Origin of the sequence: Mitsuaria sp. WAJ17 (genome assembly GCF_014174515.1) — a bacterium.
Classification (GTDB): Bacteria; Pseudomonadota; Gammaproteobacteria; order Burkholderiales; family Burkholderiaceae_C; genus Roseateles_B.
In genome coordinates this window covers 1-55,795 of the sequence record NZ_JACJUG010000025.1, presented here as the reverse complement: position 1 = coordinate 55,795, position 55,795 = coordinate 1, and the positions used below count along the sequence as shown (strand labels likewise).

The following is a 55,795-nucleotide window of genomic DNA, read 5'->3' as shown; positions in this document are numbered from 1 at the left end:
GCAAGAAAATAGGATGGAGCAATAATGTATTGGCTGCTCTCAAGAGGTGATATTTGTCTTTGTGCTGCTCAGAGGATGGTTGAGGTTTTAGAAGGGCTTCATTCAAGGCCAGCCGCAGTGACCGTATGTGGGGAATTGGTCTGAGGTGTTGCGTCGTTTAACGCTAGCGTGCCTGATGTTGCCGACGGGCCTGCCGGCTGTTGGACATGTGAATGTCCATGCCATCAGGCAGCCGGGCACCGTTCGTGCAGAGGCCATCCTTGTGTACGACCTCCCAGGCGATGAGTGGATGCGGACGTCATCGCTGGAGGACCCTGGGATCTAAGGCTCAGTCCGGGACTCGCTTCTGTCCAACGGGCTTGCCATTGTGTCTGCACGGCCCTTGGGTGTTCGATGTGATAGACATTCCGCTGCTGCGCAGGAAGGCAACTGCTTTGACGCCGATGTGACCCACCGCCTTCGTCTGGCGGACTAGCTGTCCCTGCTGCAAGAACAAGTTCAAACGGCGCAAACTCTGGCGCCGAACGCTCCGCTGGTCTTTGTGACGTTTTCAGGGGCGACGCTCCCCTTGTCCCGCTGGCCGGAGACGCAGTCGGCCGATCAATTGGGCAAGGTGTCATGGATAGGGTTGCCCCCTGCTGACATCGCCTCGCGAGGTCTGGCGCTGGCAGAAGCAGGGTGCCTTGCTTGAGGAGGCTCGCGCCATCCCCGGGGCGGGATCCGGGGTGCATTGCTCGTCAGACGCTGCCGTCGGATTCAAGGACCGCCTGCGGTGATTCGTTCCGGATGACGCGGCCGGCTGGACGACATCACTATGCCAAGGTGGCGGATTGCAGGCGCTGGAGAGCGTGCTGAGTCAGCGTTTTGAACGTGAGCTTGCCCAGACGCTGGCTGCCTCCGGTCCCATCAGGGTCCAGGCCCCGGAGGGCGCGCTGATGCTGGACGCACGGTACTTAGCTGATGTGTTCGCCGGGACGGATTCGCCAGTTCGACAACGTCGTCGTCTGAAGGAGCGGGCCGCACTTGTTTATGGCGAGCGCGATATTGCATTGAGTCCGCGCCATCAGCTCGGCACTTGGGTGGATTCGAAGGACGATTCAATCGTAGTGCTGAAGGATGTCGGACATGGCTTCGGCGCAGATGGCGTTGCCTCCCGGCCGGGAGGAGCTTTTCTTTCCGCGCAGGAGTTGGCGCTAGGTGTGCTGGGAGTAAGCTACCCGGCCGAGCGCTGAATCTGCCGTGCTCGCTGCGCCTGCACCCTCATGTCGATCTCAGCCTGCCGTCGGTCCGTGGCGTTGCACACAATGGATAAATTCGGTCGCATTCCAGTGCCGACATCGTAGAAAAGTAGCGTGAGTCAGATGAGGGAAACCCTGTTCAGAACCGAGGTGATGCAAGCCCAGTCCACCCAATGGCTGGGCACCATCCGCATCGGCCGTCCGCCCAGCTTTGCCTGGTTGACGGGCCTCGCCTTGCTGTTGCTGGCCGGCTTGCTGGCCTTTGCCCTGCTGGGCGAGATCAGCCGCAAGGCACGGGTTTCGGGCGTGCTGCTGCCCACCGGCGGGCTGATCGGCATCACCGCGCCGCAGTCCGGCACCGTGGCCGAGTTGCTGGTGAAGGAGGGCGAGGAGGTCCAGGCCGGCCAGCCCCTGCTGAAGATCCGCACCGAGCGCCGCCTGGCCCAGGGCGACGTGGCCCTGCTCAACGCCCAGGCCCTGGCCCAGCGCCGCCAAAGCCTGGACACCGAACGCCTCCTGCAGCAGCAGCAGGCCCGCCAGCGTGCCGATGCCCTGAATGACCGCCTGCGCAGCCTGCAGTCCGAGGAGCGCCAGGCTCAGGGCGAGCTGGACTCCAGCCATCAGCGCGCCCAGCTGGCGCAGAAGAGCCTGGACCGCTTCAACGAGCTGGCGCGCAGCGGCTATGTCTCGGCCGCCCAAGTCCAGCAGAAGCAGGAAGAGCTGCTGGATCTGCAGATGCGCGAGCGCAGCGCCGAGCGCAATCTGCAGGCCTTGCAGCGCGACACCCAGGGCGTGCGCGCCGAGCTGGCCGCCAACGAGACCAATCTGCGATCCGCCCTGGCCCTGGTGGACCGCAATCTGGCCAGCCTGGCGCAGGAGTCCAACGAGAACGAAGCCCGCGGCGCCGTGCTGGTGCAGGCACCCCAGGCGGGGCGGGTGGCCACGCTGTCCCTGCATGCGGGACAGTCGATCCAGGAAGGTCAGACCTTGCTGAGCCTGGTGCCCCAATCGCCAGCGGGCAAGGCGGACCAGGCCCTGGAAGCCCAGCTCTTCGCGCCCAGCCGCACCAGCGGCTTCGTGCAGCCAGGCCAGCAGGTCTGGCTGCGCTATGCCGCCTATCCGTACCAGAAGTTCGGCATGGCCCGTGGCCGCGTGGTGGCGGTGAGCCAGGCCCCCATGTCGATACAGGAACTGCCCAGCGGGCAGAGCCAGTCCCTGCAGGCCGCGGCCCAGGCGAACGAGCCCCTGTACCGCATCCGCGTGGCCCTGGAACGCCAGGATGTGCAGGCCTACGGCGCCAGCCTGCCGCTCAAGCCCGGCATGAGCCTGGATGCCGACGTGCTGCAGCAGCGCCAGAAGGTCTGGGAGTGGGTGCTGGAGCCCATCCTGGCTGTCTCCGGCCTCGCACCTTTCGTGAACACGCCTGAGGACGGCAGCTCTGCGCCGCAGAAAGCCGGGGCCCCGTGATGAAGCTCTTCCTGCAATCCGAAGCCGCCGAATGCGGCCTGGCCAGCCTGGCGATGGTCGCCAGCCACCATGGCCTGGGCCAGGACCTGGGCGATCTGCGTCGCCGCTTCCCCATCTCGCTCAAGGGCGCCAAGCTGTCCAGCCTCATCAGCCATGCCGGGGCGATGGGCTTCTCGGCGCGGCCGCTCAAGCTGGAGTTGGAGCACCTGGGCCAGCTGAGCCTGCCCTGCATCCTGCATTGGGATCTCAACCATTTTGTGGTGCTCAAGAAGGTCGGTGCCAGGTCTTGCGTGGTGCTGGACCCCGCCATCGGCGAGCGCCGGCTGAGCCTGGCGGAGATGTCCAGCCACTTCACCGGCGTCGCCCTGGAGCTGACCCCCAACGCCGACTTCAAGCCACAGAAGCAGGCGCCCCGCCTGTCGCTGGGATCGCTGACGGGCAAGGTCAGCGGCCTCAAGCGCTCGCTGCTGCAGATCCTGGCGGTGGCCGTGGTGTTGGAGGCCTTCGCCGTCGTCGCGCCGTTGTTCAACCAGCTGGTGGTCGATGAGGTCCTCAGCAGCGGGGACTTTGAGCTGCTGGGGGTGCTGATCCTGGGCTTCGGCCTGCTGCTGTTGATCCAGACGGCGCTGTTCCTGGGGCGCTCCTGGATGGTGGTGCTGCTGAGCCAGACCCTGTCGCTGCAGTGGCAGTCCAATGTTTTTGCCCACCTGATCCGCCTGCCCACGAGCTTCTTCGAGAAGCGCCACCTGGGCGACATCACCTCGCGCTTCGGCGCTGTCAACGCCATCCAGCGCAGCCTCACCACTGCGGCGATCGAAGCGGTGCTGGACGGGCTGATGGCCCTGATCGCGCTGGCAATGATGCTGCTCTACTCCGTGCCGCTGACGGCCATCGTGCTGGGCGCCGTGGCGGCCTACGGGGCGCTGCGCTGGGCGGCCTACCGTCCCTTCCGCGATGCCTCGGCCGAGCGACTGGTGATCGCGGCCAAGGAGAACACGCATTTCCTGGAGACCCTGCGCGCCATCACGCCCCTGAAGCTCTACGGCCGCGAGGACGAGCGCCGCGCGCGCTGGCAGAACCTCATCGTCGATGTACAGAACCGCGACGTGCGCACGGCCAAGATGAGCATGGCCTTCCAGACGGCCAACACGCTCATCTTCGGCCTTGAGAACCTGGCCGTGCTGTGGCTGGGCGCGCGCACCATCCTGCAGGGCCAGCAGAGTCACGCTGTCTCGCTGACGGTGGGCATGCTCTTCGCCTTCGTCAGCTACAAGTCGCAGTTCACCAGCCGCGTGGGCAAGCTGATCGACTACGGGGTGGAGCTCAAGATGCTCTCGCTGCACGGCGAGCGCCTGGCGGACATCGTGCTGGAGGCGCCCGAGCAGGACGAAGTGCCGCACAGCGAGCTGGACCACCTGGCGCCCTCGCTGGAGCTGAGGAACGTCTCCTTCCGCTATGCCGAGGGCGAGCCCTGGATCCTCAAGCACGCCAGCTTTAAAGTCGAGGCCGGCGAGAACGTGGCCGTTACCGGCCCCAGCGGCGCAGGCAAGACGACGCTGCTGAAGATCCTGCTGGGCCTGCTGCCGCCTACCGAAGGCGAGGTGCTTTACGGCGGCGTGCCGGTGCGGCACCTGGGCGTGCGCAACTTCCGCCGCCAGATCGGCACAGTGATGCAGGAGGACGCCCTGCTGACCGGCAGCCTGGCCGACAACATCAGCTTCTTCGACACCCATCCCGACATGGACCGCGTCGAGCAGTGCGCCGCCCAGGCCCAGCTGCACGAAGACATCCGCCGCATGCCCATGGGTTACCAGACCCTGGTGGGCGACCTGGGCTCGGGCCTGTCCGGCGGCCAGAAGCAGCGCCTGCTGCTGGCGCGCGCGCTCTACAAGAAGCCCCGCGTGCTGGCCCTGGACGAGGCGACCAGCCACCTGGACATCGCCAACGAGCGGGCCGTCACCGCCGCGCTGGCGCAGATGAAGCTGACGCGCCTGGTCATCGCCCACCGGCCGGAGACCATCGCCGGCGCCCAGCGCGTGGTGCAGGTGCGCGACGGGCAGGTGCTGGAGCTGGCGCGCCAGGTGAGCAACGGGCCGGCGGACAGCACGGCGGCACCCTGAGGCGCCGCCCTCCAGTAGGATGGGCCACCTCCAGCCTGTCCGCCGCGCCATGACCAAGACCAATGCCTCACTCGCCACCCGGGGACGCCTGCCTGCGCAGGAGTCCGAGGACCCGCAAGGCGAGCGCCTGGACCGCTGGCATGTGGCCATCCTGGCCGAGCTGCAGCGCGACGCCCGCCTCTCCAATGCGGAGCTGGCCAGCCGCATCGGCCTGTCCACCGCGCCCACCTGGCGCCGGGTCAAGTGGCTGGAGGAGCAGGGCTACATCACCGGCTACCGCGCCGAGCTGGACCGCCGCCGCCTGGGCCTGGGCGTGCTGGCCTTTGTGCGCCTGGACGCCGACCGCAACAATGCCTCGGCGACCAAGGTGCTGGAGGAGGCCATCCGCCAGCTGCCCGAGGTGATCTCCTGCCACTACATCTCCGGCGCCGGCACTTTCGAGCTGCAGGTGCTGGCCACCGATCTCGACGCCTTCAGCCGCTTCACCATCGACACCCTGCTCAACCTGCCCAACGTCAAGGACGTGCACACCAGCTTTTCGCTCGGCGAGGTGAAGGCCGGCGGGGGCGTGCCGCTGGGGCACCTGAAGCCCTGAGCCCCGGTGTGCCGGGGCTGTCATCAGGCTGTGAGCTGCGGCAACAGATGCTGCACGCCCGGCGGCGTGAGCTCCACCGCCCGGCCTTCGCCCCGGCGCAGCCAGCCTCGGTCCAGGCAGTGCTGCAGGATGGATTCGGCCAGCAGGCCGGCGAGGTGGTCGCGCCGCTCGGACCAGTCCAGGCAGGCATAGGCATAGCGCCGGCGGGTGGGAGCCGGCGCGCACAGGCCCAGCCCCTGCAGCCAGGCATGCCCGGTTTCCGTCAGCTGGAAGCCTTCGGTGGAGGGCCGCAGGCCCTGCACCGCGTGCAGCCGCTCGTACAACTGCACGCCCAGCTGACCGGCCAGGTGACCGTAGCAGCAGCGGCCCGCGCGCAGGCGCTGGCGGGCGGGCGCGGCCCACTGCCGGTCATGGCTGTCCCGCTCGGCGACCAGGGCCAAGGCCTCCAGCGCATGTGCGACCTCAGGGCCCGCCAACTGGTAGTAGCGATGGCGTCCGCGCGATTCGCAGCGCAGCAGGCCCGCCTCCGCCAGCCGGGCCAGATGGCCGCTGGCGGTGGCTGGGCTGACGGAGCCCGCGCGAGCCAGCTCACCGGCGCTGGCATAGGCGCCGGACATCAGGTAGGCGAGCATGCGCGAGCGCGCGGGATCGCCCATGGCGGCGGCCACGCGGGCGATGCGGGGCTCGTGGGGGCTGGCGAGATCTGCGGCAGGCATGGCCTCAGCCTAACGCATGGCGGGAGTCCTGCGGAGCTTGCGCACGCTCGCGCAGGCTGTAGTCGCGCAGCACCTGGGCCACGCGCAGGCGGTAGTCGGCGAAGAGCTGCTCACGGCCCAGGCGCTGGGAGGCCCGGTGCGCCATCTGCTGGCGCCACTGCGCCACGGCCGCTTCGTCACGCCAGAGGCTCAGCGAGAGATAGCGGCCCGGCCGGCTGAGGCTCTCGAAGCGCTCCACCGAGATCAGCCCGTCCTGGCCGGCCAGCACCTCCTGCAGGGCCGCCGCCTGCGCGAAGTAGCGCTCGCCCTGGCCGGGCAGGGGTTCCAGCTCGAAGAGCACAGCAATCATGGCCGGCACTCCGCGGCGCGGCCGCGGGTGGCGGCCACGTCTTCCAGCCAGCTGCGTTCCTCGCGCAGGATGAAGCGCTGCTGCCGCGCCCGGTCAAAATTGGCGCGGCCTTCGGGGTCGCGGCGCAGCGCCGCCCGGTAGCGCTCGTAGGCGGCCAGGTCCTCGAAGCCGATGAGGCCCCAGGCGATGTCGTTGCTGCCCTCGTGGGGCAGGAAGTAGCCGATCAGCTCGCCGCCGCAGCGGGGGATGATGAGGCCCCAGGCCTCGGCGTAGGCCTGGAAGGCTTCGCGCTGGAAGGGGTCGATCTGGTAGCGGATGAAACAGGTGAGGGCCATGGCAGCTCCGGGTTGGTGCGATGCAGCCGCCAGCATGAGGCGCTTGCAGCCCCTGACGTTTCGTCAGGGACCGAAGCTTGCAGGCCCGCGCGGCGGGGGCGTCGGTCCGGGTGCTGCCGATGCGACGGCTCAGGGGCGCTCGGCAGCGTCCGCCGTCTGCGGCGTGCGCAGGAAGGCGCTGCGGTCGAAGCCCAACGCGGCGGCCCGCGCCAGCAAGGCGTCGATGCGCGCCTCGGGCAGCCTCGGCTCCCGGGCGAGGATCCAGGCGTAGCGGCGGTTCGGCGCACCCACGAGCACCTCCGTGTAGCCCTCGTCCAGCGCGAGGATCCAGTAGTCCCCGTAGAAGGGCCAGAAGAAGGTGACGCGCAGCCTGGCGTTGCTGGAGTCCGGCACCACCTTGGCATGGCCGCGGATGTCGTCGATGCGGCCGTCGGCCATGCGGCAGCGGTTGATCACCTCGATGCGATCGCCGTCCTGCCGGTAGCTGGCCTGTGTGTCCGACACGCACTGGCGCTGGAAGCGGTTGGGCAGCAGCGCGATCTCGTACCAGCGGCCGGCGTAGCGCGCCAGGTCCACCTGCGCCACGGTGGGCAGCGGGGCCTCGACCGCCACGGCCAGGCCAGCGAGGCACAGGGCGGGCAGGATCAGCAGGGCTCGGACCAGCGAACGCATGAGGACCTCCTTCAAACACTGGCGCGCATGCTAGACGCCGCGCCTTGCCCCTGCAGGGGCTCGGGCATTGCCCCGGCCGCACGGCCTCAGGAGTGAACCTCCCAGCGGCCCGCCAGCCCCTGCAGATGCTGCAGGAAGGCCTGCGCCAGCGGACTCAGGCGCTGCCCTGGCAGCCACATCACCGACCAGGCCGAGCGCACCGGAAAGTGGTCCACGCGCAGCACGGCCAGGCCCTCGCTGGCCGGATCGGCCGCCAGTGCATGGCGCGATACCAGCCCCAGTCCCATGCCGGCCGCCACCGACTGCTTGACGGCCTCGTTGCTGCCCAGCTCCAGCCGCACGCGCGGGCTCAGGCCCAGCTTCTCGAAATGGGCATCCCCGGCAAGTCGCGTGCCGGAGCCGGCCTCCCGCAGGATGAAGGGCTCACTCTGCAGACGCTGGGGCCGCATGCGTGCACGGCCGGCCAAGGGGTGCGCCAGCGGGGCGATGGGCACCAGCGGGTTGTCCAGCAGATGAGACCGCTCGTGGGGCAGGCCGCGGGGCGGGACGGAGAGGATGTAGAGGTCGTCCTGATGTGCCCGCATGCGCTGCAGTACGCCGTCGCGGTTGAGCACCTGCAGGGCGATGTCCACCTGCGGGTGCTGCGCGCAGAAGGTGCCCAGCATGCGGGGAACGAAGTACTTGGCCGTGCTGGCCAGGGCGATGCGCAGGCGCCCGTGCTGCAGGCCGCGCAGGCCGGCCAGGCGCTGCTCCAGGGACTCCCACTCCGCCTGCAGGGCGCGGGCGGTCGCCAGGACCGCTTCGCCGGCCTCGGTGAGCTGCAGGCGCTTGCCGAACTGCTCGTAGAGCGGCAGGCCGGCTGCCTCGGACAACTCCTTGAGCTGCATGGAGACGGTGGGCTGCGTGACATGGCAGGCCCGTGCGGCCCCGGTGATGGAACCGGTCTCGGCCAGGGCCAGCAGCAGTCTCAGTTGGCGGAACGTGGCGTGCATCGATATTTCTCGATTGAAAGCATCAGAATAATTGATTTTCCATGATCGTGCGGGATCCTTAGCATGCCGGTCTCATGAATGCCCTGCTCGATCCTGCCCTGCTGTTCTTCGTCCTCGGCCTGCTGGCCGGGGTGTTGCGCTCCAACCTGGAGGTCCCTGCGCAGCTGTCGCGCTTTCTGTCGCTTTACCTGCTGATGGCCCTGGGGCTCAAGGGCGGCTTTGCCCTGCACCAGACGGGCTTGAATACCGTCGTCGTCGCAGGCCTCGGCTGCGCGATGCTGCTCGCCGTGCTCGTGCCGCTGCTGGACCTGCCATTGCTGCGCCGCTGGCTGCCGCCGTTCGACGCCCTGGCCGTGGCGGCCACCTACGGCAGCGTCAGCGCCGTCACCTTCGTCACCGCCAACCACCTGCTCGAGGTGCAGGGGGCTCCTGCGGGAGGCCACATGGCTGCCGCCATGGCGCTGATGGAGTCTCCGGCAATCATCCTGGCGCTGATGCTCAGCCAGCGGGCTCGTGCGGCGGCGGTCGCCGGCGCGGCCGTGCCTGCCGGCGGCGGCACGCTGGCCCTGGGCGGCCGTGCCCCTGCGGCCGGCGCAGGAGCAGGCCACTGGCGCGAGGCGTTGACGGAAGGCGGCACGCTGCTGCTGCTCGGTGCCCTGGCCATCGGCTGGATCACTGGTCCCGACGGCGCAGCGGCCATGAAGCCCTTCACCGGCGAGATCTTCAAGGGTCTGCTGGCCTTCTTCCTGCTCGACATGGGCCTGCTCACCGCCCGGCAGCTGCCCGGACTGCGAGCGCTGCCGGTGTCGCTGTTCGCCTTTGCCCTCGGGGCCCCGCTGCTGCATGCGGCCCTCGCGCTGATGCTGGCCCGCCTGGTGGACCTGCCCATTCCCGATGCGACCCTGCTCGCGGTGCTGGCCGCCAGTGCCTCCTACCTCGCCGTGCCCGCGGTCCTGCGCCAAGCCGTGCCGGAGGCTCGTCCGGCGGTCTACATCGGGCTGTCCCTGGGTGTGACCTTTCCCTTCAACCTGCTACTGGGCATTCCGCTGTACCGATGGGCGGCGCAAGTCTGGCTGGGGTGAGGGCTGTCATTGCCCGGACATGACACGGGCCTAGGCTGGCCGGCCCCGCCGAATGCCGACCATGCCCAACGAGACCCCGCCGCCTGCCCCTGCCGGCCCCGCGCTGCCCGCCTACGGGGCCAGCGAGCAGGGCCTGATCTGCGCCTACCGCTTCGACGCGCAGGGCCAGGCCAGCCCGCTGGAGCGGGTGCCCTCGCCGCAGGCGCTGGCCGAGGCCGCACCCGGCTTTGTCTGGCTGCATGTGAATCTGAGCCATGCAGGCGCTCTGGACACTCTGCGCCGCGCCGGTGTGCTGGATGAGGACCTGCTGGCCGCCATGCAGCAGGGCTCGCGGGCCACCCGCATCGAGCGCCAGGGCGAGACCCTGTTCGCCGTGGTCAACGATGTCACCTTCGACTTCAGCTTCGACCCGGACGACATCGCCACGCTGTGGGTCCATGTGCGGCCGGGCTGCGTGCTGAGTGCCCGCCGCCAGCCCCTGCGCTCAGTGGACCGGCTGCGCATGGCCGTCAAGCGGGGGGAGGGCTTGCGCTCACCCATCGCCTTGCTGGACCACTTGCTGCAGGACCAGGCCGACGAGCTGCAGGCGATCGTGCGCCGCACGGCCGACCGCATCGACGACATCGAGGACGAGCTGCTCAGGGGGCGCCATGCGCGCCACGCCGTCGAGGCCGCCCACCTGCGCCGCGTGCTGGTCCGGCTGCAGCGCCTGCTGGCGCCGGAGCCCAGCGCCCTGGCGCGCACCCTCGCCCACCCGCCTGCCTGGGCGACGGCCGAGGACCGTTCCCAGCTACAGCGCGCCAGCGAGGAGTTCGCCCTCGTGCTGCGCGACGCGGCCGCGCTGCAGGAGCGCATCAAGCTGATGCAGGACGAGACCGCTGCCCGCCAGGCCGAGGAGAACAACCGCAGCCTGTTCACGCTGACCGTGGTCACGGTGCTGGCCTTGCCCATCAACCTGGTGTCCGGCCTGCTGGGCATGAATGTGGGCGGCATTCCACTGGCGGACCACGGCCACGGCTTCTGGATCATGCTGGCGTTCATTGCAGCACTGACGGGGGTGGCAACGTTGCTGGTGCGGCGCCAGGTGCGCGGGTCGAGGGACGGCGGCTGAACCTTCGGCGCAGCACGGGCCCGCGCCCGCGCGGCTGGGGTGACGCGCAGGCACGACAGATGACCCTGCCATCCCTGGCAGGTTCGGGCACCAGAGCGCTGGAAGTTCAAGCATCCGTCACCAGGATGGGTGAGCATCCGCCCATTCCCTCGCCGAGCGCTTCCATGCTGCCGATCGCCGCCCACTGCCACCACCCCGGCCTTGCACCCGGGCGCCCCTCGACCGGGCGCACGGGAACCACGGGCGGGGAGGCCGGCCATGCTCCACAGGCCGCAGGATGGCCACCAGCCCAGCATCGCAAGCCTGAGGGATGCAGCCGGGAGTGCGGCTTGCCATGCTCGGCCTTCCCGAGTCTGGAGTCTCATCATGATTGATCCGCAATCGTCCGGCCGCCGCTGGGGGTGGCCCGTGTTGGCCCTGCTGTCGCTGGCGGCTCTGATGGCAGGCGCCTGGTGGCTGGCCAGTGCCCGCCCGGATACCACGACCGGCTTCCTCCAGCCGGGGGCAAGCCCGCCGCCCCCTCTCATCCGCCATCCGACCCGCCCGCCTCCTCACCCGGCGGCCCAGGACGCCAAGGAGGCGTCACAACGTCGGCCGCTCCAGGCCACCGTGGGCGCTGCTCGACCTGTCTTGTCAGCGGGGCTCGCCATGCCAGCCTTGCGCAAGGCCTCGGCGCCGGAAGGCGGGCCGGAGATCGGTGCGGCACGCACGCTGGCCCCGTCGGACGGGCGATACCCTCTGCCACTCAGGGCCTGGCTCCCGTTGTGAGTGCGCGGCACGCAACGCGGCCCGGCGTCCTTCAGGCCCCAGGCCGGTGCGGGGTTGCCGTCACGGAGGGGCGCCACAGAAGCCTCGCGAATCGGGGGGCGGGGAGGAGACCCCGCCGTGGCGTCCAGAACAAACGGCCGACGGGAAGCGGGCCGTGATCGGGGCCGAGCAGGACCAGACCAGGCTGGCCCAGGCCGGCATGGGTGCGGACAGGGCCCGCGCCTGACCGCGCTGCGTGACCCGCGCCTGACCGCGCTGCGTGACCCGCGCCTGACCGCGCTGCGTGACCCGCGCCTGACCGCGCTGCGTGACCCGCGCCTGACCGCGCTCAGCGACTGGCCAGCACCTGGGGGCAGGCCGCGGGCTTGCTGCCGGGCGGCACCACCGTGAAGGGCATGCCTTCCCAGGGCGAGCCCTTGCCGCATTCGGGGCCTGCCTTGCATTCGCAGCTCTTGGCCTTGACCAACTGGTCCATGGCCTGGGCGTCGCGGCTGCCGGCCTTGACTGTGCGGCTGGCGAAGCTCAACTGCAGGGCGTCCTCGGGAACGATGCCGTCCCGGGCCAGCGCCTGCCCCAGCACAGTGCGCTGGCTGAGGGCCTCGCTGGCCGCGGCGCCGCGCGAGGCATTGCGCTGGCGCTTGAGGTAGGCCAGGGCCACCTCCATGGCGGCGTGGCCGCGGGCCGCAGACACGCTGAAGGGCTTGCGGAAGGCCGCTTCATAGGCCGCGGCCACCTCGCTCCAGCGGCCCTTGTCCACGCTGAGTGCGGGGCAGAGGCCGGCGTCGTACTTCTCGGAGACCGGCGTCTCGAAATCGATCCAGCAGGTGCTGGAGGCGGTGACGCGAAGCCCCGTCTGCGAACGCAGTTTGGCCGCGATCTCCTCGGCAACACCCGCTCCCACGCGGCCCAGCTGCAGCAGCCCGTCGTGGCTCTTCAGCCGTTCGGCATTGGCAGACACCATGGGCACGTTGGCCGACTTGAGCATGGACGGCACCTCGCCCAGCACGCAGAAGCCGCCGATGACCATGTCCACCTTGGCGGTCAGGAAGGACTGCGTCGCTGCCTGCGCCTTCTTGGCGTCGCAGCCGCTGTCCTTGATGACCAGCTTGGGGGCCGGCTGCAGGGAGGTGGTCTTGAGGGCCAGGGTCATCCCGTTGCGCATGTCCTCGGCTTGGGCTGCACTGGGCCAGGACTCCGGCAGGATCGCACCGATGCTGAGACTCTGGGCCTGGAGCAGCCCGGGGGCTGCCAGTGCCAGACCCAACAGGGCGGCCAAGAGTGAGCGGGCCGGGCGGGCAGGCTTGGTGTTCGACATGGGATCCCTTCGACGTTCTATGAATCGCTTTGCATCGCCGTTCCCCATGGGTGGGAACGACACTCCCGTCAGCGCATTCGCATGCTATGCAAGCCGGCCGCAGGTTGTCTGAGGGAAAGCGCGCAGAAGGGATGGGCCGATCTGCCTAATTCGATGCAAAGAGGCGTATTGCACAGGAAAGCCCCGTGCCCGACCCGGCCCGGACCCTGCCGCAACGCGGAGCGGGGTCGCGGCTCCGAGGGTTACCACCAGGGTGTGCTCAGCGCAGGTGCCGGGACAGCTCGGCCTGCGCCCGGGTGTGCGCGAACTCATGGGCGGGGGCCGCCTGGCCGGAGACCCAGCCCTGGGCCTTGGCGCCCCCAGGGCCTCGATGGTGCTGGCAATGGCGTAGCTGTGGTGCAGACGCGGTGCTGCGCGGTCCGGGGCCCGACCGCTCAGGCCGGGCGCTGGAACATCAGCCGCTCTGCCAGCTCCCGCTGCTGCACGGGCAGGCGCCCCAGCTGGTCCAGGATCTGAAGCACCTGTTCGCAGCGCGGCGCTGCCGGCACGCCCGGCTGGGCGCCCCACCAATGGGCCAGCATGCCTGGGGCCAGGGGGCCCAGCCGGCGGCGCACGACCTCCAGCTCGACGGGCGTCGGCACATTGGAGCTCCGGCGGACCCGCGGGGAATTGGCGGCCTCTTGCACCCAGTGGCTGTCGCTGACATGCAGCTCCAGCGGCAGCAGTCGGCGCAAGATGAGCTGGCCGCCCAACAGCCCCTGGCAGGCCTCGAGGCTCTGCGCCTTGGCCGCGCGCAGCTGCGCCTCGACCTGGCGGACCAGCTGATGGCGCAGCACCGGCTGCAACTCATGGACCAAGGTGCCCATCTGCTCGGCGGCCACCATGAAGCCGGCGGCCTGCACGGCTTCGTCGGGCAGTTGGGCCTGGCGGGCGGCCAGCATGCGCTGCGCAGCCTGGTCGATGCTGCCGGTGAAGCGCCCCTCCAGCGCATACCAGGCCGGGTTGGCGCGCAGCGCCTCCACATAAGACTTGAGCGGACTGTTCGCGCCCGGGGGCAGGAAGATGTCCAGGGTCTTGGGCGGCTCGGGGATCAGCGCGTGGCTGATCAGCTCGTCCATGCTGGGGTACCACATGCTGCGAGAGGGCGTCTTCAGCGTGCGGGTGATGAAGTAGTCCGGCAGGTTGAGCTTGCGGTAGGTCTTTTCCAGCTCCTTGTTGGCCAACTCGTCGAAGACCGGGTTGTAGGTGCCGGAGGAAGCGCGGTGGAAGCCCAGGCGAGCCTCGGGCATCAGTTGGCGCGAGGGGGCGGCCAGGAAGAGGATGGTGCAGGCGCTCTCGCAGTGCTCGACCACCCAGGCGCTGGCGCCGGAGCGGCCCGAGATCATCTCGGCCATGCGCTCGGCCTCGTGCAGGCGGCCGCCGGGCGACTGCAGCTCAAAGCGCTGCAGCTGGGGCTGGGCCTTCATCAGCGTGTCCAGGCGCGTGGCATCGCCCATGCCGATGGGGCCTTCCATGCGCACGCTGGTGCCGTCCTCGGCCAAGTGGAACTCGGTGCGGCCGATGGGGTCGATGCCCCGCGCCATCTGCCAGTACTCGCCCAACTGGGGAAGAAAGCCCACCAGCAGCGAGGCCGCGATCTGCAGCATGCCCAGGCCCATCAGCAGGCGCGCGCCATAGCCCCACACGGCGGCGCCGTCGTGACGCAGGTAGTTGCCTGCGGAACGCCAGGCGCCCACCACACACCAGGTGTTCAGGGTCAGCATCAGGGGCCACCCCACCATCACGGCGATGGCGCTGGCCTGCAGATACTCGCCCTTGGCGCCGATCCAGCTCATCAGCCCGGTGACCAGCATGGCCAAGGGCGTGGCGAGCAGCAGGTTGTTGATCCAGAAACTCTGGGCCAGGCCCTGCTCGCCGCGCCAGTGGCGCAGCAGATAGCCCAGTTCCTCGGGCTCGCCTTCAGCGCGCGCGCGCCGCCAGACCACCTGAGTGCCCGCCAGGCGGTCATGCCAGCTCTGGCCCCGCGCATCCACGGTGGACCACCACAGGCCCAGGCCCAGCGGCAGCAGGGAGACGAGGGCACCGACCCAGCGCAGCAGGGTCTGCTTCAGTGTGGGCTTCTCGCCCGAATAGAAATCGACCACCCGGATGCCGCTGAACAGCATGCCGAAGCTGGCACCTTGCCAGGCCCAGAAGCCGACGAAGTAAAGCGCCGGCAGCAGCCAGTTGACGAAGAGGCTGCTGGGGCTGAAGTCATCCAGCCGACTGACCAGGCGGTGCTGGCTCACCCACAGAATGGGCGCGCCCAGCAGCACCAGCAGCAGGGCGTCGATGCAGAAGGCCTGTACCCGGACCAGCAGGCCGGCGGGCCACAGCTTGGGTCTGGGCTTGAAGATTGGATCCATGTCACTCCCTCGGAGCCGAGGCTCCTGGGCCCGGCAGTTCAGCCCCGGGAGTGTACGCAGGCGCCAGGGCGTTCAGGCCGGACTATCAACTGGACCCTCGACGCGCATGGAGTAGTCCACGGCCTTGACGTCCTTGGTCAGCCGGCCGATGGAGATGCGGTCCACGCCCGTGGCCGCAATCCAGCGCAGTTGGTCCAGGGCCACGCCGCCGGAGACCTCCAGCAGCGCACGCCCGCCGTTCAGCGCCACGGCCTCGCGCATCATGGCCTCGCTGAAGTTGTCCAGCAGCACGCTGGTGGCGCCAGCGTCCAGGGCCTCGCGCAGCTCGGCGATGGATTCGACCTCGATCTGGATGTCCACGCCCGCCTGCAGCGCCTGGGCGGCCCGCAGCGCGGCGCCCACGCCGCCCGCGGCAGCGATGTGGTTCTCCTTGATCAGGATGCCATGGTAGAGGGCCAGGCGCTGGTTGGCGCCACCGCCCACGCGCACGGCGTACTTCTGGGCCAGACGCAGGCCCGGCAGGGTCTTGCGGGTGTCCAGCACGGCGCAGCCGCGCGCACTGGGGCTGGCGCCCGCGATGGCGTCCACGTGCTGGCGGGTCAGCGTGGCCGTGGCCGAGAGCAGCTGGAGGAAGTTCAGCGCGGGCCGCTCGGCGCTGAGCAGGGCTCGGCCGTCGGCCACGATGTGGCAGACCAGGGAGTCGGCCTGCATGCTGGCGCCTTCCTCGTAGCACCAGTCGATGCGGCTGGCGGGGTCCAGGGCCCTGAACACGCCCTCGAACCAGTCGCGGCCGCACAGCACGGCGCCTTCTCGGACCCGCACATGGGCCTTGACCTGCCGCCCGGCCGGCACCAGGCGGGCTGTCCAGTCGCAGCGGCCGATGTCCTCGAACAGGGCATCGTGGATATTGCGCTCGCGCGCTTCTTGCAGGGTTTCGTCGTGGTCGAACATGGCAGGGGGCAGGGAAGGCGGGGAGAACGCGCCAGCGTCCATCGTCATTCGGCAGGGCCGATTGTCAGGGTGAGGGCGCCCAGGCCGGCGATCTCGCCCTCCAGGCGGTCGCCCGGGCCCACGGGACCCACACCGTCCGGGGTGCCGGTGTAGATGAGGTCACCGGGCTTCAGGTGGTAGAACTGCGACAGATTGGCCACGATCTCGGCGACGTTCCAGATCATGTCGGCCAGGTCGCCGCGCTGCTTCTGCACGCCATTGACGGACAGCGTGATGGCGCCGGCGTCCATGGGACCGCATTCGGCCGCGCGCACCAGCTCGCCCAGCACGGCGGACTGCTCGAAGCCCTTGGCAACGTCCCAGGGCCGGCCGGCCTTCTTGGCCTCGGCCTGCAGGTCGCGGCGGGTCATGTCCAGGCCCGGTGCAAAACCCCAGATGGCGGCGCGCGCCACCTCGGGGCTCACCCGGAACACCGGCGCGCCCATTGCGATCGCCAACTCCATCTCGTAGTGGTAGTCCCGGGTGCCGGGTGGGTAGGGCACCGTGGCGCCGCTGGCCACCAGGGCCGAGGCCGGCTTGGTGAAGTAGAAGGGCGGCTCGCGGCTCGGGTCACCGCCCATCTCGCGGGCATGGGCCGCGTAGTTGCGACCCACGCAGAAGATGCGCGAGACGGCATAGCGCCGGTCAGTGCCGCGCACCGCGGCGCTGGGCTGCTCGGGAGGAGTGAAGATGTAGGCGCTGTTCATGGAGCATGGCCTCTGCGATGAAGCCCGCAGCATACAAGGAGGGCGCAGCAGGGCAGAGGCCCCGCCGGTGAAATCCCCGGGGATTCTTGGCGATGCCCGCGCCATGGTTTAGGGTTGCGCCATGTCAAGAATGCTCCCTGCACTCCCCGCCGCCTGGCGGCGTGCCAGCCCCGTGTGGCTGGCCGCCCTGGCCATCCTGGGCGGTTGCGCCAGCCGCGCGCCCCTGCCCTCGCCCGGCAGCCCGCCCTCGCGGGCGCCCGCTTCCGACCGCGACGGTCCCGAGGCCCAGGTGCCACCCAACCTGATGCAGGTGCCCGACGCCGAGCCGCGCCTGGAGCCCATCCGCAAGGGGGGGCCCAACAAGCCTTACGAGGCTCTGGGCCAGCGCTACGAGCCCATGACCCAGGATGCACCACTCGCCGAGCGTGGCCTGGCCTCCTGGTACGGGCGCAAGTTCCACGGGCGCCCGACCTCCAGCGGCGAGCTCTACAACATGTACGCGATGACGGCGGCGCATGCCACCATGCCCATCCCCAGCTACGCGCGGGTGCGCAATCCGGCCAACGGCCGCGAGGTCATCGTTCGCATCAACGACCGCGGCCCCTTCCACCCGGGGCGCATCGTGGACCTCAGCTACACGGCCGCGCTGAAGCTGGACATCCTGCGCGGCGTGACGCCAGTGGAGGTGGAGCGGATCACCTACGAGGACATCCGCACAGGCGCCTGGCAGCGTCGCGACGAAGGCTTGCGCCTGGCTCAGGCGCGGGACGGGCGTTCCGGGGCAACACCTGCCCCCGTCGCCCCGCCCTTCGGGGCAACAACTGCTGCGGTGCCACCCTCTGCAACGTCCGCAACCACGACCGCAACCACGACCGCACCGCTCCTGCCGCAAGACCTGACCCCGACGCCGGCCGCCGAGGCCCAGACCCCGCCCATTGCCGAGGGCGGCGCAGCGCCCAGGGCCGCGAGCAGGGGCTTCTGGGTCCAGCTCGGGGCCTTCAGCCGAATGGACGGTGCCGAGGCCTTCCGGCAGCGGCTCAGCCAGGAACTGGACTGGCTGTCGCCCCTGCTGGCCATCTTCAAGGAGGCGCAGACCCACCGCCTCCAGGCCGGACCCTATGCCAGCCGTGAGGACGCACGCTCGGCCGCCGAGCGCATGCGGCAGGCCCTGGCGCTGACGCCCATGATCGTGGAGAGGCGCTGACACCACGCCTCCTGCTCAGAACCCTGGCCCTGCCGGGGACGCGGCGCTACAGTCGGCAGCACTGGTCCACCGAATCCGGAGCGTTGCCATGCAGTTCAGCAGCATCAAGAGTCGATTGATTCTGTTCTCAGCTCTGCTGATCGTCCTCCTGGGCATCAGTGGCTCCTGGAGCCTCTACGCACTGGGGCGCGTCAACGATGCCATGCAGACCGTCTACGAGGACCGTGTGGTGCCGCTCAAGCAGCTCAAGGTCGTCTCGGACGCCTACGCGGTCAACATCGTGGACACCACACACAAGGTCCGCGCCGGCACCGTCGAAATGGGCGCCGCCTTGCGCCTGTTGGATGACGCCGAGCGCGACATCGCCAAGTACTGGGGCGAGTACATCGCCACGAAGATCGAAGGCAATGAAGCCGTGCTGCTGGCCAAGGCCAGGCCGCTGAAGGGCGCCGCCGAGGCCGCGGCAGCGAAGTTGCGCATCATCCTGGGCAAGCAGGACCGCGAGGCGCTGGAGATCTTCGCCACCAAGGAGATGTACCCGGCCATCGACCCCTTCACCGGTGCGGTGTCCGAGCTGGTGGACGAGCAGCTCAAGGTGGCCGAGCAGGAGTACCAGCAGAGCCAGGCGACCTACCGCCACTCCGTGATGATCGTGCTGCTGATCTTCGCCGTGGCCCTGGGCGCCGCGCTGGTGCTGGCCTGGCGCACCGTGGCCGCCATCATGCGGCCCCTGGGCGAGGCCCTGCGCCTGGCCGGTGCCATTCGCGAGCGCGACCTCAGCCAGCGCTCCGACCTGCAGGAGCGCAACGAGATTGGCCAGCTGCTGCAGGCCATGCGCGAGATGCAGCTGGGCCTGGTCGAGACCGTCCAGCAGATTCACCACAGCGCCGGGACGGTCTCCGGCGCCTCCAGCGAGATCTCGCAGGCCAGCCATGACCTCAGCACGCGCACCGAGGTGCAGGCCTCGGCTTTGCAGCAGACCGCCGCCTCCATGGACGAAATGGCGGCCGCGGTGAAGAACAACGCGGCCTCCGCCGAGCAGGCGAATGCGCTGGCCCACGAAGCCTCAGGCACGGCCGAACGCAGCGGCGAAGCCGTGGGGCGCGTGGTCAGCACGATGGACCAGATCAACAGCAGCTCCAAGAAGATCGCCGACATCATTGGCGTCATCGACGGCATCGCCTTCCAGACCAACATCCTGGCCCTGAACGCCGCCGTGGAAGCGGCCCGGGCCGGCGAGCAGGGGCGCGGCTTCGCGGTGGTGGCCGGCGAGGTGCGCACGCTGGCCCAGCGCAGCGCGCAGGCAGCCCGTGAGATCAAGGCCCTGATCGGCGAAAGCGTGGCCCAGGTCGAGAGCGGCGCGGTCGTTGCCGCCGAGGCGGGGCGCACCATGGGCGAGCTGGTCGAACAGGTGCAGCAGGTGACGGCCATGCTGGGTAATATCTCCACGGCTACGCGCGAGCAGAGTGCCGGCATCGCCCAGGTCAACATCGCCATCACGCAGCTGGACCACAACACCCAGCAGAACGCGGCGATGGTTGAGGAATCCACCGCCGCCGCGACCAGCCTGGCCCAGCAGGCCCAGGCGCTGGCGGGCATCGTGGGCTCCTTCCGCCTGAGATGAGGCGGTCGGAACGCTGCCGGGTTCAGCGACCGCCGGTGACGTCCAGCATCGTGCCGGTGGTGTAGCTGGCGGCCTCGGACAGCAGCCAGACGATGGCCTCGGCCACCTCTTCGGAGCGTCCCAGGCGTTGCATGGGAATGCCGGCGGCGGCCGCGGCCAGCTCTTCGCTCATGCCGCTGTCAGCGTGGATGTCGGTGGCAATGATGCCGGGGCGCACGCCGTTGACGCGCACGCCCTCTGCCGCCACCTCGCGGGCCAGGCCCACGGTGAAGGCCTCGATGGCCGCCTTGCTCGCGGCATAGTCCACGTAGAGCCCTGGCGAGCCCAGCAGCGCCGCGCGCGAGGACAGGTTGACGATGGCCCCACCCGCCCCGCCGTGAGCCCGGCTCATGCGCTTCACCGCCTCGCGGGCACACAGCAGGCTGCCCATCACGTTGACCGCGAAGACTCGTTGCCAGCGCTCGGGCTCCATCTCGTCCAGCCGGGCTTTGGGGGCCACGACGCCGGCGTTGTTGACCAGGCCCCACAGCGGACCGGCCTGCTGGTCCAGGCGCTGGAACAGCGCCAACACCTGGGCTGGGTCCGCCACATCAGCCTGCAGCAGATGGGCCTGGGCGCCCAGGGCCCGGACCTGCTGGGCGACACGCTCGGCGGCGGCGGCTTCGCGGTGGTAGTTGAGGACCACATCATGGCCGGCCTGGGCGCATCGCAAGGCGGTTGCAGCGCCGATGCCACGGCTGGCGCCGGTGATCAAGATGATTTTGCGCATGGGACTCATTGTGGGTTCAAACGGATAGGATCAGCGGGGCCAATCTCTGGGAAGATGGCTTGCCTTGCCCTGCGTCCGTCCCCGGCCTGCCCTGCAACGCATGATCGAACTGGATTCCAACACCCTGCTCCTGGTCAACGCCCTGTTCGGCGCGCTGGCGGTGGGCGTCTGGTTGCTGCTGGCCTTCCCCTTTCGCATCGCCCGCCAGGCCTGCGTGCTGCTGGCGGGGGCGCAGGCCATCATGCTGCCGCCACTGCTGGCCGGGCCCGGACCGTTCCAGGCGCTGGCTGGCATCTGCGCCCTGCTGGCCCTGGGGATGCTGAGCATGGGCTTGCGCCAGCTGCTGCGCCTGCGCCAGCAGCGTCTGGACCTGCTGGCTCTGCTGGCCCTGGGCCTGTTCGCCGACCTGGCTCGGCTGTCCGGCCTGCCGACGGGCATGGCCTCTGCCGTCACCTCCATGAGCATGGCCGCGCTGTGCCTGCTGGCCGGTCGCGACCTGCTGCTGGGCAGCCTGGGCCTGGCGGGCTGGCTGCGCATGGGGCTGGTGGCGCCCTATGCGCTGATGAGCTGTTTCCTGCTGCTGCGTGGCATTGCGCTGACCCAGCCGGAGCCGGGCTCAGGCTGGCTGCTGCAGGATCCGCGCCAGCATGCCGGCCTGGCCGCAGCGTGGCTGGTGCTGGTCATGTCCATCTCCGGCGGCCTGATCGCCTTGTTGCTGAGCCGGCTGATCCAGCGCATCGAGTCCCTGACCCGTCACGATCCCCTGACCGGCCTGTGCAACCGGCGGGAACTGGGGGAGCAGTTGCTGAAGCAGCAGCTCAGGGCCCAGCGCGGCCGCAGCCATGCCCTGCTGATGCTGGACCTCGACCATTTCAAGCGCATCAACGACGAGCTGGGCCACGCCGCCGGCGATGCCGCCCTGCGCCACGTGGCGCGTCTGCTGCAGGCTTCCCTGCGCGAGCAGGACTGTGCGGCCCGCTTTGGCGGTGAAGAATTCGTGCTGCTGCTGCCGGACACGCCCCTGGCCGGTGCCCAAGCCCTGGCCGAACGCCTGCGTGCCGCGTTGGCCTCCAGCGTCTGGAGCTGGCAGGGGCGGCACTGGCCGCTGACGGCCAGCCTGGGTCTGGCGATGGCAGCCCCGGGGCGTTTCACTGATGCGCTGCTGGAGGCGGCCGACCGGGCCATGTACCAAGCCAAGGCCCAGGGTCGCAACCGCGTGTGCCTGGCCCCGCCTCCGGAGGGCACGGCATGCTGAGTGTCAGTGCCCAGACCCTGTTGGCCGCCACCGTGCTGGTGCTGCTGATCGCCTGCGTGCTGTGGAGCGTCTTCGCCTTCGGTCTGAAGCTGCAGCCCCGGGCGTCCAAGGGCATGGCTGCCGCCAATTTGCTGCTGGCCGCGGCCCTGCTGCTGAGCGGCCTGCCGGGCGAGTTGGAGCAGCCCTGGCTGAGCGTTTATGCGGCCGACCTCGCCGGCACCGCTGCCTTCGCCCTGCTGAGTCTGGTGCCGGCCTGGATGGGTGAGGAGCGGCCGCCCTGGCGCTGGTCCCTGGCTCTGGTCGCGCTGGCCCTGCTGCTGATGCCCGGCTTTCTGCTGGGCTGGCCGATGCGCTGGCATGGGGCGGTGCTCTATGGCATCCAGGCACCCCTGCTGGGCCTGGCCGCCTGGCAGTCCTACCGGCTGGTTCGTAGTCGCACACGGCAGTCCTTCTCCCTGGCCCTGAGCCTGCCGCTGGGGGCGATGACCCTGCTGCTGGTCGCCCGCGCCATCGAGCCTCTGCTGTGGCCGGGCAACACGCCGGACCTGCGCTCCGGCAGCGGCTTCAACGTGGCCTGGCTGTGGGCCGGCCTGGTGCTGGGCATGGTGGTCAACTCGGTGGTGGCCTTCCTGCTGCTGGCGCAACTGATCCTGCGCATCCGCAACCTGACCCTGTTTGACCCGCTCACTGCCGCGCTGAACCGCCGCGCCATGGGCTGCGCGATGGAGCAGGCCCATGCGCGCTGGAGGCGCGGCGAGCCCTATGCCCTGGTGCTGCTGGACATGGACCATTTCAAGTCGATCAACGACTCCCTGGGGCATGGCGCCGGAGACCTGGCGCTCAAGGGCCTGGTCGCTGCGCTCAAGCCCTGCGTGCGTGACGCCGATGCCCTGGGCCGCTGGGGCGGAGAGGAGTTCCTCATTCTGCTGTGCGACACCGGTCTGGCCGGCGCGGCTCTGGTGGCCGAGCGCATGCGCTCCAACCTCGAGGCCCAGCCCCTGCTGTGGCGGGGCGACCAGCGTCGCCTGACGGCCAGCTTCGGCATCGCCGAGGTCCTTCCCGGCGATGACAGCCCAGAGGCGGTGCTGACGCGGGCTGACCAGGGCCTCTACCAGGCCAAGCGGCAGGGGCGCAACCTGGTGCAGTCGCGGGAGTGAGGCCCGCGCGGCCGGTGCTCAGGCCAGGGCGACGCGGTTGCGGCCCAGGTGCTTGGCGCGATACATGGCGGCGTCGGCGCGGCTGATCAGCAGGTCGGTGGAATAGGGCGGGGCGCTGGCCAGGCCTATGCTCAGCGTGACCTCCAGCCCGGGGGACAGGTCTTGCCAGTTGTGCGCCTCCACGCTCTGGCGCAGGCGCTCGCAGACCTCGAAGGCGCGGTCCGCCACGGTGTCCGGCAGCACGGCCAGGAACTCCTCGCCGCCATAGCGCAGCAGCAGGTCGCTGCCCCGGGTGTTCTCGCGCAGCAGCTGGGCCAACTGCTGCAGCACGGCGTCGCCAATGGCATGGCCATGCTGATCGTTGATGCGCTTGAAATGATCGGCGTCGATCAGGGCCAGCGTCAGCGGCCGGTGCTGCTGCTCGCAGTCCATGATCAGGGCGGGCATGCGCGCCTCCAGGAAGCGGCGGTTGCCCAGGCCGGTGAGCGGGTCGCGCTGGACATGGGCTTCCAGCTCCTGCGTGCGTGCGGTCAGGGCATCGACCTTGCGGTGGGCCTGGTCGGCTGCGGCCCGGGCCTGCTCGGCCTCCAGGCGGCTGACGAAGAAGCGTGACTGCGCCATCAGCTGGGCCACGCTGCGCCGGCGCTCCAGGCGCTGGAACGCTTCCAGGTGGTGCAGGGCCTCGTCCAGATTGCCCTCCGCCTTCGCGCAGCGGTAGGCCACGCGGTGCAGGCGCAGGGCCTGGTAGCTGTTGAACAGCACAGTGGTCTCGTCCTGCACCGCCAGCACATGGGACCAGGCGCGGGGCAGGTCGTCCTGCGCCAGGGCCATCTCGGCCAGGTTGCAGTGCACCCGGCCGGCCAGGGCGTCGAACTGCCGCGCCTGGGCTTGCGCCAGGGCGGCGCGCAGATAGGGCTCGGCCTCGCCCAGCTCGCCCAGCAGCAGCAGGACCTCGCCGAGGTTGCTGTCGGTCAGGGCCAGGGCGTAGAGCTCGCCCAGTTGGCGGGCATGCGGGCGCACCTCGCGGCCGTAATGGAGCGCACGCTGCAACGCCTCCTGGCACGCCTTCTCGTGGCCGCTGTCGCGCATCAGGTGGTACTCGCCCAGCGCCGTGGTGCACAGGTTGTTGAGGGTGATGACGCGCTCGTAGGCGGTGGCCTCGTCGTGCACCAGGGCGGCGGCCTCGTTCATCAGGCGCTCGGCCTGCCAGGGGTCCCCCATGCGCTCGAAGCAGGCACCCAGCGCATTGAGCGCGGCGGCGAGTACGCGCTTGTCGCCCAGGGTGCGGGCCAGCTCGTGGCACTCGTTGGCGCAGTTGAGTCCGGTGTCGAAGTCGCCCAGCTCCGAGGCAGCCAGGCTGGTCCAGCGCAGCAACTCGCACAAAGGGGCGCCGGCCCCCAGCGGGCGCATGAGGGTCTGCACTTCCTGCGAGAGCTCCAGCATTTCCTGCAGCTCGCCGCGCCGGTAATGGAAGTAGACGCGCAGGCGCCCCGCCTCGATCTGCTCGCTCAGAAAACCCAGCTGCCGGGCATGAGTCCAGGCCTCGGCCGCCCGCGCGAGGCCCAGCTCCAGCGTGGCCTCATGCTGGGCATCGCGGGCCTCCTTGAGGCACTGGGTCAGGCGTTCGGTCAGGGCAGTGGGCATCGCGCGTCGGCTTCAACAGTAATGAAGCGAAGCCAGCTAGCGTAGCCGAAACTGCCGGCCTACCGGCGTGCTGACATCACGTTTACGATGCGGCCGGCAGTCGGTTTGCCTTCTTTTTCACGCAGGTGACAGGGTGGGCGGCCGGGCAGGGGGGCTCAGCGGTGTGTGGGCATCGCGAACTGGGCGCCCTTGGGCGCGCTGGCGGGCCAGCGCTGCATCACGCTCTTTTGCTTTGTGTAGAAGCGCACGCCTTCCTCGCCGTAGGCGTGCATGTCGCCGAAGAGGCTCTTCTTCCAGCCGCCGAAGCCATGCCAGGCCATGGGCACGGGGATGGGCACGTTGATGCCGACCATGCCCACCTGGATGCGCCGCGCGAACTCGCGGGCCACGTTGCCGTCGCTGGTGAAGCAGGCGACGCCGTTGCCGAACTCATGCGCGTTGACCAGCTCCACGGCGGTGGCGAAGTCGGGCACGCGCACGCAGGCCAGCACGGGCCCGAAGATCTCTTCGCGGTAGATGCGCATATCGGACGTGACATGGTCGAACAGGGTGCCGCCCGTGAAGAAGCCGCCCTCATGGCCGGCGACCTGGTGACCGCGCCCGTCCACCACCAACTGAGCGCCCTCGGCCACGCCCAGGGCGATGTAGCCCTCGATGCGCTCGCGGGCCTCGCGGGTCACGATGGGACCCATCTCGGCCGCCGGGTCCATGCCGTTGCGGACCACCAGGCTGCGGGTGCGCTCGGCCAGGCGGGGCATGATGCGGTCTGCCGCCTCGCCCACCAGCACCGCCACCGAGATGGCCATGCAGCGCTCGCCCGCCGAGCCGTAGGCAGCGCCGACGAGCGCGTCGATGGCCTGGTCGATGTCGGCGTCAGGCATCACCACCATGTGGTTCTTGGCCCCGCCCAGGGCCTGGACGCGCTTGCCCTGAGAGGCGCCCGTCTCGTAGATGTACTGGGCGATGGGCGTGGAGCCGACGAAGCTCAGCGCCTTGACGTCCGGGTGGTGCAACAGGGCATCGACCACGGTCTTGTCCCCCTGCACGACGCTGAAGACGCCGTCGGGCAGGCCAGCTTCCTTGAGCAGTTCGGCCACGAAGAGGCTCGGGGAGGGATCCCGTTCGCTGGGCTTGAGGACGAAGGCATTGCCGCAGGCCAGGGCCACCGGTGCCATCCACATGGGCACCATGAAGGGGAAGTTGAAGGGCGTGACGCCGGCCACCACGCCCAGGGGCTGGCGCATCGTCCAGTTGTCGATGCCATTGGAGACCTGCTCCGTGAAGTCGCCCTTGAGCAGCTGCGGGATGCCGCAGGCGAACTCGACGATGTCAATGCCTCGCGCTACCTCGCCCTGGGCATCGCTGAAGATCTTGCCATGCTCGGCGGTGATCATGGCGGCCAGAGTGTCGTGGTGACGGTGCAGCAGCTCCAGGAACTTGAACATCACGCGGGCGCGGCGCAGCGGGGGGGTGTCCGCCCAGGCGGGGAAGGCGGCTTGGGCGGCGGCCACGGCGGCCTGCACGTCCTCGACCGTGCCCAGCTGCACCTGGCGGGCGACGGTGCCAGTGGCCGGGTTGTAGACCGGCTGGCGGCGGTCGCCGCGGGCGGCCACGCGCTGGCCGGCAATGAAGTGGCCCAGCTCGCGGGCGTCGGTGTAGGCGGGGGTGCTCATGGGGGCGCTCCGGGGACGATGTGGAAGCCGGCGCAGGACCGGCCGGAATGCAGGCAGTCTAGGGACCGGCTCCCGGCCTGCCTAGGCCAATGGGCTGACTTCATTGTTCAGTAATATGAACAATCCAGTGCAGCGCCCCCCGAGGTCCCATGACGAAATCCTCCTCACTCTCTGCCTCACAGCCGGCCTCCCGCGCCCCCGCCCGCGAGGAGCAGCAGTGGGTGCAGCTGCAGGCCCTGGTGGCCGTGGCGCGGCTGGGCAGTTTCACGCAGGCGGCGCAGCGCCTGGGGCTCTCCAAGGCGGCGGTGAGCCAGCGCATCGCGGAGTTGGAGCGGCACCTGGGCCAGCAGCTGGTCCAGCGCAGCACGCGCTCGGTGCGACTCAGCGAGGCCGGCAGGCGCCTGGTCGAGCAGGCCGAGCCCGGGCTGCAGTTGCTCAGCCGCAGCCTCAGCGAGGCACGCGAGGCCGCCGGCACGCCGCGTGGCCTGCTGCGGGTTACCGCACCGGTGGCCCTGGGGCGCCAGCACATCGCGCCGGCCCTCCCGACTTTCTTCGCCAACTATCCGGAGATCCGTATCGAGCTGGACCTGTCTGACCGCCTGGCCGCGCTGGCACAGGAAGGCTTCGATCTGGCCATCCGCCACACCAGCCGGCCGCCGGACACCCACGTGGCCTTCAAGCTCTGCGCCTCGCAGGCTCTGCTGGTGGGCAGCCCGGCCTACCTGGCGCGGGCCGGGCGGCCCCAGCATCCGGCAGAGCTGGCCGCGCATGCCTGCCTGCCCTATTTGCGGCCGGGGCCGGCGCAATGGTTTTTCGCCCGCGGCAAGGGGGAATCGACTGAGCGGGTGCGTGTGCCAGTGCAGGGCCTGCTGCGGGCTGGCAACAGCGAGGTGCTGCGCGAGGCCGCCCTGGCCGGCCTGGGCCTGGCCCTGCTGCCCGACTTCAGCGCCCGCGACGCCATGCGTCAGGGCCTGCTGGAGCTTGTGTTGCCGGCCTGGCGCCCCATCGACTTCTTCGGCGAAGCCATTTACGCCATCCACCCCTGGAGCGGCCACACGCCGCAGTCGGTGCGGCTGCTGGTGGAGCACCTGCGCCAGCGCCTGCACGAGGGCTTCGAGTGAGCCGTAGCGGCGGCCTGCGCAAAAAAACGCCCAAGCACTTGCATGCTTGGGCGAATAAGTCCTTGGGTAAGGACGTCGTTGGGATCCGTGCTGGCCCTGAGGCCGGCATGGCTGCAACTCTAGGGTTGCCACTGAGGGCTCGCTATCCCTACTTAGTGGGATGAGACCCCTTATTGGCAAGGAGATGTTTCAAATCCCCTCAAACCAGTGGGTGGCCTGAGACAGGGCCTCCTGGTCTGCGCGGACGGCCTCGGGCGCACCGCCCTTGCCCCACAGGGCGCCCATCCACTGCATGCCCAGGAATTCGGCGCACAGCCGGGTGCTGTCCATCATGGGTTGGGCCTTGGCGCGGTCACCGCTGGTGGTGACCAGCCACAGGCGGCGGCCGGCCATGCGCGCCTTGAAGTCCAGGCCGGGCACGCGCATCCAGGCGCTGAAGTGGTCCAGGTAGAGCTTCACGGTGGCGGGCAGGCTGTACCAGTAGACCGGCGCGACCAGCACCAGATCGGTGGCGGCCAGGGTGGCGTCCAGCAGTTGGCGGGCGTCGCCTTCGGGCATGGGATAGCTGCCGATGTCGTGGCGGTGATCGACGAAGGGCGGCAGCGCATGGTCGGCCAGGCGCAGCCACTGCTGGCTGGCGCTGGCGGGCAGGTGCTCGGCGGCGGCCCGGGCCAGGGCCTCGGTGTTGCCGACGATGCCGGGCACGCGGGTGCTGGCGGTGAGGAAGAGGAAGTGGCGGGCGGAGTCGCTCATGGGGTGATGCTGCTGGGCCTGGACGAGAGAGGGGTGGGGGGGCCGCCACCGGCGGCGCTGCCGGGATTGTGGAGCGCGCGGGCCGCCTCTGCTCGGGCCTGGGACAAAGCCCTCGCAGCAGTCCACGCGCCGGATAATGGGGGCATGAGCACCTCCAAGCCGCGCAAGCCCTCCGCCCCCCATTCCGCCGCTTCCACGGGAAGCCCGAGGTCACGGCGCCCGGCAGGCGCGCCGGGGGCAAGGTCGGAGGCCCGCAAGCCCGGGGGGCCTGCGCGACCTGCAGTGCCGGGCCCTGCAGCACCCGCTCCGCGTCCTGCGGCTGCCCCCCGTCCACGGCCTGATGAACCCCTGTCTGAGCATGACATGGAGCGCCTTCAGGACCTGCTGGACGCCGTGCCTGCGCCGCTGGAGCCCCTGGACATCAGCATGCTGGACGGCTACCTCGTGGGCGTGCTGCTGCAGCCGAGGCCCGTACCCTTTGCCGACTGGGCGCCTTTCGTGCTGGACGCTGACGGCCGCCAGCCGCCGCGCGCCTACGACGGCGAGGCGCTCTTTTCTCTGGTGCGCCGGCGCCATCGCGAGCTCAACACGGCCATCGCCGAGCGCCAGTGGTTCGACCCCTGGGTCTTCGAGCTGGACGAGGATGCCGAACCTGCCGAAGTCGTCTACGCCTGGGTCGCGGGCTTTGCCCTGGCCTCCGAGCATTTCCCCGAGCTGATGGAGGAAGAGGCCTCCGAGCTGCTGGAGCCGCTGGCTCAGCTCTACATGCACCTTGACCCGGACGACCTGGAAGATGCCGAGGAGCTGCTCGAGGAGATCGAATCCCTGGAGCCGCCCAGTGACGTGGCCGAGGCGGTGGAGTGCCTGGTGCGCGCCAGCCTGCTGTTGGCCGACGTGACGCGCCCGCTCAAAAGCACCCAGCCGGCCGGGCGCCCGGGTGCCCCGCGCCGGCCGGGGCCTGGTGGCCGTGGCGGCCCTCCGCGGCGCCACTGAGCCCAGGCGCTTGCGGCGCCTGCGCCCCGGGCGCGCTCAGTTCAGCGGCTTGCCTTCGCCCACCTGGCGCTTCATCCACTGGCTCATCTCCCACAGCGTGTGACCGATGGACTCGCGCGCGCTGTAGCCATGGCCTTCGAAGGGCAGTGACACGTAGCGCACCTGACCGCCCGTGCCTGCCAGTGCCTGGTACAGGCGCTGGCTCTGGACGGGGAAGGTGCCGGGGTTGTCGTCGCTGTCGCCATGGATCAGCAGCAGCGGCTCCTTGAGCTTGTCGGCGTAGTTGAAGGGCGAGAGCTTCTGATAGACGTGCTGCGCCTCCCAGTAGGTGCGCTGCTCGCTCTGGAAGCCGAAGGGCGTCAGCGAGCGGTTGTAGGCGCCGCTGCGGGCGATGCCGGCCTTGAAGAGATCGGTGTGGGCCAGCAGGTTGGCCGTCATGAAGGCGCCATAGCTGTGGCCGCCCACCACCATGTGATCGCGTGAGCTGACGCCCAGCTCGACGGCCTTGTCGATGATGGCCTGCGCATTGCTGGTGATCTGGGCGATGAAACTGTCGTTGACGGTTTTGGGCTCGCCCACCACGGGCATGGTGGCATCCATCAGCACCACATAGCCCTCCAACAGCAGCATCAGGGGACTGCTGGCACCGAACCTGGTGAAGCGATTGCCCGAGCCGCTGACCTGGCCGGCCACCGAGGCGTCCGTGAACTCCAGCGGATAGGCCCAGACGAAGGTCGGGCGGCGCTCGCCGGCCTGGTAGCCCGGCGGCTTGTAGAGCCAGAAGGACAGTTCCACGCCGTCGGCGCGCTTGAACTTCACCAGCTCGCGCTGGATGTCACGCAGCTGCGGGGCCGGATCGGTGTAGCTCGTGAGTGTCTGCATCTGCGCCAGCTCGGGCCCGCTGCGCAGTACCAGCTGAGGCACCTCGCTGGCGCTTTCGCGGCTGAACAGCACGCGCGAGCCCTGGGTGTCGAGCACCGCCAACGGCCGCTCGTAATGGCTGCCGCCGGCACGGTAGAGGCGCTGAACCTTGCCGTCGGATAGCTGCATGCGGTCCAGGAAGGGGCGCTCGCCCTCGGGGCTCGCGCCGGCGCCGATCAGCCACAGCGACCCCTCGTCCACGCGCAGCGCCTGGCGGCCATTGGCCTGCAGGCGGCGCAGGGGCTGGCCGATGTCCTTGTAGCGGTCGCGCAGCGAGCGTTCGCTGAGCAGGCGGGCGGGGGCCGGCGCGGGGCCGAGGTCCAGCAGGCTCATGCGCATCCACTGGCGATCGCGGTCGATATCGGCCTGCACGGCCTGGCGCCCCCCCTCGAGGAACTCCATCATCGAGACTCGGCCCACGCTGCGGTGCAGCTCCTGCGGCTCACCCGTGTAGGGCGCGGCCAGGCGCATCAGGCGGTCGCGGTGCTCGGCCTTGCGGCGCGGATCACCACCGTCCAGGGCCTCGATCCAGTACAGCGCAGCATCCGCGCCGGGCGATGCGGTGTAGCGGCGGGGGCCCGTGATCACGCCGTCCACCGGCACGTCCTTCTTCAGTGCGACCGGCGCCAGGGCGCGCAGCACGCGGCCCTCGGCGTCGCGCAGCTCGACCTCGCGGCCGAAGTCCTCCCAGGTGACCTGGTAGCTGAAGGGCGCACGCAGGCGCTCGGTCAAGACCTGACCCTGCGTGCCGGCGGCCTGGATCGAGGCGAAGAGGCCCGGCTCGCCCAAGGCCTGCAGCTGGCCGGTCCGCAAGTTCACGCGCGTCAGCTGGGAACGGGCGTAGTGGGCGAAGACGGCCTCGTCCTGGGCGTTCTTCAGCAGGTCCTGCAGGGTGCGCTCAGGCGACTGCCGGCCCATGGACTCCTGCACCGTGGGGCCGTCCGGAGCTTCGAAGCGCGGCGCTGCGCCGAGCGTGGGCGGGACGGCCAGCACCAGCAGGGTGTCGGGGCCTTGCCAGGCCACGTCCTGCTCCAGCACGGTGTTGAGCCGCAGCCCGGTCAACTGCTTCAGCTGGCCTGTCGCGGCCTGGCCCGTCCACAGCTCCACGCCGCTCTGCGTGCGGCGATTCAGCAGGAAATGCCGGCCATCGGGAGACCAGCGCAGATGGTGAAAGCCGCCACCGGGGGGCAGGGCGACCGGGCGCTCGGCCCCGCCGTCCAGCGGACGCAGGACCAGCGACTCCAGCGAGGGCATGCTCAGCAGGGGCGCATGAGCAGCCGGGTCGATGCGCATGCCGGCCAGCTTGAGCGCCGGTCGTGCCAGGTCCGCCACCTGGCGGTAGCGCTGGCTGCGCTGCACGGCCAGGGTCTTCTGGTCCGGCGACAGACTGTGGGCGGGCAGGCCGGGGGAGTCCAGCACGGCGCGCAGGGCCGGGCTGGGTTGCTGGTACTGGGTCACGGCGCTGGCGGCCGCGGTGCTGTCGGCTGCGAGGGCCTGCATGGGCATCAGCGCACTGAAGGCCAGGGCGATTGCCAGGCTCAGCGGGGCCGTCGAAGGACGGTGAGGACGGATCATGACTTCAAGGTTTCCGTGGAGAGGTCGCGCACAGGAGGGGCTTGGACAGCTGAATCATCAGCGTGCCCGTCAGGTCGTTGGGGCCCTGGTCGGTCTGCGCATAGCCGTGGCGGCCGTACAGCGCGATCAGCGGCCGGTTGGTGGACGAGGTCCAGGTGCAACACTTCGGCAGGCCCTGGGCGAGGAACCAGTCTTCGGCACAACGCAGCAGCCGGGTGGCCAGGCCGGCGCGCCGGTGGGTGGGCCAGACGAAGGTGGTGGAGATGAGCCCGAAGCGCGCCACGACTGGCCCTTCGATGCGGAAGATGGTGTGGGCCAGGACCTCGCCTCGCGCATCGACGGCCAGCACGACGCGGGCCTGGGTCTGGGCCGGATCCAGGTGCCAGCGCACGCGATCGCGCAGCCAGTCCAGGGAGTACATCGCCGTGCCGCGGGCCTCGCCCTCGACCTCGATGAGGGTCTGGCGCATGCCCTGGGCGACCCGATCGATCTCGTCGTGGCGGGCGGGGTCCAGGTCGCGGAGCAGGGCGTTCTGCATGGTCGGCGGTGCGTGGCTAAGCCTTGCAATCTAGCAGGGACGGCGGCGCACCTGCAGAGGGTCAGGACGGGGTGTTGAACAGGCGCGCGGCGTGCAGTCCCAGTCCGCTGGCTACCGAGGCGAAGGCATCGCCCTGGATTCGGCGGGCCGCGGGGTAGTCGGCCGCGATGCGCTCGGCCAGGGGCAGCAGGCCGGTGGAGCCGCCGGTGAAGTAGAGGGCGTCGATCTGCTCGGGCCGCAGGCCTGCCAGGGCCACAGTCTCGCGGCCGGCCGCGGCGATGCGCTCGATGTCCCGGCCCAGGGCCTGCTGCGCCCCCTCGGCGCTGAAGCCGACGGCCAGGCCAGGCTCGATCAGACCCAGGTCCACCGAAACCTCGCCGCCGGCCGCCACGGCGATCTTGGCATCCTCGGCGCGGCCGGCCAGCTCATGGCCCATGCGGTCTTCCAGCACCGTCATGAGACGGTCGTGGTGGCGCGTGTCGCCGTAGAAGCTGCGCATGCCGCGTAGCTCGGCCACGCGCAGCGGGCTGTAGACGGTGTTGATCAGGTGCCAGGTGGCCAGGTCGAAGTAGACGCCGCTGGGCACCTCGCGCGGGGTCTGGCCGGGCTTGGCCGGCCCCAGGCTGCGATAGCCGAATTCCGGCAGGATGGCGGCCAGCTCCACGTGGCGATCGAAGTCGGTGCCGGCGATGTGGACGCCGTGGCTGGCCAGGATGTCCTCGCGGCGGTCCAGGCGCGCCATGCGCTCCGGGCCTACACGCACCACCGAGAAGTCCGAGGTGCCGCCGCCGATGTCGGCCACCAGGACCCGCTGCTCGCGCGGCGCCTGGCGCTCGTAGTCGAAGGCCGCGGCGATGGGCTCGAACTGGAAGTGGATGTCGGTGAAGCCCACCGCGCGGGCGGCGGCCTCCAGAGAGGCCTGGGCGGCGGCGTCGCGCGCGGGCTCGTCATCGACGAAGAAGACCGGGCGTCCCAGGACCACGTGCTCGATGGCATGGCCGGCGCTGGCCTCGGCCTGGCGCTTCAGGCGCTTGAGGTAGCCGGCCAGCATGTCGAAGTACTTCACACCGCGACCGCCGCCCACGTCCGTGGTCTGGTCGATCAGGGCCGAGCCCAGGATGCTCTTCATGGAGCGCATCAGGCGGCCGTCAGCCCCTTCCACATAGGCGGCCAGCGCGGCGCGGCCGAAGGCGCGGGGCGGGCCGTCGGCGTCATGGCGGCCTTCGGCGAAGTAGAAGACCGCCGTGGGCATGGTCAGCCGCCCGGCTTCGAGCTCCACCAGGCGCATGGGCCCGTTGCCGCCGCCTTCGTCGGGGATGGCGATGGCGGAATTGGAGGTGCCGAAGTCGATGGCACAGAAGCCAGTGGCGCGAGAGAAGGCAGACATGACAGCGCCCAGAAATGCAGAAGCGGGGCGCGGATTGTAGTCATGCCGCCCGTGCCGGCCCGGACCGGACCCGCAGGCGGGCCAGGCCGCCTCAGGCCGTGGCCATGCGCCGCGCGGGTGCGGCGGGCAGGGCGTCGCCGTAGAAGCCGAAGCCTTCCAGGGCGGGGCGCTTGCCGCTGAGCAGCTCGGCGAGGGCACGGCCGGAGCCGGCGCCATGCGTCCACCCCAGCGTGCCGTGGCCGGCGTTGAGCCAGAGGTTGGACACCTTCTTGGAGCGGCCGATGTAGGGGATGTTGGTCGGCGTGCTGGGGCGCAGGCCGGTCCAGTAGTTGCGCTCGCCGAGATCGGCCACGCCGGGGAAAAGCTCCTCGTAGCGCTTGACCAGGGCGTCGCAGCGCACGCGCGAGGTGGGCGTGTCCAGGCTGGTGTCCAGGCCCACCAGCTCGGCAGTGCCGGCGATGCGCACGTAGTCGCCCAGGCGGGAGATGGCGATCTTGCGGGTGTCGTCCAGCAGGCTGACCACGCTGGCCTGCTCGGGTTTCTTCAGGCGCAGGGTCGCCGAGTAGCCCTTGGCGGGATAGATGTTGAGGCACTCGCCCAGGGGCTTGAGCAGCTGGGGCGTGTACGAGGCCATGGCTGCGACGAAGGCATCGCCCTTCAGCACCGACTTCTGGCCACTGCGCACATGAGCGATCTGCGCGCCGCTGATGGCCTGGCCCTCGCGCTGCAGGGCAAGGATGTCGTGGCCGTACAGGAAGGTGGCGCCGCGTGCGACGCAGGCCTGGGCCAGCTTTTGCGTGAAGACGCGGGCGTCGCCTGATTCGTCGCTTGGAGTGAAGGTGCCGCCGAAGATGTTGTTGCCAAAGGCGCGCAGGGCGGGCTCGACCTTGAGCACCTCGTCGCGGCTCAGCACGCGGCGGTCCACACCATGGGCGCGCATCACCTCCGCGCCGGCGGCGCCGGCGTCGAAGTCGGCCTGGCTGGAGAAGAAGTGCAGGATGCCGCGCTCCAGGCGGTCGTACTCGATGCCCGTCTGCGCTACCAGGGACTTCAGCGATTCATGGCTGTAGCGGCCCAGGCGCACCAGTTGCTCCACATTGCGCTCGAAGGCGGCATTGGTGCACTGGGTCAGGAAGCTCAGGCCCCAGCGCCATTGGGCGACTTCCAGGCGCGGGCGGAACAGCAGGGGGGAGTCGTCGCGCAGCAGCCACTTGGCCACCTTGAAGGGCGCACCGGCATTGGCCCAGGGCTCGCAGAAGCTCACGGAGATCTGCGCGCCGTTGGCGAAGCTGGTCTCCATGGCTGCGTCTTCCTGGCGGTCGATCACGATCACCTCGTGCCCTTCCTCCAGCAGATACCAGGCGGTGGCGACGCCGATGATGCCTGCACCCAGAACGACGACTTTCATCTGTACTGCTCCTGCGAAGGAAGCCCGCGGGCGGGATTCCCGAATGATCGACGCTTGTGCGACCGAGTTGAAGGGGGGGAGAGGGCCGGAAACCGTCGCGGGCGTGAGGCTCGACACGGCTGGCGCATTGTCTGCAGCCTGACGCAAGTCAAGAAGCGCCATTCATATTTCTCGCGCTACATTAATTGGACTTATGAAAGACCTGGATTCAGCCGGACTGGACTGTCTCGCCGCTCTGGCGGACGAGCGCAGCTTCGAGCGTGCCGCCCAGCGCCTCAGCGTCACGCAGAGCGCGGTGTCCCAGCGCCTGCGCAGCCTTGAGGCTCAGGTCGGCCAGCTGCTGGTGGTGCGCTCCCGGCCCCTGCGCCTCACTGAGCCGGGCAAGGTGCTGCTGCGCTTCGCCCGCCAGCTCCAGGCTCTGCGCACCGACGTCGCCCGCGAGCTGGGCAGCCAGGTGACGCCGCACGAGCGTCTGCCCATCGCCGTCAATGCCGACAGCCTGGCGACCTGGGTCCTGCCTGCGCTGGACGACCTGGTGCAGCAGGGCCTGCGCGAAGGCTTCGGCCTGGAGCTGATCGTCGATGACCAGGATTTCACCCACGACTGGCTGCGCCAGGGCGAGGTGCTGGGCTGCGTCAGCACCGTCAAGCAGGCGCTGCGGGGCTGCGTGGTCCAGCCGCTGGGGGTGATGTCCTATGTGGCCGTGGCCAGCCCGGACTTCGTCGCCCGCCAGCTGCCTGCCGGCCTCAACGAGGCCAATTTTTCCCAACAGCCCTTCCTGGTCTTCAACCGCAAGGACGACAACCAGGTGCAATGGATCAGCAAGGCCTTCGGCGTGCGCCATCCACGCCTGAAGGAGCGCTATGTGCCGTCCAGCGACGCCATCGTGCGTGCCGCCTGCATGGGCTGGGGCATCGCGGTGGTGCCGGAGCTGCAGGTGCGCGAGCGGGTGCGCAAGCGGCAGCTGCAGCCCCTGCGGCCGGAGGTCAGCGTCGATCTGACGCTGTACTGGCATCAATGGAAGCTGGTCAGTGACGCGGCCCCAGCGCCCGGGCGCGTCGCGCTACTGGACCAGGTGGGACTAGCGCTCAGCGCCGGCGCCAAGGGGGCGCTCAAGTCGCTGCATCCGCGCCGCCGGTCCGCCGGCTAGGCGCGCGAGACCCCTCGGGCTGCCGGCTCGGCAGCAGGCATTCCCTTTCGGACGGGCCGGCCCAAGTTCACCGGGAATGCACGGATGACATCGGCAACAAAGCCATGCAGTTGCATCACTTTGAAAGCGCGTGAGTTTTTGCCAACTGCCTGTCGTTTTCCACCCAATTTGGGGGTATCTGCGGGCGCTGGGACGCGCACACTGGAACCCTGCGTGATCCAGCGCAATACGCGCTGAAAACGCGATGGAATCGGGCCTCCAGCCCGTTTCGCACCCAGCTGTTAGACGAGGTCCACCATGCGATTTGCCCCTGCCGCCGCGCTGCGTTTCTTCCGCCGTCAGCCCAGCAATCGCCCGGTCCAGGACCCGGCGGACATGGGCACGGCTTTCGGCCTTGAGGCGACCCTCGAGGACGAGGCTGACTCATTTCGACGCACCAGCGACTACCAGACCCTGGAATCGACCCAGACGGTGCCGGTGAATGGCAGCGAGTCGCCGCTGGCCTGGCTGCACCGGCGGGCCTAGCGCCGATCGGGAACCAGGCCTGCGCCGGCCGGCCTCGCCTGATGGCGGCGAGGGTGGCGCCGTCAGCGCACCAGCAGGACGGGCACGTCCGTCTGGCTCATGACCTTGGTGGCCACCGAGCCCAGCACCAGATTGCCCAGGGTGCCATGGCCGTGCGAGCCCATCAGCAGCAGGTCGAACTTGCCCTTGTTGGCGGCGGCACTGACGACCTCAGCGGCCGGACCCACCTTGCTGATGAACTCGGCGCGCACCTTCTGCTTCTCGAAGAAGGTCCGCACGGTCTTGAGCACCTTTTCGGCCTCATCGTCGTAGTAGGACTTGAGAACGGCCTTGTCCAGCACCGCCGCGGCGCGGGGCGGCACGGCAGGCACCGCATGCAGCACCGTGTATTGGTGGGCGCTGCCCAGCCATTCGTCGTGCGCAACCAGGTAAGCCAGCATGCGCTTGGTATAGGAACTGCCATCGACGGCCACCAGTATCTTCATGCCATATCTCCCCGCCTGCCCAGGCGTTTTGTGAATGAAGGTGAAGACTGCAGTCTGGCACAGACCCGGGGTCGCAGATTGACACATCTCAAGCGCCGGAGGCGGTTGGTCCGGTCTTCAGACCTCGGCGCAGCGCAGGGGATCGTAGTCCGCCGCCTCGCCCTTGCGGCCGTGCCCGCGCGCATTGCAGAGCACGCGGGTCTGACCCAGGGCGTGGCTCACGCGGTAGTCGTGGCGGCAATGCAGATGGCCGTGGATCCACAACTGCACGCCGGGCATCAGGGCCTCGTCGTCGTTGCAGAAGCTGGCCGTGCCGGGCTGCTTGCCGTAGCGCGGGTCGGCGCTCTTCAGGCTGGGGGCGAAGTGGGTGATGACCACGGTGGCGTCCGCCGACTCGCCGCCGGTCACCGGCAGCGTGCACTCCAGCCAGGCGCGGTTCTGCAGGCCCAGACGGCGCACGGCCTCGGCGTCGAAGGGCTGGCCATCCAGCCGGGCCGCCATGACCCGCTGGAAATAGCCGGCTGCCCGCATGGCGCGCTCGCGCTGGGCGCTGCCGAAGACATCGAAGTCGCTCCAGCGCGTGGAGCCCAGGAAGCGGATGCGGCGCCCGGCGGCGTCTTCCAGCACCAGGGCCTCGTCATCGAGCATGCGCAGTCCCAGGCGCTCGCATTCGCGTCGCAGGGCCGGGCCGGTCTCGCGGATCTCCCGCTGGTCATACTCGTGGTTGCCGGGCACGAAAAGCACCGGCACGGGCCAGCCCGCGAAGGCCGAGAGGCCGCGCCACGTGCTATCGACGTCACCGGCCAGGACCAGCAGCTCGGCGCCGGCGGCCGGCTGAGGTTCGAAGGCCTCGGTCTCCATGTGGAGGTCCGAGAGGATCTGCAGCTTCATGGGAGCCTCATGGCGACGGTCATGGCGACGGTCATGGCGACGGGCACGATGGCGTCATTGCTGCCATGCGAGCCCGCGCCAGGGCAGGCCTCCGGCGCTCAGTTGGCGCCGTGGCACTGCTTGTACTTGCGACCCGAGCCACAGGGGCAGGGATCGTTGCGGCCGACCTTGGGCGTGTCGCGGCGCACGGCCTCGACCTTGTAGCGCAGGTCGGTGGTGAGGTCGTAGAGGTCGGCCACGTTGACCACCAGGTCCTCAATGGCGTCATCAATGTCCTTGAGCGGATGCTCGCGGTCCAGGGTGGCGACGACTTCCTTCTCCTCCGGCGTCTCGGCCGGCAGGTGACGGTACAGACGCGCCAAGGCGTTCATCACGCCTTCGTCGTCCAGTTCTCCCAGCTCGGGGAAGCACAGGGCGGCATGCTGGAAGCCGGCTACCCAGGGCAGCAGGGTGCGGGCGATGGGTGTGAGTTGCTCGTCATCGGCTGCGTCAGCCTCGGGCTGCTCGCCGGCCTCGGCCGCGGCGGCGGCTTCGGCGTCGAGGTCCAGCACGACTGGGTCGAACCAGCCATGCTCGGCCAGGCTGCGGTTCAGGGCGGCATGGCGGCGCAGCACCAGCTCGTGGATGCGGGCCAGCCAGGCGGGGTCGGCATCGGCCGGCAGTTCGCCGCCGTCGTAGTCGAAGATGGGCGGCAGCCATTCTTCGACCTCGATCAGGCGGGGCTGGACCAGCACGCCGCAGAGATAGCCGTCCAGCATGGAGGCATCCAGGGCTTGCAGGGGCGCGGGCGTGGTGGCCAGCAGTTCGTCGAGTTCGGCGAACTCGGCGTCGTTCAGGTCGGCGATCTTGCTCATCCGGCAATTGTCGCCGATCGCCATGGCCGCTCGCTCAGGCTGCTGCCAGTGCCGCGGCCAGCAGCAGGCGCTCGCGCAGCCAGCGTTGGGGCGGGCGGTCTTCGTTGCGCATGTGCCAAAGCATGTCCACGTGTACCGGCGCGAGAGCGAAGGGCAGGGGGCGCTCGATCAGGTCGCGCTTGTAGCCGGTGGCGCTCACAAAGCGCGCAGGCAGCACCGTCAATAGGTCGGACTGGGCCACCACGCGCCCTGCGGTGAAGAATTGGTTGACCGTCAGCACGATGCGCCGGCTACGGCCCAGCGCGGCCAGGGATTCATCGACAAAGCCATGCGGGCGCCCGGAAAAGCTCACCAGCAGGTGATGGGCGGCGCAGTAGGTCTCCAGGTCCAGGGATGCCTGGGCCAAGGGATGGTCGCGCCGCATCACGCAGACGTACTGGCTCTCGTACAGGCGATGCTGGCGGATGGCCGCCAGCTGGCCCTGGCCCTGCAAAGCGGCGACAGCCTGGGGAAAATAGCCCAGGGCAAAGTCCGCCTCGCCCTGTTCCAGCAGACTGCGGGGATCGCGGGTGGTCAGCGGCAGCACATGGACGCGGGCGCGGGCCTGCTGCGCTTCGAGATCAGCCACCAGCGGAGGCAGCACCAGGGCGGCGGTGGCGTCGGCCATGGCGATCTGGAAGGTGGCGTCCTCGCTGGCGGGCAGGTACTCGCGCGGATCCAGCACGGCGCGCAGGCGATCCAGGGCCTGGCGCACCTCCGGCCACAGCCCCTCCGCGCGCGAGGTGGGTTTCATGCCAAAGGCCTGGCGGACGAAGAGCTCCTCGCCCAGCGCCTCCCGCAGGCGCTTCAGCGCATGGCTGACCGCCGGCTGGGTCATGGCCAGGCGCTCGGCGGCCCGGGTAAGGTTGCGCTCGGCCATCACGGCATCGAAGACGCGCAGCAGGTTGAGGTCCAGGTTGCGAAAGCTCATATGAACATTGCTTATAGAGCAAATTCAAACAATTCATTTGGAGAATGTCTAGGGTTTACCCCAGAATTCATCCCATCGCACCACGCCCTGGTGCCTGAAACACCCACAAGGAAGTGAAATCATGAGCGTCGCCACCCAAACCTTCGGTCTGCCCCTGCATCGCACCGTTCGTCATGGGGGTTCCTTCGCTGCCATCGGCGCCCGCCTGTGGCTGAGCCTGATCGCCAAGGTCCAGGCTCACCTGGCTGCCGCCAAGGCTGCCCGCGAAGAGCGCGAACTGCTGGCCCTGGCCGCCCAGTACGAAGACAGCATGCCCAGCTTTGCTGCCGAACTGCGCGCCGCCCACGCCCGCAAGGACTGAGTCTCCTGCAACGGCCTTCGTGCCGTCTTGCTCTGTTGAGCCTGCCCGCTGATGAAGCCGGCAGGTTTTTTTGCGTCTGATCGCGGCCTGGGCCGCCAGCGAGGATTCCCTGATCTGCGCCGCTAACAAGAAAGTTACGCTCCTTGGGTCACCGCTTAGGTGACGTCAATCGTGGAGGAGCATATGAAGCGCAAATGGATGGCCCTGGGTCTGGCCCTGGTCGCGACTCTGGGTCTGAGTGCGGCGTGGGCGCGCCCCAGCTATGGCGTCAGGCTGGAATTCCTGGACGGCCAGGGCCAGGTCGTGGGCGGGCTGGCTCGTAGCTGTATCGGGCAGACCTACGACCGCTGGGGCAGTGTCACGGTGAACCAGCGTGTCGTGGATTCCTGGGAATGCCCTTGAGCGGATTCGAGCCTGAATCCGGACCTGAGTCAGGCCGGCAGTAAAAAAGCCCGCTCGGATCCGAGCGGGCTTTTCGTGGTCGGTAGGCGCAGAGGCCGGGTGCTTACTCAGCGGCCAAGCGCTGCTCGATCTTGGCCTTGGTGGCCGGCAGTTCGGCGGGCAGGTGGTAGGCCAACTGGGTGAAGAGCTCCTCGTGCAGCTTCAGCTCGGCGGCCCAGTCGGCCTTGTCGATGCGGGTCGCGACGTCGAATTGCTCCTTGGTGAAGCTGAGGCCTTCCCAGTTCAGGTCTTCGTAGCGCGGGGTCACGCCGAAGACGTGTTCCTCGCCGGACTGGCTGCCGGTCACGCGGTCCAGCATCCACTTCAGCACGCGCATGTTCTCGCCGTAGCCGGGCCAGACGAACTTGCCGTCGGCGCCCTTGCGGAACCAGTTGACGCAGAAGATCTTGGGCAGGGTGGCGCCGCCATCGGCCAGCTTCTTGCCCAGGTCCAGCCAGTGCTGGAAGTAGTCGGCCATGTTGTAGCCCATGAAGGGCAGCATGGCGAAGGGGTCGCGCCGCACCACGCCTTGCTGGCCGGCGGCCGCGGCGGTGGTCTCGGAGCCCATGGTGGCAGCCATGTAGACGCCTTCCACCCAGTCACGGGCCTCGGTCACCAGGGGCACGGTCGTCGAACGGCGGCCGCCGAAGATGAAGCCGTCGATGGGCACGCCGGCCGGATTGTTCCAGTCGGGGTCCAGGGCCGGGTTGTTGGTGGCGGCCACCGTGAAGCGGGCGTTGGGGTGGGCGGCCTTGGCGCCGGTCTCCTTGGCGATGGCGGGCGTCCAGTCCTTGCCCTGCCAGTCGATCAGGTGGGCCGGCGGGGTGTCGGTCATGGACTCCCACCAGACGTCACCATCGTCGGTCAGCGCGACGTTGGTGAAGATGACATCCTGGTTCAGGCTGGCCATGCAGTTGAAGTTGGTCAGCGTGTTGGTGCCGGGGGCTACGCCGAAGTAGCCGGCTTCCGGGTTGATGGCATAGAGGCGGCCGTCGGGGCCGGGCTTGATCCAGGCGATGTCATCGCCCACCGTGGTCACCTTCCAGCCGTCGAAGGCCTTGGGCGGGATCAGCATGGAGAAGTTGGTCTTGCCGCAGGCGCTGGGGAAGGCGGCGGCAAAGTGGTACTTCTTGCCCTCGGGCGAGGTCAGGCCCAGGATCAGCATGTGCTCGGCCAGCCAGCCTTGGTCACGCCCCATGGTGGAGGCGATGCGCAGCGCGAAGCACTTCTTGCCCAGCAGGGCGTTGCCGCCGTAGCCCGAGCCATAGGACCAGATCTCACGGGTCTCGGGGTAGTGGACGATGTACTTGGTCTTGTTGCAGGGCCACTTGACGTCAGCCTGGCCGGATTCCAGCGGGGCGCCCACGGTGTGCACGCAGGGCACGAATGGGCCGTTGTCGCCCAGGACGTCAAGGACGGCCTTGCCCATGCGGGTCATGATGCGCATGTTGACGGCCACATAGGGGCTGTCGGAGAGCTCAACGCCGATGTGGGCGATGGGCGAACCGATGGGGCCCATGCTGAAGGGCACGACGTACAGCGTGCGGCCCTTCATGGCGCCCTTGAAGAGGGCCTTGTCACCGGTCTGCAGCAACTCGCGCATCTCGGCCGGGGCCATCCAGTTGTTGGTGGGGCCGGCGTCTTCCTTGTTCTGCGAGCAGATGAAGGTGCGGTCTTCCACGCGGGCGACATCGCTGGGGTCGCTGCAGGCGAGGTAGCTGTTGGCGCGCTTGGCGGGGTTGAGTTTCTTGAAGGTACCGGCGTCCACCAGTTGCTGGCAGAGGCGGTCGTACTCTTCCTGGCTGCCGTCGCACCAGTAGACGTCCTTGGCCTGTGTCAGGGCGGCAATCTCTGCCACCCAGGCGATCAGGCGCTGGTGCTTGACATAGGCGGGCACGTTCAGGCGCAGCCCTTCCATCACGGGTTGATTCATGGCAAGTCCTTCAATGTTGAAAAGCAGAATTGGGTCAGGCTCGGGCGGCGGCCCCAGGGCTGGAAAGCGTGGGGATGCGCGGGCCGGGCCTGGCCCAATGCCGCTCCGAAAACGCAGCCGGATCGCCGGCCTGCCTCTCGATGTCAGGCACTTGCCGAGCCTCATGTTCAGCCCGGCGGGGAGTCCATCGCCGGGTCGCGGCGGGTGGGGGATCGATTGTCACCGCAATGTAATCACGCTGTAACTCCACCGCTGACACGCATTCATGCGTTTCAGGAATAGATACCGCAGCTTCAGGCATCGGAAGCCCGGGGACGGTCGCCAGGGCGACAGTCCGTGGATCGCCCCGTAACTTTTCCATACAGCACCGGCCGGGGGGGCTTCGGACAATCCAGGCTCCGCCTGCTCCCCTGAGCCTCCAGACACCATGCAAAGCCTGCTCGGCCCCATCTCCCCGGACCAACCGGCCGGCGAGGATCTCTCCTTCTCCCCCGAGTTCGACACCATCCAGCGCCTGCGGGAGCAGGACGATCCCAGCCTGGACCAGGGCGAATGGGTCACCAGCCTGCGGGTGGCCGATTGGCCTGCCGTCCTGAAGCAAAGTGAGCAGTTGCTTACGAAACGAAGCAAGGATCTCCGCCTGGCCAGTTGGCGGCTCGAAGCCCTGGGTCATCTGGAAGCCTGGCCGGGGCTGGCCCGGGGCCTGCGGGACTGGGTGGACCTCTGCGAGGCCTTCTGGGCGGAGCTCCATCCTCGGGTCGAGGACGGCGACTGGGACGAGCGAGCCGGCGTACTGCGATGGCTGCTGCAGACCGTCGAGCGTGGCGCGCAGCAGGCCCGACTGCTGGGCCGGGGGCGCGAGGCCTACAGCCTGCAGGACCTGGCCGCCGCCCGCCACTGGGCCCAGCGCCTGGAGCGCGATCCCCAGCTGCAGCAACAGGCGGACGAGACCCAGCCCACGCCGGACCGGGTGGCCAAGGCCCTGAAGGATACGCCGGCGGTGCAGTTGCAGCAGGCCCGTGCTTCCGCCGAGCAGGTCATTGACGAGTTGCGCCGCCTGCAGTCCTGGGTGGATGCCGCCATGGGCGCGGAGGCTCCCGGCTTCAGCAAGACCCTGGACCAACTGGACGACGCCCGCCGCCAGATCGACCGCACTTTGCGTGAGGCCGGGCTGGCGCCAGACGGCGGTGCACCCTTGCCCGTGGCGGTCGAGCCGCTGGACGCGAGTGCCGCGTCACCGAGCGCCGTTGCCGCTGTTGCTGCGGGGCCTCTGCAGAGCCGGCAGCAGGCGCTGCAGCAGCTGCGCGAGGTGGCGGCCTTCTTCCGCCGTACCGAGCCCCATAGCCCGGTGGCCTACCTGGCGGACAAGGCCGCGCGCTGGGGCGACATGCCCTTGCACGAGTGGCTGCGCCATGTGGTCAAGGATGGGGGCACCCTGGGCGCCCTGGAGGAGCTTCTGGGCACCGAGCCGCCCCAGGAATAAGCAGGCCCAGGCAGGCCCGCAACCTCTGGGGGCTGCCGCGAGGACATGGCGACGGGCAGGCAGACAAGGGGGGCGCTGCCGGGCAGCCCGGGACTCAGATCCCGGCGCGGAACTCGATCCGGCGGTTGCGGGCTCGCCCCTCTTCCGTGGCATTGCTCGCCACCGGCTGGTCGGGCCCCATGCCGTCGATGGACAGTTGCTGCGCCGGCAGACGATGCTTTTGCACCAGGTACTGCCGCACGGCGTCGGCTCGTGCCAGTGACAGCGTGATATTGCTCGCCCGTTCACCCTGGCCATCGGTATGGCCGACGATCTGCACGCGCTTGCCCTGCACGGTTTGAAGTACGCCGCCGATTTCGTCAAGCAGGGCCATGCCCTGCGGTCGCAGCACGGCACTGCCGGGCTCGAACTCGACGATCCGGCCGGCCAGCACCTGATCGAGCTGGCCCTGCTCCGTACTGCCCACGCGCAGGGCGTTCTTGAGGCTGTAGGCCCCGTTGAGCTGCTGGGAGAGCGACTGAGCGACATCCTGGCGCAAGGCCTCGGAGGCGACCTCGCCCTGCAGCTCGACTTGCTGGCCGCGCACGATCAGCTGGCCATTGCGCACCTGCTTGAGCAGGGGATCCGCGAGCAGCTTCTGCACATGCTGCAGCCAGTTGGGCGGCATCTGCACGCCGGCGACCTGGAGTTCGTTGACCACCTGGTCGGCACCGTACTGGTCGCGCAGGCGCTGCAGCACGGCGGCCTTGGTGGCCTCGTCAGGCACCTCGCCGCTGGCGACGACGGGACGCGCGGCCCTGGTTGGGGGCACGGCTGCCGGTGCGCTCCAGGCCTGCAGGGCCAGCGCGGCGAGACCAAGGCCCAGTCCCAGGTCCAGGACCCGCGTGCGGGAGATCGATCGCTTCACCATCTGTTTACCGTCCATCATTGCTAAACACGGTCTCGAAGCCGCGCAGCACCTCGCGCAGCGAGAGCCCGGGATGCTCCAGCTCCGCGGACCATCGCATCAGTTCACGCCATTCCCCCAGGCAGTCATCCACCCACAGAGGCTCGTCCAGGCTGATCATGTCTTCCTGGGCCATGTCGGGATGAAGGGCGGCGCAGAGCGCCCGCGTGCTGGCGCCATGGAAGCTCAGCATCAGCCATTGGGGCGCGCGCCGCGGCAGCATCAGGGCCAGCTCCACGCCATGCTGCTGGACCTGGCTGGCCAGCAGGCGCAGCCAGAAGGCCAAGGCCTGGCTGCGCAGCGGTTCCGCTGTAGGCATGGGCAGCTGAAGGCCCTTGGCCAGGGCCTGCGGCCCCTCCTCGCGCAGGGGCTCCAGCAGAATGCCCAGGGCAATCACGCAGCGGCGCAGGTCCACCCGCCGGCCATCACTGGACATGGCCAGTTCCAGGTCCAGCAGCCCCTGCTCCTCCAACAGGGCCTGCCACTGCGCGCGGCAGGCGGCATCGACGGGCGGCACTTCCAGGGCCTGGGTGCGCCCCATCAGCGCCTGGACGGCCTCGTAGCTGTCCGCCCGCACCAGGGACTGTCCCAGCGTTTCCAGCGTCTCCCAGGCCGGACCCAACTGCAGGCTGCCCTCGCCGAGCCAGCTCATGGGCTGGGAGGTCGGGAACTGCGCGGTCATGGAGAAGGGGAAGAGCCGGCCGGAGGCGTCCTGGCTGGCGCGGATCTGGCCCAGCAGGCCAACCTGGCTGCGGGAGCCCAGCACGGCGAAATCCACCGGCGGGCAGTCTTCCCACAACAGGCGCCAGCGCACGTCGTGGGCCAAGCGCGCCAGGGTCTGGGAGAACCAGGGATCCAGGCGGGCGATCAGTGCCTGGCCGTTGCTGGAGCGTATGAAGTCGCCGCGGCAAGGCAGCTTGCCGAAATAGATCAGGGGCCAGGCGGAGGCCAGAGTGGTCAGCATCGCTCAGCCCCCGTTTGCCGGCGTGGTGGGCGCGGCCCCGGCGCTGGCCTGGCGGGCTTCCCCGCCCAGCTGGCCGACCACTTGGGCGGGAAGGGTCAGACCCCGCAGGGCCGCCATGCCGCTCATGCCGGGCGATGCGCCCGCGGTGGCCGGTCCGCCAGTGCCGGCAGCCTGGCGCACCAGGCGCAGCATCACGGCCACGCTGAGCTTGCCCTGGGTCCAGCGCAGCTCATGCAGACCCTCGGGCGTCTTTCGCTTCTGGGCGGCCTCCACCATGCGCTGGAGCCCCATGCCGCCGGGTTCTTCCAGGAAGCTCACCGGACGACCCTCAAAGTCCACACCGCTGATCTTCACACCGGGCGCCCCCTGGCGCGAGGGCGAGACGAAGCTGACCCACTGCGGCGCGCTGTTGCGGTAGCGCAGGACCTGGCCGTCGATTTCCAGCGTGTATTCGCTCAGGCCGGGTGCGGGCAGGGCCTGGATCTCGAACTGCGTGGCGTCGGCGGCCGCCGCACCTCCCCCTGCACCGCCGCCGGCCGCTGCCGAGCCACCCGCGGCCTCACCGCCTGCCATCCAGCTGCCGAAGGCCGAGCTGAACTCGGGCAGCAGGCGGATTCCCTGCTCGCCCCAGGTGCGGGCCTGCAGGGTGTCGCCGCGGCGATTCACCAGGCCGGCCAGAGTCTGGTCGGCGAACTTGGCGATGGCACCCTGGGCGCCGAAGACCTTGGCGATGTCGGCCGGCGCCGCCTCGATGCGCGAGCTGGAGGAGAACGGGTACTTGCCGGCCAGCTGCTTCTGGAAGGGTTCATAGACCTGGGCTTGCCAGACGCGGTTGATTTCCTGCTCGGCGGTCGGCACCAGCACGGCGAAGGACTGTTGCAGGGGCCTCACCAGCATGGGTCGCAGCACGGCGCGGGTACTGTCAGGCATGCCGCTGAGCATCTGCTCGTCCACCAGCTTGAGTGCGTCCACCAGCTCCGAGCCCTGGCCTTCCAGCGTCAGCTGCAGCAGTTGGCGCGCGGCAGGGCCGGGGTCGCCCTGGTTCTTCATCTGGTTGAAGCGCGCACGCAGCTTGCCCAGCGATTCCAGATAGGACTTCAGCAGGGCGGACTGGCCATCGGCCGCCACCATCACCCGCTGCAGGCTGCCGAATTCCTTGCCGATGGGCCCCAGGGCGATCTCGGCCTTGGGCGCCTCCAGTTTCACCTCGACTTGCACCGGGGCCTGGCCGAAGAGGCGTTGCTTGATCCAGTTCAGCACGCCTTCACGGCCTTCGGACAGCTTGCCATTGAGCAGGCCGGGGTTGTCCCAGGCGGTCTCGTCCCAGACGCGCTGCAGCACTTTGCCGATCGGCGACTGCTGAGGGTCGCCCAGCACGTTCATCTGCTGCTGGGCCTGCTCGAAGCTTGCGAACTCCGGCACGCTGATGTCCTGCACGAAGCGACGCCACTCGGATGCGTACTCCGCCTTGTAGAGCTGGACCAGGGCCCGCTTCACCTGCTCGGGGCTGCCCTCCAGCGTGAGGTCGTCGCGCTGAGCCGTCTTGAGGACCCAGTCCTCGGCTTGCAGCTCCTTGTTGGCCGCATCGTCGATGGCGGACTGCACATAGCCGGTCCAAGCCTCGCGGGTGAAGGCGCCGCTGACCACGCGGCTGCCCTGCAGGCTGCTGCGGCCGGCATCGCCCACGATACGAGCCACGGACACTGGCGCATACCGTGCGGCGGCTCGTGCGCGGATCTCGGCATAGACGCGCTCGCGCGCCGGCAGACCCTTGACGACCTGGCGCAGCAGCTCGCGAGACTGATCGACCAGACTGTGATTCATGGCCACCGCCGGGAAGCCGGGCCGGTTCAGCTGCGTGCCCATGAAGGCCAGCAGCTTTTCCGCGCCCCGCACCAGCTCCTCGCGCGACTGGCCTTCGCGGTTGGCCTCCAGCCACTGGCGCCAGAAGCGCGTGACCTGGTCACTGAACACGCTGGGCTCGATGCGCTCGGGCTCGGCCAGCATCAAGTAGGCCTTGAGGGCGTTGTAGGCTTCATCGGCATTGAGCGCCGAGGCCTGCTGGTACAGCGTGGATGCGGGCCGCTGTGCCACGGCGGCAGGGGCCGCGCCGGCCGGGGCTGAGGCGCCTGCCGCCGGAGTGGCCGCCTGCAGGTCATGCGCGCTGTGGCGCGCAACCTCGCGCAGATAGGACTCCATTTCACCGGCAGCCGGCTTGAGCACCAGCTCCTTAAGGCCTGCCAGGTACTCGCGGCGCAACTGCTGCTCCACTGCCTGGCCTTGGAACAGGCCGAAGGACAGGCTCCAGGGGCGTTCACGCTGCAGGGTCTCCAGCTGGGCCAGGCGGTCGGAGATGAGCTCCAGCGCCTCCATGCGCGCGGCCACGTCGGTGCGGCCCTTTTGCAGCATCTGGACCTTCTCGAGGTCGGCCTGGACGCTGGCCACCCACTGGCGGTTGCCCATATAGGACCAGGTCCAGAGGCTCAGCAGCAGGCCCAGGGTCAGGGCGCCGCCAGCGAAGCTGGCCATGCGCAGCCGGACCTTGTGGCGCGAGGTGTACTGGCGCACCAGGTTGCGGTCTTCGAAAATGACCTTGGTGAACAGGTCCTTGAGGAACATGCCCTGGGCTGTCGGGGCCTGCTTGCGCAGCGCGGGCAGTGAGCCGCTGAGGCGAAAGCGCTGGGCGACCTTCTCGGCGCAGCTGCTGCGCGACTCTCCTTCGATCACCGCGCAGGTGAAGTAGAAGCCGCGCAGCACCGGGCAGAACTGGTACGGATTGTCCTCGAACAGGGTGGCCACGAAGCTGCGCAGGGCGGGCTTCAGGGAGGCGAACTCGTCAGGGAAGGCCAGCAATCCGGGGGGCAGCTCCTCGCCGCGATGCAGGCTCAGGCGCGCCACGCTGGCGGCTTTCAGGCCATCGACCAGGGTGTCGAAGTGGCTCTGGAATCGCTGCAGGGCCTGGGCGTTGGTCTGGTCGTCATAGGGCAGGGTGGCCCCCCAGGCCTTTTCCTGCTCCTCCGCCTGGCTGCCCTCGAAGAACTCGGTGAAACCGGCGACCAGGTCCGCCTTGGTGAAGACCAGGTAGACCGGGGCCACCACCTCGAGCGTCTCGGTCAGCTCCTGCACGCGCTGGCGCAGTCGCTTGGCCAGATCGACGACGGCATTGGCGGGCTGCCCGCGCAGCTCCGCCAGGCTCACGGCGATCAGGATGCCGTTGATCGGCGCCTTGGGTCGGTGCTTGCGCAGCAGGCCCAGGAAGCTGCGCCACTCGGCGCGGTCTTCTTCGTAGACCGAATAGCGGCCCGCCGTGTCCAGGAGGATGCCCTGCGAGGTGAAGAACCAGTCGCAGCTGCGGGTGCCGCCCACGCCCTGGATGATGTTCTCCGAGGGGTCGCCCAGCGGGAAGTGCAGACCCGAGCGCGCCACCGCCGTGCTCTTGCCGGCCGCCGGGTTGCCGATGATCATGTACCAGGGCAGTTCGTACAGCGCCGCCGAGCCCCGGTGCTGGCCGATGCGGGAGGTTTTGAGCATGCGGATGGCATCGCGCATGCGCTCGCGCAGGTCCTGCGCCTCGGCCTGCTTTTGGGAGCCCAGCGCCTTGCCTGCGGCGACGGCCTGCTGGTCCACGGCCTGCTCCAGGGCCTGCGCGGCACGCCGTTCCTTGCGCCAGCGCAGCAGTTGCAGGCCACCCCAGGCCAGCACGGCCAGCAGCAAGATCAGCAAGGCCCAGTACAGCGCCAGCTGCAGCGTATCGGCCCCCAGGAAAAGAAAGGCTGCCAGTGCAGCCAGACCGATCACCGCGATCACCCGCGTGTCGAACAGAAAGGACCAGAGTCGTTGCATTTGCTAACCGATTTGTTGGCTGCCCGTTTGGCGACGGGTGCGCCCAGCCATCGCCTTGGCGGCGTGGCCCTCCCATGACGCGTGTGCCGGAATTCTTCTCGTCAGTTCATGCGAACCCTGCGTGGCAAGGGCCTGCCGCAGGACGGATGAATGCGCGGAAAGCCCCATGAACACGGGCCGCTGCGGGCGCAGTCTATCCAGCAGGTGTGCAATTCCGCACGCCTGCCGGCGTCAAGCTGTGAGGCGCTGTAACAATCGATGCAAGTCCTGCAATGGCTTGCAGGGCTCAGCCGGCGGTCGGCGCGGTGCTCTTCTTCTCTGGCACGGCCAACTCGACATGTCCATAGTCCCGCATGCGCCAGCGCCCGCCCCATCGCAGGCCGTAACGCTCGGATTCCTGACCAAACAATTCGTAACCTTGCGATGCCCAGGGATCGGCCTCGCTGATCACCAGCCGGCCTTCGCGAAGGAACGCGCTGTCGGCGGCCAGCCCATGTTGGTGGTAGCTCTGCATCGGGCCAGCCTGCGTGACCTGCGGACCCTGTCGCTGCAGCATGGCCTGGCGCTCCGGGCTGCGGTACCCCTCCAGCAGCACCATCTCGTAGCCCTGCTCGCGCATGGCCTTGTAGACGGCCAGCAGGCGCTGGCGGAAACCTGCGTCAAGCAGCTCCCAGCGGCGGTCGGCGCTGACGATCTCGACGGCCAGTCCCTCTGCCTGAGCGCGGGCGAAGACCTCCGGCGGCAATGGCGGGGGGGGCACCAGCTGTTCGCCGGCAAGCAGGGCGGCAAGGCGTTCGTCCTGCGTGCCGGGGGTCTGCTCCGGCAGGCTCAGACGCAGGCGCCAGCCGCTCAGCACGACCAGCAGGGGCGGCAGGGTCAGCAGGGCCAGTGCGGCCCACATCCAGGGTCGCAGGCGCTGCCGAAGGCCTCCGGCCTGGCGTTGCGGCCTGCCCGGCTGGGCGGAGGCCGACGCTGACCCCGCGGCGGCGAAGGCCGCGCTGCGGTCCACCGGCTCAGATCGACCCGAGGCGCTGCGAGCAGGGCGGTGGACGCCGAACCAGTAGATGCCCAGGCAGCTCAGTGCCACGACCAGCCAGACGAGGAGTGCAAATGTCACCGGGGTAACCAAGGGTAAGAAGCCACCTGCCGGCCTTCGCGGGTGCCGACAATTCAGCGCGCCCTGCGGCGCGCCGAGCATTCCACCATGAGCCCGCGGGCGCTGCAAACAGGAAATCGTGACCGCTTGCAGCGCTGCCGCGCACGTCCTGGCCGGACCTTGATCTGTTGGAGTCATTCTTGAGTCGACCTACCCTGCGAGCCACCACTGCGAATTCGGCCAACGCCGTGCGCACCAGCGCCCCCGAGCCGGGCGACGCCGATGCCGACGGTCTGCTGTCCGTGCTGTCCCTGGAGGACCTGCAGGCGCAGGCGCCGCGTCGCCGCAGCGGCGGTGCCATGGTCTGGGCGCTGGGCGCGGCGGCGCTGCTGTGCGGCCTTTGGCTGGCCTGGCTGCTGTGGCCCTCCAGCCCGGCGCGTGAGCCAGCGCCCGTGGCGCCTGAGCTGTCGATCCGCCCGGCGCCGCCCGCTGCCGTGGTCGCTCAGGACCCTGCACTGGGATCGCGTCCCGCGGCCATCATCGATGCGCCGCAGGACTCCGCTGTCGTCATGGCCCAGCCGGACAGTGCGGCCCTGAGCAGCCTGGCAAGCGTGCCGGCCCAACCCGCGAGTGCGGGTCAGCTGGCGCAAGCGATGCCTGCCGGCGCTGTCGGGACAGTGGCCCCGCAGGAGTCGGCCCTGGCTTCCCAGGCGTTGGCTCCGGCGGCGCCCGTGGCGGCTGCGGCCGTGCCCCGCGAGGCCAGGCGCGTGGGGCCCAAGGAGCAGACCAAGGAACAGAAGCGTGCAGCAGCCAAGGCTGAGGCTGCGCGCGGTCGCACGGCCGCGGGCAACGGCAAGCCGGCCGCCGCCGATCCGGATGCGCAGTTGCTGGCAGCCGTTGTCCAGCATCTGGACCAGCAGCAGGCGCCTCACGACTTCAATGAGAGCCCTGATGCGGCGCCCAAGGTGAGCCTGGCCCAATGCAAGGGCCTGCGAGGTGCCGATGCCAGCCAGTGCCGGGCCCAGGCCTGTGCCGGACGCTGGGGCGTGGACCGTGCCTGCCCGATGCGCAACGGCGGCAAGTCTTGATTCAAGCGGCTTGAGCCCGGGGTCCTGAGCCTCACCCAGGGGGCCAGGGTCGGGGTACTGCATGCCATCGGCAGGGGCCGGCAGGACAGCCGGCTAGTGCGGGCGGCCGTCTCTCGCGGCGGGTCTCCAGGGGGCGGCCGCGCCGCTGTCCCCTCAGGGGAGCTGGATGGTCACGTGGGCCTGGCGAGGTGGCAGCTGGACGAGCTGCTGGTAGGGGGCCAGGTCTTTCTCGGTCTGGTGTCGCAGACCGGTGCGCAGGCCGATGAAGGCCAGCAAGGCAAGCAGAGCGAAGCCGCTGGCCACCGCCCACACAGGAACCTCGGTGCGCAGCACGTGGATGATGCGGTCCGGGGCGCGCCAGAACGGTGCCAGCTCACGACGGCCGCCCTGGTGCAACTGGATCTCGTCGCCCAAGCGAGCGATCAGGAAGGCCAGCTTCTCCCGGCCTTCCAGCACATACATGCCCTGGAAGCCCAGCAGCAGGCACATCTGGTAGACCTCCAGGGAGGGCAGGCGGCGCGCGCCTTCGCGGCGCAGGTTCTCCAGCTGCTGGAAGAACTGGTCGCCGGCCAGCTGGTCCCCGAAGCACTCAAGCTGCAGCGGGCGCAGCTGCCACACGGCGGCGAGCGGGCCATGGCCCTGCAGCACCACTTCGTCCAGCAGTGCGCAGAAGGCGTACTTGCTGAGATGCACGTCCTCCGCGCTGGCGCCGCTGCGCTGGGCCTGGCGTTCGAAGTCCTGCATGAAGCGCAGGACGGCCTCGCGGAAGGCCTCGGCATCCGTGCTGCTCTGGCCGCTGCGCAGCAGGAAGATCAGCGTGAAGCCCTCGGCCATGAGGTCCACCAGGCGCGCCGGGCGCATGAGGGCGCCGGCAGGGGCGGTGGCGGGGCGTTCCGGGGTGAGGCTGGGGACGGCGGCGTTCATGGGTTGATGGCGATCAGATCGGTCTGGAGCTCGGGGATGCCCGAGGGTGCGTAGAGGCACAGCGCCCGGGCCTGCATCATGCGGTCATAAAGGGGGCCGCGCGCTTCGATCAGGAAGTAGTAGGTGTTGGGCTTTACCGGGACGGCCGAGGGCACCTGCGGCTGGTGCTGCAGGCGCAGTCCTGCCATGGCCGAGAGCACCAGCTTGGCGACGTCGTCCGGTGCGCCGATCTTGAGCCGCATGGGCATGGTCTCGACCAGCTCCTGTGGCGGCAGGCTGCAGCGGATGCCGAGCATGAGCTGGGTCTGTGCGCCGATGAAGTCGCTGTCCAGGCGCGCGTGCCAGTAGCCCGGACGCTGCTCAGTCAGGGCCAGGCTCAGATGGCGTGTGGAGATCACGGTGTCCAGCAGCTCGCGGATGATGAGCTCCAGCTTGTCGAAGCCTGCCCCCGGGTTCTCATGCTCGTAGACCGGCAGATCGGCGAGGCGGTAGGACTTGGCGAAGGTCAGCAGGGCGCCGGCCAGCGAGAGCAGGCCCTGGAACAGGCGCTCGGGATGCAGCTGCGGATGCCAGTGCAGGTGGGCCAGTTCGGCAAAGGCGCGACTGGCGGTGTGCAGCAGCCAGAAGGAGGCGACGTCGCCGGATCGGAACTCGATGAAGTCCTTGGAGGGCTCGCGATGGAAGCCGTAGAGCGCGTCCACCTTGGCCTGCAGCATGTCCAGCAGCTGGCGCAGGCGGCGTTGCAGCAGTGGGCTGCCTCGCAGCTGCAGCAGGGGCGGGACGAAGCCGGCGTCCAGTTCAAAGCCGCCGGCCGCGCCGCGGCGCACACGCAGCACTGGCAGCGTCACCAGGCCGGAGCGGGGTTCCAGCTCCGAAAGCAGGCGCAGGGACTTGCGCAGCACGGTCAGCTCGGCCTCGGCCGCCTGCGTGAAGATATCGCGGGCCGCTTGCTGATCCAGCACATAGCGTTCCGAGCGCGCCGCCTCGCGGCTGTCCGCCACATTGCTGCCGGCGCTTCGCAGGGGCGCCAGGGCAAGGTAGAAAACCATCTCGGTCTGCTGCACCGGCCAGTCCGCCAGGCTGACGGCGGCCGGCAGCTCATCCTCGGCGGGGGCATCCACGAGTTCGCCGTCAGGCATCACCACACGCAGCTCGTCCACACGGAGCAGTCCGGCGGCCAAGGACTCCTCGTCCACCTTCAGCTGCATCAGGCCGTGGGCATAGGGGTGCAGGGCGCGGCTCATCTGAACCAGGCGCCATTCGTGATAGGCGTCCTGTTGCTGGAAATGCTGCGGGCGAAGGAACAGCCCTTCGCCCCACAGTGGTTTGCTGGCTTGCATGAGGATGGGTCCGGGCTAGGCGGTTCTGGGGCAGGCGGGATCAGGAGCAGAAGGGCGGCGTGCTCTGGGCGAATGCGCGGTTCACGCCCACCGGCTCGCCCTGTTGCACGCTCAGCGCGCAGGCATGGGCGCCCAGGATCAGGCCCTGTGGCGAGAGACCCTCGGTCTTGAAGGCGTAGCGCCAGCGTTGCGGTGCTGGCGCCAGGAACAGGCCCACCACGCCCACGAAGGGTTGCTCGGGCTCGAAGCTCTCCTCGACGCGCAGCGCCTGCCCGGGCACGAGCTGCACGTCGCGCACGCTCAGCAGTTGTTCACCCAGCACTTCGCGCTCGCGCTCCTTGTTGCCGAAGGTGTCGTAGGGGGCGGAGAGAAAGGCGTCGGCCTGCTTGAGCTTGTAGATGCGGACCCAGAGCCCGAGCGAGCGGCCCTTGGCGTCCAGGTTCAGGGAGGGGCTGGCCTGAAGCCTGATAGGCAGGGGCAGGGCCTTGCTGACCGGTGGCTTGGGGGCTTCCGCCTTCTTCAGGACGCCGACGGCCTCCAGAGCCTTGTCGAGGGTTTCGCCGGGCGCGCTGGCGCAGCCCGTGAGGGCTCCTGCGCCCAACAGTGCCATGCCGGCGCCATAGACGCGCCACAGGCTGACCGCCTTCTCCATCCCCTGCGCTCCCTCGCTCTTGTCTCGGTACTTCACGGCACGGATTGTGAAGTGAGGGGCTGAGCCGGGGCCGCGCTAACTCGAAACAGAAGCGCATCAAGTTGTAGCGAAAAGCTACTGGCGTAACCCGGCCCGCAGAGGCGATTTACCTGCGTGTGATCGACGTTAGATGTGAAGTTGTTCACAAAACGTCCATTTACATCTGTAACCCCGGCGCCGCTGGGCCAGACCGTCGCCCACCAACAGAATCCACCGGGATCGCGCCGCCTCCTGCCCAGGCAGGGCGGCATCCACCCGAGCTTGAGTTCCGGGAACCGTCCGCCAGAGACGCCAACGGCACTCGCGACAGGCCCTGTTACGAGGGAGTTATCCATATGCAGTTCCATCTCGAGCCCCGTCTGCGGGCCCTTTGCCTCGCTCTTGCCGTCCTCGGTCTCTCCGCCTGCGAGACCATGCCCCGAGAGGGCAAGCCGGCCCCCGTCGCTGAAATTCCGCTGGACGTGCGCATCCAGGATGCCCGCAAGCTGCTGGCCGCCAATGACGTCGCGGGCGCGCAGTCCGCGCTGCAGGAGGCCGCTCGCCTGAACCCCGGCAGTGCGCGCCCCTGGCAGGTCCTGGCCCAGATGCATTTCGATGCCGGCAACTATGGCGCGGCCATCGTGGCCAGCCAGGAGGTGCTCGCGCGGGACGCCAACGACACCACTGCCAACAACATCATCGCCGTCTCCGGCCTGCGCTCGGCGGTTGCCGCCATCGCCTACCTGCGCCGCGTGGACGGCATCCACGGCAGCGCCCGCCAGGAATCCGAGCAACTGGCCGAGCGCCTGCGCGACACCCTGGGCCTGCCGGTGCTGGTGCCGGCCCCGGAGCCTGTGGTCGCCAAGCCGACCCCGAACACGCGCCGCGGCACGGTGAAGCCGGCAACGCCCGCCGCCACGGCGGCAGCACCTGCGAGCACCAAGCCC

49 protein-coding genes (1 of these 49 cut by a window edge) are annotated in these 55,795 nt (G+C 69.3%); 20 read left to right on the top strand and 29 right to left on the bottom strand.

Translation table 11 applies throughout. The features are described from left to right. The 5 genes from H5407_RS18425 to H5407_RS18405 form a co-directional block, all read left to right on the top strand. Nucleotides 1-12, top strand: the end of a protein-coding gene (locus H5407_RS18425; RefSeq protein ID WP_183105951.1) for a TraB/GumN family protein. The gene continues 1,041 nt to the left of window position 1, outside the view; 12 of the gene's 1,053 nt are visible here — the last part of the coding sequence; the start codon falls outside the window, past its left edge; its stop codon occupies nt 10-12. Between the two features lie 818 nt (nt 13-830). Next, nucleotides 831-1,232 (top strand): hypothetical protein, encoded by a 402-nt coding sequence (locus H5407_RS18420; protein ID WP_183105950.1) that lies wholly within the window; start codon nt 831-833, stop codon nt 1,230-1,232. Between the two features lie 129 nt (nt 1,233-1,361). Then, nucleotides 1,362-2,705, top strand: a complete 1,344-nt coding sequence (locus H5407_RS18415) for an HlyD family secretion protein (protein WP_255501314.1) — start codon at nt 1,362-1,364, stop codon at nt 2,703-2,705. Next, entirely contained in the window at nt 2,705-4,825 is a 2,121-nt protein-coding gene (locus H5407_RS18410; protein ID WP_183105965.1) for a peptidase domain-containing ABC transporter, read from the top strand. The genes H5407_RS18415 and H5407_RS18410 overlap by 1 nt, the downstream gene beginning before the upstream one ends. A gap of 49 nt (nt 4,826-4,874) precedes the next feature. Beyond that, the gene (locus H5407_RS18405) at nt 4,875-5,420 is read left to right on the top strand and encodes an Lrp/AsnC family transcriptional regulator (protein WP_183105948.1); all 546 of its coding nucleotides are present in this window, start codon (nt 4,875-4,877) and stop codon (nt 5,418-5,420) included. Between the two features lie 23 nt (nt 5,421-5,443). On the opposite strand, the gene H5407_RS18400 is transcribed toward H5407_RS18405, so the two are convergent. The 5 genes from H5407_RS18400 to H5407_RS18380 form a co-directional block, all read right to left on the bottom strand. Beyond that, nucleotides 5,444-6,136, bottom strand: coding sequence for a helix-turn-helix transcriptional regulator (locus H5407_RS18400; protein ID WP_183105947.1), 693 nt, complete (start codon nt 6,134-6,136; stop codon nt 5,444-5,446). A 4-nt stretch (nt 6,137-6,140) separates the two neighbouring features. Next, a complete protein-coding gene (locus H5407_RS18395; protein ID WP_183105946.1) occupies nt 6,141-6,485 on the bottom strand; it encodes an antibiotic biosynthesis monooxygenase in 345 nt (114 codons plus the stop codon). Next, the gene (locus tag H5407_RS18390; RefSeq protein ID WP_183105945.1) at nt 6,482-6,820 is read right to left on the bottom strand and encodes an NIPSNAP family protein; all 339 of its coding nucleotides are present in this window, start codon (nt 6,818-6,820) and stop codon (nt 6,482-6,484) included. The genes H5407_RS18395 and H5407_RS18390 overlap by 4 nt, the downstream gene beginning before the upstream one ends. Nucleotides 6,821-6,949: 129 nt before the next feature. Continuing rightward, entirely contained in the window at nt 6,950-7,492 is a 543-nt protein-coding gene (locus tag H5407_RS18385; RefSeq protein WP_183105944.1) for a lipocalin family protein, read from the bottom strand. An 86-nt stretch (nt 7,493-7,578) separates the two neighbouring features. Further along, on the bottom strand, nt 7,579-8,484 hold the full coding sequence (locus H5407_RS18380) for a LysR family transcriptional regulator (RefSeq protein WP_183105943.1): 906 nt from the start codon (nt 8,482-8,484) through the stop codon (nt 7,579-7,581). 74 nt (nt 8,485-8,558) lie between these two features. Here H5407_RS18380 and H5407_RS18375 point away from each other — a divergent pair, with 74 nt between their 5' ends. Together H5407_RS18375 and H5407_RS18370 are read left to right on the top strand one after the other, a co-directional pair. Continuing rightward, nucleotides 8,559-9,566 (top strand): sodium-dependent bicarbonate transport family permease, encoded by a 1,008-nt coding sequence (locus H5407_RS18375; protein WP_183105942.1) that lies wholly within the window; start codon nt 8,559-8,561, stop codon nt 9,564-9,566. A 61-nt stretch (nt 9,567-9,627) separates the two neighbouring features. Further along, on the top strand, nt 9,628-10,677 hold the full coding sequence (locus H5407_RS18370) for a transporter (RefSeq protein ID WP_183105941.1): 1,050 nt from the start codon (nt 9,628-9,630) through the stop codon (nt 10,675-10,677). A gap of 1,096 nt (nt 10,678-11,773) precedes the next feature. Here the strand turns inward: H5407_RS18370 and H5407_RS18365 are convergent. The 4 genes from H5407_RS18365 to H5407_RS18350 form a co-directional block, all read right to left on the bottom strand. Continuing rightward, complete coding sequence (locus H5407_RS18365; protein WP_183105940.1) at nt 11,774-12,760, bottom strand: hypothetical protein; 987 nt, start codon at nt 12,758-12,760, stop codon at nt 11,774-11,776. 434 nt (nt 12,761-13,194) lie between these two features. Beyond that, entirely contained in the window at nt 13,195-15,165 is a 1,971-nt protein-coding gene (locus tag H5407_RS18360; protein ID WP_183105939.1) for an RDD family protein, read from the bottom strand. Nucleotides 15,166-15,237: 72 nt separating this feature from the next. Further along, nucleotides 15,238-16,164, bottom strand: coding sequence for a carboxylating nicotinate-nucleotide diphosphorylase (gene nadC / locus H5407_RS18355; protein WP_404935641.1), 927 nt, complete (start codon nt 16,162-16,164; stop codon nt 15,238-15,240). After that, nucleotides 16,161-16,862: a fumarylacetoacetate hydrolase family protein gene (locus H5407_RS18350; protein WP_183105938.1), complete on the bottom strand. Its 702-nt coding sequence runs from the start codon at nt 16,860-16,862 to the stop codon at nt 16,161-16,163. Before H5407_RS18350 ends, nadC begins: the two co-directional genes overlap by 4 nt. Before the next feature lie 121 nt (nt 16,863-16,983). Between H5407_RS18350 and H5407_RS18345 the strand changes: the two genes are divergently transcribed. Both H5407_RS18345 and H5407_RS18340 read left to right on the top strand, forming a co-directional pair. Further along, nucleotides 16,984-18,066, top strand: a complete 1,083-nt coding sequence (locus H5407_RS18345; RefSeq protein ID WP_255501312.1) for a septal ring lytic transglycosylase RlpA family protein — start codon at nt 16,984-16,986, stop codon at nt 18,064-18,066. A gap of 88 nt (nt 18,067-18,154) precedes the next feature. Beyond that, entirely contained in the window at nt 18,155-19,690 is a 1,536-nt protein-coding gene (locus H5407_RS18340) for a methyl-accepting chemotaxis protein (RefSeq protein ID WP_183105937.1), read from the top strand. 22 nt (nt 19,691-19,712) lie between these two features. Here H5407_RS18340 and H5407_RS18335 read toward each other — a convergent pair whose 3' ends face one another. Continuing rightward, nucleotides 19,713-20,459 carry an SDR family oxidoreductase gene (locus H5407_RS18335; RefSeq protein WP_183105936.1) on the bottom strand — a complete coding sequence of 249 codons (747 nt, stop codon included), beginning with the start codon at nt 20,457-20,459 and terminating at the stop codon, nt 19,713-19,715. Between the two features lie 100 nt (nt 20,460-20,559). On the opposite strand from H5407_RS18335, the gene H5407_RS18330 reads away from it, so the two are divergent. Together H5407_RS18330 and H5407_RS18325 are read left to right on the top strand one after the other, a co-directional pair. Then, nucleotides 20,560-21,714 carry a diguanylate cyclase gene (locus H5407_RS18330; protein ID WP_183105935.1) on the top strand — a complete coding sequence of 385 codons (1,155 nt, stop codon included), beginning with the start codon at nt 20,560-20,562 and terminating at the stop codon, nt 21,712-21,714. Next, entirely contained in the window at nt 21,708-22,871 is a 1,164-nt protein-coding gene (locus tag H5407_RS18325) for a GGDEF domain-containing protein (RefSeq protein WP_183105934.1), read from the top strand. The genes H5407_RS18330 and H5407_RS18325 overlap by 7 nt, the downstream gene beginning before the upstream one ends. An 18-nt stretch (nt 22,872-22,889) precedes the next feature. On the opposite strand, the gene H5407_RS18320 is transcribed toward H5407_RS18325, so the two are convergent. Beyond that, a complete protein-coding gene (locus H5407_RS18320) occupies nt 22,890-24,515 on the bottom strand; it encodes a diguanylate cyclase (protein ID WP_183105933.1) in 1,626 nt (541 codons plus the stop codon). Nucleotides 24,516-24,670: 155 nt separating this feature from the next. Then, a complete protein-coding gene (locus H5407_RS18315; protein WP_183105932.1) occupies nt 24,671-26,188 on the bottom strand; it encodes a CoA-acylating methylmalonate-semialdehyde dehydrogenase in 1,518 nt (505 codons plus the stop codon). A 149-nt stretch (nt 26,189-26,337) separates the two neighbouring features. Between H5407_RS18315 and H5407_RS18310 the strand changes: the two genes are divergently transcribed. Next, a complete protein-coding gene (locus H5407_RS18310) occupies nt 26,338-27,309 on the top strand; it encodes a LysR family transcriptional regulator (protein ID WP_183105931.1) in 972 nt (323 codons plus the stop codon). A gap of 189 nt (nt 27,310-27,498) precedes the next feature. Here H5407_RS18310 and H5407_RS18305 read toward each other — a convergent pair whose 3' ends face one another. Then, entirely contained in the window at nt 27,499-28,062 is a 564-nt protein-coding gene (locus tag H5407_RS18305) for a flavodoxin family protein (RefSeq protein ID WP_183105930.1), read from the bottom strand. 363 nt (nt 28,063-28,425) lie between these two features. Here H5407_RS18305 and H5407_RS18300 point away from each other — a divergent pair, with 363 nt between their 5' ends. Next, nucleotides 28,426-29,055, top strand: a complete 630-nt coding sequence (locus H5407_RS18300; protein ID WP_183105929.1) for a YecA family protein — start codon at nt 28,426-28,428, stop codon at nt 29,053-29,055. Between the two features lie 36 nt (nt 29,056-29,091). Here H5407_RS18300 and H5407_RS18295 read toward each other — a convergent pair whose 3' ends face one another. From H5407_RS18295 to H5407_RS18280, 4 genes are all read right to left on the bottom strand, one after another. Beyond that, nucleotides 29,092-31,551, bottom strand: a complete 2,460-nt coding sequence (locus tag H5407_RS18295; RefSeq protein ID WP_183105928.1) for a prolyl oligopeptidase family serine peptidase — start codon at nt 31,549-31,551, stop codon at nt 29,092-29,094. Nucleotides 31,552-31,555: 4 nt separating this feature from the next. Next, nucleotides 31,556-32,089: a GNAT family N-acetyltransferase gene (locus H5407_RS18290; protein ID WP_183105927.1), complete on the bottom strand. Its 534-nt coding sequence runs from the start codon at nt 32,087-32,089 to the stop codon at nt 31,556-31,558. Nucleotides 32,090-32,150: 61 nt separating this feature from the next. Beyond that, nucleotides 32,151-33,476 carry an Hsp70 family protein gene (locus tag H5407_RS18285; protein WP_183105926.1) on the bottom strand — a complete coding sequence of 442 codons (1,326 nt, stop codon included), beginning with the start codon at nt 33,474-33,476 and terminating at the stop codon, nt 32,151-32,153. Nucleotides 33,477-33,567: 91 nt separating this feature from the next. Beyond that, the gene (locus H5407_RS18280; protein ID WP_183105925.1) at nt 33,568-34,884 is read right to left on the bottom strand and encodes a D-amino acid dehydrogenase; all 1,317 of its coding nucleotides are present in this window, start codon (nt 34,882-34,884) and stop codon (nt 33,568-33,570) included. 193 nt (nt 34,885-35,077) lie between these two features. Here H5407_RS18280 and H5407_RS18275 point away from each other — a divergent pair, with 193 nt between their 5' ends. Then, entirely contained in the window at nt 35,078-36,034 is a 957-nt protein-coding gene (locus tag H5407_RS18275) for a LysR family transcriptional regulator ArgP (protein ID WP_183105924.1), read from the top strand. A gap of 297 nt (nt 36,035-36,331) precedes the next feature. Beyond that, complete coding sequence (locus tag H5407_RS18270; protein WP_183105923.1) at nt 36,332-36,559, top strand: hypothetical protein; 228 nt, start codon at nt 36,332-36,334, stop codon at nt 36,557-36,559. 62 nt (nt 36,560-36,621) lie between these two features. On the opposite strand, the gene H5407_RS18265 is transcribed toward H5407_RS18270, so the two are convergent. From H5407_RS18265 to H5407_RS18250, 4 genes are all read right to left on the bottom strand, one after another. After that, a complete protein-coding gene (locus H5407_RS18265; protein ID WP_183105922.1) occupies nt 36,622-37,044 on the bottom strand; it encodes a universal stress protein in 423 nt (140 codons plus the stop codon). A 117-nt stretch (nt 37,045-37,161) separates the two neighbouring features. Beyond that, nucleotides 37,162-37,935 carry a metallophosphoesterase gene (locus tag H5407_RS18260; RefSeq protein WP_183105921.1) on the bottom strand — a complete coding sequence of 258 codons (774 nt, stop codon included), beginning with the start codon at nt 37,933-37,935 and terminating at the stop codon, nt 37,162-37,164. A gap of 98 nt (nt 37,936-38,033) precedes the next feature. Beyond that, on the bottom strand, nt 38,034-38,789 hold the full coding sequence (locus H5407_RS18255) for a YecA family protein (RefSeq protein WP_183105920.1): 756 nt from the start codon (nt 38,787-38,789) through the stop codon (nt 38,034-38,036). A gap of 34 nt (nt 38,790-38,823) precedes the next feature. Next, entirely contained in the window at nt 38,824-39,759 is a 936-nt protein-coding gene (locus tag H5407_RS18250) for a LysR family transcriptional regulator (protein WP_183105919.1), read from the bottom strand. Between the two features lie 121 nt (nt 39,760-39,880). Here H5407_RS18250 and H5407_RS18245 point away from each other — a divergent pair, with 121 nt between their 5' ends. Continuing rightward, nucleotides 39,881-40,120 (top strand): hypothetical protein, encoded by a 240-nt coding sequence (locus H5407_RS18245; RefSeq protein ID WP_183105918.1) that lies wholly within the window; start codon nt 39,881-39,883, stop codon nt 40,118-40,120. 183 nt (nt 40,121-40,303) lie between these two features. After that, a complete protein-coding gene (locus H5407_RS18240) occupies nt 40,304-40,522 on the top strand; it encodes a hypothetical protein (RefSeq protein WP_183105917.1) in 219 nt (72 codons plus the stop codon). Nucleotides 40,523-40,625: 103 nt separating this feature from the next. On the opposite strand, the gene H5407_RS18235 is transcribed toward H5407_RS18240, so the two are convergent. Beyond that, a complete protein-coding gene (locus H5407_RS18235) occupies nt 40,626-42,494 on the bottom strand; it encodes a phosphoenolpyruvate carboxykinase (GTP) (protein ID WP_183105916.1) in 1,869 nt (622 codons plus the stop codon). A 427-nt stretch (nt 42,495-42,921) separates the two neighbouring features. Between H5407_RS18235 and tssA the strand changes: the two genes are divergently transcribed. Next, on the top strand, nt 42,922-43,977 hold the full coding sequence (gene tssA / locus H5407_RS18230; protein ID WP_183105915.1) for a type VI secretion system protein TssA: 1,056 nt from the start codon (nt 42,922-42,924) through the stop codon (nt 43,975-43,977). 94 nt (nt 43,978-44,071) lie between these two features. Here tssA and H5407_RS18225 read toward each other — a convergent pair whose 3' ends face one another. The 4 genes from H5407_RS18225 to H5407_RS24730 all read right to left on the bottom strand — a co-directional run bounded on the left by H5407_RS18225 (nt 44,072) and on the right by H5407_RS24730 (nt 50,847). Then, on the bottom strand, nt 44,072-44,887 hold the full coding sequence (locus H5407_RS18225; protein WP_183105914.1) for an OmpA family protein: 816 nt from the start codon (nt 44,885-44,887) through the stop codon (nt 44,072-44,074). 4 nt (nt 44,888-44,891) lie between these two features. Then, complete coding sequence (tagF, locus tag H5407_RS18220) at nt 44,892-45,887, bottom strand: type VI secretion system-associated protein TagF (protein WP_183105913.1); 996 nt, start codon at nt 45,885-45,887, stop codon at nt 44,892-44,894. A 3-nt stretch (nt 45,888-45,890) separates the two neighbouring features. Continuing rightward, nucleotides 45,891-49,730 (bottom strand): type VI secretion system membrane subunit TssM, encoded by a 3,840-nt coding sequence (gene tssM, locus H5407_RS18215; RefSeq protein ID WP_183105912.1) that lies wholly within the window; start codon nt 49,728-49,730, stop codon nt 45,891-45,893. A gap of 286 nt (nt 49,731-50,016) precedes the next feature. Continuing rightward, entirely contained in the window at nt 50,017-50,847 is an 831-nt protein-coding gene (locus H5407_RS24730; RefSeq protein ID WP_310737669.1) for a M15 family metallopeptidase, read from the bottom strand. Between the two features lie 179 nt (nt 50,848-51,026). Between H5407_RS24730 and H5407_RS18205 the strand changes: the two genes are divergently transcribed. After that, on the top strand, nt 51,027-51,914 hold the full coding sequence (locus tag H5407_RS18205) for a hypothetical protein (RefSeq protein WP_183105910.1): 888 nt from the start codon (nt 51,027-51,029) through the stop codon (nt 51,912-51,914). Between the two features lie 153 nt (nt 51,915-52,067). Here the strand turns inward: H5407_RS18205 and icmH are convergent, their stop codons facing one another. The 3 genes from icmH to tssJ are packed head-to-tail and all read right to left on the bottom strand — an operon-like array spanning nt 52,068 to nt 54,866. Then, nucleotides 52,068-52,838 (bottom strand): type IVB secretion system protein IcmH/DotU, encoded by a 771-nt coding sequence (gene icmH, locus H5407_RS18200; protein WP_183105909.1) that lies wholly within the window; start codon nt 52,836-52,838, stop codon nt 52,068-52,070. Beyond that, a complete protein-coding gene (gene tssK / locus H5407_RS18195; RefSeq protein WP_183105908.1) occupies nt 52,835-54,178 on the bottom strand; it encodes a type VI secretion system baseplate subunit TssK in 1,344 nt (447 codons plus the stop codon). Before tssK ends, icmH begins: the two co-directional genes overlap by 4 nt. A 40-nt stretch (nt 54,179-54,218) precedes the next feature. Further along, nucleotides 54,219-54,866 (bottom strand): type VI secretion system lipoprotein TssJ, encoded by a 648-nt coding sequence (tssJ, locus tag H5407_RS18190; RefSeq protein ID WP_183105907.1) that lies wholly within the window; start codon nt 54,864-54,866, stop codon nt 54,219-54,221. 338 nt (nt 54,867-55,204) lie between these two features. Here tssJ and H5407_RS18185 point away from each other — a divergent pair. Then, the coding region (locus H5407_RS18185; RefSeq protein ID WP_183105906.1) for a tetratricopeptide repeat protein at nt 55,205-55,795 on the top strand (591 nt) is incomplete at its 3' end.

Excerpts from the sequence above, each read along its gene's own strand:
- H5407_RS18285 (WP_183105926.1), bottom strand. The coding sequence starts at position 33,476 with ATGTCTGCCTTCTCTCGCGCCACTGGCTTCTGTGCCATCGACTTCGGC.
- H5407_RS18325 (WP_183105934.1), top strand. The coding sequence starts at position 21,708 with ATGCTGAGTGTCAGTGCCCAGACCCTGTTGGCCGCCACCGTGCTGGTG.
- nadC (WP_404935641.1), bottom strand. The coding sequence starts at position 16,164 with ATGACGATGGACGCTGGCGCGTTCTCCCCGCCTTCCCTGCCCCCTGCC.
- tagF (WP_183105913.1), bottom strand. The coding sequence starts at position 45,887 with ATGCTGACCACTCTGGCCTCCGCCTGGCCCCTGATCTATTTCGGCAAG.
- H5407_RS18280 (WP_183105925.1), bottom strand. The coding sequence starts at position 34,884 with ATGAAAGTCGTCGTTCTGGGTGCAGGCATCATCGGCGTCGCCACCGCC.
- tssA (WP_183105915.1), top strand. The coding sequence starts at position 42,922 with ATGCAAAGCCTGCTCGGCCCCATCTCCCCGGACCAACCGGCCGGCGAG.
- H5407_RS18380 (WP_183105943.1), bottom strand. The coding sequence starts at position 8,484 with ATGCACGCCACGTTCCGCCAACTGAGACTGCTGCTGGCCCTGGCCGAG.
- icmH (WP_183105909.1), bottom strand. The coding sequence starts at position 52,838 with ATGAACGCCGCCGTCCCCAGCCTCACCCCGGAACGCCCCGCCACCGCC.
- H5407_RS18275 (WP_183105924.1), top strand. The coding sequence starts at position 35,078 with ATGAAAGACCTGGATTCAGCCGGACTGGACTGTCTCGCCGCTCTGGCG.
- H5407_RS18395 (WP_183105946.1), bottom strand. The coding sequence starts at position 6,485 with ATGATTGCTGTGCTCTTCGAGCTGGAACCCCTGCCCGGCCAGGGCGAG.
- H5407_RS18385 (WP_183105944.1), bottom strand. The coding sequence starts at position 7,492 with ATGCGTTCGCTGGTCCGAGCCCTGCTGATCCTGCCCGCCCTGTGCCTC.
- H5407_RS18240 (WP_183105917.1), top strand. The coding sequence starts at position 40,304 with ATGAAGCGCAAATGGATGGCCCTGGGTCTGGCCCTGGTCGCGACTCTG.
- H5407_RS18370 (WP_183105941.1), top strand. The coding sequence starts at position 9,628 with ATGCCCAACGAGACCCCGCCGCCTGCCCCTGCCGGCCCCGCGCTGCCC.
- H5407_RS18320 (WP_183105933.1), bottom strand. The coding sequence starts at position 24,515 with ATGCCCACTGCCCTGACCGAACGCCTGACCCAGTGCCTCAAGGAGGCC.
- tssM (WP_183105912.1), bottom strand. The coding sequence starts at position 49,730 with ATGCAACGACTCTGGTCCTTTCTGTTCGACACGCGGGTGATCGCGGTG.
- H5407_RS18255 (WP_183105920.1), bottom strand. The coding sequence starts at position 38,789 with ATGAGCAAGATCGCCGACCTGAACGACGCCGAGTTCGCCGAACTCGAC.
- H5407_RS18340 (WP_183105937.1), top strand. The coding sequence starts at position 18,155 with ATGCAGTTCAGCAGCATCAAGAGTCGATTGATTCTGTTCTCAGCTCTG.
- H5407_RS18375 (WP_183105942.1), top strand. The coding sequence starts at position 8,559 with ATGAATGCCCTGCTCGATCCTGCCCTGCTGTTCTTCGTCCTCGGCCTG.
- H5407_RS18330 (WP_183105935.1), top strand. The coding sequence starts at position 20,560 with ATGATCGAACTGGATTCCAACACCCTGCTCCTGGTCAACGCCCTGTTC.
- H5407_RS18400 (WP_183105947.1), bottom strand. The coding sequence starts at position 6,136 with ATGCCTGCCGCAGATCTCGCCAGCCCCCACGAGCCCCGCATCGCCCGC.
- H5407_RS18405 (WP_183105948.1), top strand. The coding sequence starts at position 4,875 with ATGACCAAGACCAATGCCTCACTCGCCACCCGGGGACGCCTGCCTGCG.
- H5407_RS18225 (WP_183105914.1), bottom strand. The coding sequence starts at position 44,887 with ATGGTGAAGCGATCGATCTCCCGCACGCGGGTCCTGGACCTGGGACTG.
- H5407_RS18390 (WP_183105945.1), bottom strand. The coding sequence starts at position 6,820 with ATGGCCCTCACCTGTTTCATCCGCTACCAGATCGACCCCTTCCAGCGC.
- H5407_RS18300 (WP_183105929.1), top strand. The coding sequence starts at position 28,426 with ATGGAGCGCCTTCAGGACCTGCTGGACGCCGTGCCTGCGCCGCTGGAG.
- H5407_RS18270 (WP_183105923.1), top strand. The coding sequence starts at position 36,332 with ATGCGATTTGCCCCTGCCGCCGCGCTGCGTTTCTTCCGCCGTCAGCCC.
- H5407_RS18315 (WP_183105932.1), bottom strand. The coding sequence starts at position 26,188 with ATGAGCACCCCCGCCTACACCGACGCCCGCGAGCTGGGCCACTTCATT.
- H5407_RS18410 (WP_183105965.1), top strand. The coding sequence starts at position 2,705 with ATGAAGCTCTTCCTGCAATCCGAAGCCGCCGAATGCGGCCTGGCCAGC.
- H5407_RS18250 (WP_183105919.1), bottom strand. The coding sequence starts at position 39,759 with ATGAGCTTTCGCAACCTGGACCTCAACCTGCTGCGCGTCTTCGATGCC.
- H5407_RS18335 (WP_183105936.1), bottom strand. The coding sequence starts at position 20,459 with ATGCGCAAAATCATCTTGATCACCGGCGCCAGCCGTGGCATCGGCGCT.
- H5407_RS18345 (WP_255501312.1), top strand. The coding sequence starts at position 16,984 with ATGTCAAGAATGCTCCCTGCACTCCCCGCCGCCTGGCGGCGTGCCAGC.
- H5407_RS18245 (WP_183105918.1), top strand. The coding sequence starts at position 39,881 with ATGAGCGTCGCCACCCAAACCTTCGGTCTGCCCCTGCATCGCACCGTT.
- H5407_RS18265 (WP_183105922.1), bottom strand. The coding sequence starts at position 37,044 with ATGAAGATACTGGTGGCCGTCGATGGCAGTTCCTATACCAAGCGCATG.
- H5407_RS18415 (WP_255501314.1), top strand. The coding sequence starts at position 1,362 with ATGAGGGAAACCCTGTTCAGAACCGAGGTGATGCAAGCCCAGTCCACC.
- H5407_RS18290 (WP_183105927.1), bottom strand. The coding sequence starts at position 32,089 with ATGCAGAACGCCCTGCTCCGCGACCTGGACCCCGCCCGCCACGACGAG.
- H5407_RS18360 (WP_183105939.1), bottom strand. The coding sequence starts at position 15,165 with ATGGATCCAATCTTCAAGCCCAGACCCAAGCTGTGGCCCGCCGGCCTG.
- H5407_RS18260 (WP_183105921.1), bottom strand. The coding sequence starts at position 37,935 with ATGAAGCTGCAGATCCTCTCGGACCTCCACATGGAGACCGAGGCCTTC.
- H5407_RS18350 (WP_183105938.1), bottom strand. The coding sequence starts at position 16,862 with ATGAACAGCGCCTACATCTTCACTCCTCCCGAGCAGCCCAGCGCCGCG.
- H5407_RS18295 (WP_183105928.1), bottom strand. The coding sequence starts at position 31,551 with ATGATCCGTCCTCACCGTCCTTCGACGGCCCCGCTGAGCCTGGCAATC.
- H5407_RS18305 (WP_183105930.1), bottom strand. The coding sequence starts at position 28,062 with ATGAGCGACTCCGCCCGCCACTTCCTCTTCCTCACCGCCAGCACCCGC.
- H5407_RS18235 (WP_183105916.1), bottom strand. The coding sequence starts at position 42,494 with ATGAATCAACCCGTGATGGAAGGGCTGCGCCTGAACGTGCCCGCCTAT.
- H5407_RS18310 (WP_183105931.1), top strand. The coding sequence starts at position 26,338 with ATGACGAAATCCTCCTCACTCTCTGCCTCACAGCCGGCCTCCCGCGCC.
- H5407_RS18365 (WP_183105940.1), bottom strand. The coding sequence starts at position 12,760 with ATGTCGAACACCAAGCCTGCCCGCCCGGCCCGCTCACTCTTGGCCGCC.
- tssK (WP_183105908.1), bottom strand. The coding sequence starts at position 54,178 with ATGCAAGCCAGCAAACCACTGTGGGGCGAAGGGCTGTTCCTTCGCCCG.